This is a genomic window from Aromatoleum petrolei (genome assembly GCF_017894385.1).
GTDB lineage: Bacteria > Pseudomonadota > Gammaproteobacteria > Burkholderiales > Rhodocyclaceae > Aromatoleum > Aromatoleum petrolei.
Genome location: NZ_CP059560.1, coordinates 3,910,172 through 3,965,609, shown reverse-complemented (window position 1 = coordinate 3,965,609; position 55,438 = coordinate 3,910,172). Strand labels below are relative to the sequence as shown.

The following is a 55,438-nucleotide window of genomic DNA, read 5'->3' as shown; positions in this document are numbered from 1 at the left end:
CGATCTCTTCCGCTACGCGGTGCGCGGCGCCAAACCCGTGGACACGCGCAATCGCGCCGACGTCGATATCCCTCGGCCCCTCCCCCACCCGCTGAAACACGTCGAGGACGAGCGCGAAGCGCTGCGCGAATCGATGGAAGCTCCAATGACGCTGGAAGACCGACTGGAAACCGGCGAGGAAGCGGCATTCCTGCGGCCGGGCCTGCCGCGCCGCGTGCTCACGGACTTACGTCGAGGCCGCTGGGTGCTGCAGGGCCAGCTCGACCTGCATGGCTGCAATCGCGACGAGGCACGTGAGGAACTCGCACATTTTCTTGCCGCAAGCCTGCAGCAGGGCCGGCGTTGCGTGCGCGTGATCCACGGAAAGGGGCACGGCTCGCCGGGCAAGCAGTCGATCTTGAAACACCTGTCCCGCGGCTGGCTCGCGCAACGCGAGGAGATCCTGGCGTTCTGCCAGGCCGGCCCCCACGACGGCGGCTCGGGGGCACTGCTGGTGCTGCTCAGGGCAGGCAATTCAGCCCGCCCTTGACAGGGGTGCCGCTCAGATCGCGGCTTCGTTGGTCTCGCCGGTGCGGATGCGCACGACCTGCTCGACGGGCATCACGAAAATCTTGCCATCGCCGATCTTCCCCGTGTGGGCGGCCTTGATGATCGCCTCCACCGCCTGATCCACCAGGTCGTCGCCGATGACGATCTCGACCTTGATCTTCGGCAGGAAGTCCACGACATACTCCGCGCCGCGGTACAGCTCGGTATGCCCCTTCTGGCGGCCGAAACCCTTCACCTCCGACACTGTCAGGCCGGCGATACCGACCTCCGAGAGTGCCTCGCGGACTTCGTCGAGCTTGAACGGCTTGATGATGGCTTCAATCTTCTTCATTGGAATCTCCTCGGCGGGATGATGCCACGCGGCCCACCGCCCGCGGCTCGGTCAATATTCGTCCTGATAGCGCGATGTTATCGGATAACGCCAGTCTCTGCCGAATCCTCTCTTCGTCACGCGAATGCCGACCGGCGACTGCCGGCGCTTGTATTCATTGCGCTTGAGCATCGCGACCGTACGGCGCACCTCGGCGTCCGGGTAGCCGGCGGCAATGATGTCCCGCGGCGACTCGTCGCGTTCCATGTACGCCTCGATGATCGCGTCGAGAACCTCGTAAGGCGGCAGCGAATCCTGGTCCTTCTGGTCGGGCTTGAGTTCCGCCGACGGCGGCCGCGTGATGATGTTTTCGGGAATCACCGGACTGACGGTATTGCGCCAGCGCGCGAGCCTGAATACGAAGGTCTTGTAGAGATCCTTGAGCACCGCGAAACCGCCTGCCATGTCACCGTACAGCGTCGCGTAGCCGGTCGCCATCTCGCTCTTGTTGCCGGTTGTGAGCACAATCGCGCCGGTCTTGTTCGACAGCGCCATGAGGATCATGCCGCGGATGCGGCTCTGCAGGTTCTCCTCGGTCGTATCCGCCGCCAAGCCATGGAACTGGTCCGCGAGCATGCCCGCGAAGGTCTCCATTGCCGGCCCGATGGGGATTTCGTCATAACGGACACCGAGGTTCGCCACCAGTTCGCGCGAGTCGTCGAGGCTCATCTGTGCGGTGTAGGGCGATTGCATCATCACCGCCCGCACCTTGTCGGCGCCGAGAGCATCGACCGCGATGCACAGCGTCAGGGCCGAATCGATGCCACCGGAAAGCCCGATCAGGGCGCCCGGAAAACCGTTCTTGCCCAGATAGTCACGCACGCCCACCTTGAGCGCCTCATACACCTCGGCTTCGACGGGACGCGCATCGATCTGCTCGCCATCCGCCCAGCGACCGCCCTGCAGGCGGACGACGTCGAGACGCTCGTCGAACGCGGACGTCTGCCAGGCGAGCGATCCGTCCGAGTTGAGCGCAAACGAGGCACCGTCGAACACCAGTTCGTCCTGCCCGCCCACCATGTTGCAGTAGACCACCGGCAAGCCGGTGCCGCCCACCCGCTCGCGCAGCACCTCATAACGTCGCTGCAGCTTGTTCATGTGGTAGGGAGAGGCATTGAGACCGAGCAGCACCTGGGCCCCCTCGGCACGGGCAAGTTCTGCGGGACCCGGCTCCCACAGGTCCGCGCAGATATTCACGCCGAGCTTCACGCCCTTCACTTCGAACACGCACGCGGCGCGCCCGTGGTCGAAATAGCGCTCCTCGTCGAACACCTCGTAGTTCGGCAGATGATGCTTGTGGTACGTCGTCAGGATTCGGCCGTCTCGAATCACCGACGCCGCGTTGTAGCGCTTGGCCTGGCGCGCCTCCGGATGGCCGAGCACGAGCGTCATGCCCTGAGTATGCCCGGCGATGCGCGCCACTTCACGCTCGCAGGCGCGATAGAAATCGGGGCGAAGCAACAAGTCCTCGGGCGGGTAGCCAGACAGCGCGAGCTCCGGGGTCAGGACGAGGTCGGCGCCGAGCGTGCGGGCCTGTTCGACGGCGCGAATGATCCGGTCGGCGTTCGCCTTCAGGTCGCCCACCGTACAATTCAGCTGGGCAACGGCGATGGAGAGCGATTGAGCATGCAGTTTCATGGGCGCAACTATACCGCGTCGGCCCGCATCCCGGCAGCCGGGCGCCTGCGCGAACGGCCCGCCTGATACGGGAAACCTTCTGTTACGCTTGACCGCGGGCAGCCCGCACGACGCCCGACAGCGGGGAACTAGAATGCAATCATCAAGTTTCCCAACGGATCATTCGATGCCCGTCCGCTTCGCGCTCCTCGCTCCGCTTCTCGCCCTCGCCGCATGTTCGAGCACGCCGCCTGCGCCCTCCGCAGGCACGGGAACGGAACCCGGCGTCCTCGACATCCCGGCGAGCACGGAGAATCGGCAACTCGAATTCCAGCTTGCGAGCGGCACCTATCGCTGCGACATGGGGCGGCGCGTCGACGTCCAGCGCCCCGCCGGCAATGCCAGCGCGGTTCACATCGGCTGGAGCGGCAAACGCTACCAACTCGCGCGCAATCCGTCGCACTCGGGACTGCCGCGCTTCGAAGACGAACGCAGCGGCCTGGTATGGATCGATCTGCCGTGGAAGAGCATCCTCCTCGACCGGGACACGAACAAGCCGCTGGCCAGTGACTGCAAGCTCGGGTAGAGCTTTCATCCGCCCCAGAAAAGCAGATGGCCCGCGCTCTGGCGGGCCATCGTCATCCTGCGAACGGTGCCGTGATTACTTCCCGGCAGCGTTGTTCAGGCCGTCGAGGATTTCCTTCTTGGCATCTTCGACCGAACCCCAGCCCAGCACCTTGACCCACTTGCCCGGCTCGAGATCCTTGTAGTGCTCGAAGAAATGCACAGTTTGCTTCATCAGCAGCTCGGGCAGGTCATCGGTGGTCTGCACCTTGTCGTACAGCGGGGTCAGCTTGGAGACGGGAACCGCGACGACCTTCGCGTCCTGGCCCGACTCGTCTTCCATCTTCAGCACGCCGACGGGACGGCAGCGGATCACCACCCCCGGGAGCAGCGGGAAGGGCGTCACGACCAGCACGTCGACCGGGTCGCCGTCACCAGCGATGGTGTGCGGAACATAGCCGTAGTTGATCGGGTAGCGCATCGAGGTACCCATGAAGCGGTCGACGAACACCGCACCGCTGTCCTTGTCCACCTCGAACTTGATCGGATCGGCCTGAGCCGGAATCTCGATGATGACGTTGATGTCGTTCGGCACGTCCTTGCCGGCCTTCACCTGATCGAAACCCATACTTCCCTCCCGTGAAAATTTTGTGGGCGAATTATATGTGGAAATGCACCCCGTCGTCGGCAGCTTGAAACATTCGGCGACCAGCCGGGGGAACCAGGCGCCCCGGGCATTCTGCCCGGCACGCTATAATCGCGCGCCCTGACTGCACGAACACCCCAGCTCCGGATGCAAGCTCCGCCTCCCACGGCATCGCCACCATCACGCCACCCGAAACAAGGGCTGCGAGCAGTCCATTGGGGATGGCTGGCCGCGGTCGCCGGCGCACACGCGGCCGGGCTGGCCGCGCTCTCCGGGCTGGGAGGCGATCCGCAGCAGGAGCCGCAGCCGGCCGAAGCCGCGGCCATCAGCGTCCGCCTGCTTGCCGCGGACGCCCAGCCTCGGTCCGGGGCACACCTCGCCTCACCCGATCCACACGCTGCTCCCGTCGCGCATCTGGCCGTTCCGGCCCGGAAGATGGCCGCCCCGCCCCCTGCCCAGCCCCGGGGACGTCGGGCGGATGTTCCTGCGGCCCCCCCTCCTTCCGCGGAATTGGCCGCTGCTTCCGCCGGACGTGCGGCGCCTGACACGCACTCGCCGCAGCCGCAGGCAGAGCCGGAGCCCGGTGGGGACCCGCACGCCCCCACAACCCGAGATACCTCGGCGCATGCCGGGGTCAAGGAAGCAGCGCCGGTAACGAGCGCGACCGCTGCCGGGGCGTCGTTTCAAGCGCCGCGGTACGACGCCGCTTATCTCGAGAACCCTGCACCGCAGTATCCGAAGCTGTCGCGGCGGCGCGGCGAACAGGGGAAGGTCACGCTGCGCGTGCGCGTGCGCGCCGACGGGCGCGCCGAAGGCGTGGAAATCGCTCACAGCAGCGGGCATCCGCGGCTAGACGACGCCGCCCGGGAAACCGTGCAGTCATGGCGATTCGTGCCGGCTCGCCAAGGCGAGACACCCATCGAAAGCTCACTGCTGGTGCCCATCGTCTTCAGGCTGGACGACTGAGCGTCGCGAGCCTTGTCAGGCAGGACTGCCGAAGCCGGCATCCTCCACCGCCGCGCGCATCGCCTCGACCGACACTTTTTCCGGATCGTACCGGACCACAGCCTGTGCAGCTTCGAGCGACACCTGGACATCGCTCACCCCCGGCAGTGCTTTGAGCACCGCCGTCACGTTGCGCACACAGCCGCCGCAACTCATATCCTCGACCTTGATTGTCACTTCCGCCATTTCAGTTTCTCCCGGGAAATCGGCTCATCGGTCCGGCGCCCAACGCCGCAGCAACAGCGAATTGGTGACCACCGAAACCGAACTCATCGCCATCGCCGCCGCGGCAATTACCGGATTGAGGAGACCCAGCGCCGCCAGGGGGATGCCCAGCACGTTGTAGATGAAGGCAAAGAACAGATTCTGCCGAATCTTGGACAGCGTCGCGCGCGACAACTCAATCGCATCCGCCACCCCATGCAGGCTGTTCCTCACCAGCGTGATGTCCGCCGCTTCAACCGCGACGTCGGCGCCGACACCGATTGCAAACGATACGTCGGCGGCCGCGAGCGCGGGAGCGTCGTTGATGCCGTCGCCCGCCATTCCCACCCGTCCGTGGCCTGCGAGCGCCTGCACCGCCGCGGCCTTGTCTCCCGGCAGCACGCCGGCGCGCCAGTCCTCGATGCCCGTCTGCGCCGCAATCGCGGCGGCCGTGGCCGGGTGATCGCCGGTCAGCATCACCACCCGCAGACCGCGCGCCTTGAGCCGGGCCACCGCCGCAGCCGAATCGGCGCGGACGCGGTCGGCCACGCCGATGACACCGGCAAACACGCCATCCACGGCCACGGCCACGAGGGTATTGCCCCCCGCCGCCATCCGCTCGCAAACCGCAGCGTCCACCGAGGCCTGCCGCTCATCGAGGAAACCCGGCGTGCCGATGAGCACCTCACGCCCATCGACGCGCCCCGCAAGCCCCTTGCCCCCGACAGCCACTAGCTCTTCCGCGGAAGGTCGCTGCCCCCCGGATTCGCGCACGGCACGGACAATCGCCGCGGCGATCGGGTGGGCGCTCGTCGCCTCCAGTGCGCCCGCAATCGCTAGCAAGTCCTCGCGACTCCACCCTGCGGCGGGAATCACGTCGCTCACCTCCGGAGCCCCTTCCGTCAGCGTGCCAGTCTTGTCCACCGCGAGCACCTTGATCCTTTCCGCCAGCTCGAGCGCCTCGGCATTCTTCACCAGCATGCCCGCGCGGGCACCCTGCCCCGTTCCAACCATGATCGCGGTGGGCGTCGCAAGCCCGAGCGCGCAGGGGCATGCAATCACCAACACCGCAACGGCGCTGATCAATGCCTGGGCGAAGTCACCCGCCAGCCACCACCAACCCACGAAAGTAAGCGTCGCTATCGCCACGACGACGGGGACGAAAACGGCCGCGATGCGGTCCGCGAGTCGCTGCACGGGCGCCTTCGATCCCTGCGCCTGCTCGACCATGCGAATTATTCCCGCCAGCAGCGTGTGCGCCCCGACCCCGGTCGCACGGCAGCGCAAGACTCCCTGTCCATTCAGGGTGGCGGCAAAGACCTTGTCGCCCGGGCGCTTGTCGACCGGCATGCTTTCCCCGGTCAGCATCGCCTCGTTGATCGCGGACTCGCCCGACTCGACCTCACCATCCACCGGGATCGCATCGCCGGGGCGCACCACAAAACGGTCGTCAGGCTGCAGTGTCTCCACCGGAACGGAAACGATCTCGCCGTCGCGCTCGACGAACGCGAGCTTAGGCTGCAGCCGCAGCAAGGCATCAAGTGCCGCCGTCGTGCGCGCCTTGGCGCGCGCTTCGAGCAACTTGCCGAGCAGGATCAGCGTGATGATCGTCGCCGACGCCTCGAAATACACGTGCAGGTCGTGACGACCGAGCAGCGTCACCACCGTGCTGTAGATCCACGCCATCGAGGTGCCGAGCACCACCAGCACATCCATGTTGGCCCCGCCCCCGCGCAGGGCGGACCAGGCACCGCGGTAGAAGCGCGCGCCGATCCAGAACTGCACCGGCGTGGCGAGCAGCAGCTGCAACCAGCGGGGAACGAGTTCGTGCGCACCTTCCCATTGCCCGCCGAACATCAGGGGCATCTGTGCCAGCAGCGGCAATGTGAGCAGCGCGGCGATCCAGAAGCGCCGCATGTCCGACTTCCACGTCTGCGCCTGCTGCAGGCGCTGCTGCTCGCGAGCGGCAATGCCCGTTTCCACCCCTTCGAAGCCCGCGCGACGCACGGCCGCGCGAATGGCCTCGGGAACGACGAGCCCCGGCTGGAAGCGCAGCGTCGCGCGTTCGGTCGCAAAATTCACCGTCGCATCGACACCCGGCAGCCGGTTGAGCACCTTCTCCAACCGAGTCGCGCACGCCGCACAGGTCATGCCCGTGATGGCCAGCTCCATCGTCGCCTGCGGCACATCGAAGCCTGCCTTGCGGATCGCCGCGATCACCTGCTCCGGTCCGCTGGCCGGATCGCTGAAACTCACACGCGCCTTTTCCGCTGCGAGATTGACCGAAGCGTCCACACCCGGCAAACGTTTCAGCACCTTTTCGATACGCGCCGCACACGCGGCGCAGGTCATTCCGGACACCGGCAACTCCAGTGTCGGGCTCTTCATTGTCGTTTCGGGAGCACTCATCTGCACCACTCCATTCGCCAGGTCGCGGATCCTCCCCGGATCCGCACAGCCCGTTCGCCGCTTGCGGAACGGAACGTCTGGTGGCAGTCTAAACCCCGTACCGAAGTACGGAGTCAACCCCCATGAGCCCCCCCATCAGTACCCTCACCATCGGTGCACTGGCGAAATCCGCCGAAGTCGGCGTCGAAACCGTGCGCTATTACCAGCGTCGCGGCCTGCTCGCGGCGAACGGCGCCCACCGGGGCGCGTTCCGCGTATACGGAATGGACGAAGTCGCTCGCCTGCGCTTCATCCGTCGCGCCCAAGCGCTCGGCTTCAGCCTCGACGAGGTCGCCGAGCTGCTCGCGCTGGACGAAGAAACAGACCGCGAACGGGCACGCGCGTTCGCCCAGGCGAAGATCGCGGATGTCGAGTCGCGCATCCGCCAGCTGGAGGAGATGCGCAGTGCGCTGCAGGGGCTCGTTTCCTGTTGCGAGCATACGGAGGCGCCCGCCCCCTGCCCGATCCTCCACACCCTCGCGAACGCCGCCGAACCCCCTGCACGCGAGTGAAGGCTCGCGCCCGGCCGAGCACACCGACGGTTCAACCGCGTCCTCACACCTCGCACACGACGCCGCGCCACAGCGCGCCGCCGAGGCTGGGTGCATGGAACAGCCCGAACACACCGAAGCCAAGCACGAGCATTCCGGCGACGAAGCGGACGCGGCGGTTGCGCGTGATGTCGCGGAAGCGCTTGAACACCATCCCCGCAAGCATCAGGTTGGGCAGGGTACCAAGCCCGAAGGCCAGCATCAGCCCCGCCCCGCGCCCTGCCGAACCGGTCACCAGCGCGGTCGTCAGCACGCTATAGACGAGGCCGCAGGGCAGGAATCCCCACAGCAGCCCCAGCGGCAAAGCCTGGCCGGCCGAACGGGCGGGGATGAAGCGTGTAGTGAAAGGTTGCACGCGTTTCCACAGCACGAGGCCGGCGCGTTCGACGGGCGCAAGCAGGCGTGTGAAGCCGGTCAAGTACAAGCCCAGGGCGACCAGCATCAGGTTCGCGAGCACGTACAGGCCCATCTGCACCGGCAGGATGTTCGAGAAAAGCATGCCGACCGTGCCGAGGGCACCGAGCGCACCGCCCAGCACCGTGTAGGTCGCGATCCGGCCGAGGTTGTAGGCGAGGTGCACTTGCCACTGGCGACCGGCCCGGCCAGGCAAGTTCACGGTGAGCGCGCCGACGATGCCACCACACATGCTGACGCAGTGCGTGCCTCCCAGAAGGCCGATCAGGAAGGCTGCGATGTAACCGGTTTCAGGCATGGCAACGATGGGAAAGACAGAAGAAGCCCGGGGCCGCGGCACCAAAAGAAACGGGCGCCTGAGGACGCCCGCACTGTATCACCTTCTCCTGCCCTGCACAGCCCGAGCCCGCGGGCTGCCGGCTCGGCTCAGATGACCTTCGAATAGCGCGCGCGCTCGCGATCGGCGCGCAGGTAGCGGTCGAACACCATTGCGATTCCCCGCACCAGAAGACGCCCCGGGGGCAGCACGCTGATCCACTTGTCGCTGACCTTCAGCAGCCCGGCTTCCTCCATCGCCTTGAGATCCTCGAGCTCGTCGGCGAAATACTCGTCGAACTTGATCAGGTGTGCGATCTCGATCGAGTCGATCGACAGCTCGAAATGGCACATCAGGGCCTGGATGATCGAGCGGCGCAGCAGGTCGTCGGCGGTGAGCTCGATGCCGCGCAGGACGGGCAGTTCGTCGCGATCGAGGGCATCGTAGTACTCGTCGAGCGTCTTCACGTTCTGCGAGTACACCGGACCGATCTTGCCGATCGCCGAGACGCCGAAGGCCAGCAGGTCGCACTCGGCCTGCGTCGAATAGCCCTGGAAATTCCGGTGCAGGCGCCCCTGGCGCTGCGCGATCGTCAGCTCGTCGTCCGGCTTCGCAAAGTGGTCCATGCCGATGTAGACATAGCCCGCCTCGGTCAGGCGGCGAATCGCCAGCTGCAGGATCTGCAGTTTGGTGTCGGACGTCGGCATGTCGTTGATCGCGATGCGCCGCTGCGGCTTGAACAGGCCCGGCAGGTGGGCGTAGCTGTACAGCGAGATGCGATCGGGCGACAGCTCCAGCACCTGTTCGAGCGTGCGGTTGAAGCTGATGATGTTCTGGCGCGGCAGGCCGTAGATCAGGTCCATGCTGATCGACTTGAAGCCGGTGGCACGGGCGGCGTCGATCACGAGCTTCGTTTCGTCGTAGCTCTGGATGCGATTGACCGCCTCCTGCACGTCCTCGTTGAAGTCCTGCACACCGACACTCATGCGGTTGAAGCCAAGGTCGGCCAGCAGCTTGACCGTATCGAAATCGACCTTGCGAGGATCGACCTCGATCGAGTATTCGCCGTTCGGCACCAGCGTGAAGCGCTTGCGCACCGAGTCCATGAGCTGGCGCAGCTCGTCGTGCGACAGGAAGGTCGGCGTGCCGCCGCCCAAGTGCAGCTGCGTGACCTGATGGCTGCCGCCCAGCGCGGCCGCCTGCATCTCGATTTCCTTATCGAGATATTTCAGGTACTTGGCCGAGCGCGCGTGATCCTTGGTGATGATCTTGTTGCACGCGCAGTAATAGCAGATCGTGTTACAGAAGGGGATGTGGAAGTATAATGAAAGCGGTTTACTCACGCCGCCCACACCGCGCTGCGCCAGCCAGTCCCGCAACGCACGGGCATCGAACGCTTCGACGAAGCGATCGGCCGTCGGGTAGGACGTGTAGCGCGGCCCGTTGATGTCGAACCGACGAATCAACTGCTGGTCGAAAACTAGGTCTTTCTGACTGGTCATGGTTGTATCGCTTGAGTGCATTCCGTACGATCTCAAAAAGCCGCAGTTTCGTGGTTGACGTGGATCAACGGTACATTCCGACGGGCGCCTGCCACTTCTCGGTCGTCGTAGAAGGAACAATATTATCGTGCAAATGAAGGCGACGGTGCCGATTACAGTTGCGAGTCTGAAGGTCGCATGCTCCCAGTGCAATCTGGTCGAGTTGTGCCTGCCGTTCGGGATGTCGGAATCGGAAATCGACCGTCTCGACGAACTCGTCGGCGCACGTCGCAAGATCAAGCGCCAGCAGCACCTGTATCGCGCGGGAGATCCTTTCGAGGCAATCTACGCGATCCGCGCCGGCTCGTTCAAGACCGACGTGCTGCTCGAGGACGGACGCGAACAGGTCACCGGGTTCCAGATGACCGGGGAAATGCTCGGACTCGACGGCATCAGCACCGAAGCCCATTCCTGCAACGCGATCGCGCTGGAAGACAGCGAGGTGTGCGTGATCGCCTACAGCAAGCTCGAGGAACTGTCGCGCGTGGTCGAGGGACTGCAGCTGCAGTTCCACAAAGTGATGAGCCGCGAAATCGTGCGCGACCATGGCGTGATGACCCTCCTTGGCTCGATGCGTGCGGAGGAGCGCCTGGCGGCCTTCCTGCTCAACATGTCCCAGCGTTTCACGGCACGCGGCTTTTCTCCGGCGGAGTTCCACCTCCGCATGACCCGCGAGGAGATCGGCTCCTATCTGGGCCTCAAGCTCGAGACGGTGTCACGTGCCTTTTCGAAGTTCCAGGACGAAGGGCTGATCGCGGTTCAGCAGAAGCACATCCGCATTCTGGACATCGTCGGCCTGAAACGGCTGATCCAGCACCCCACGCCGCGCCCCTGAAGGAGTTTTCCACCATCATACGTCCGCCGGCCGCGGGCGTTATTGACGCCGTCGCGCAGTCATCGTGCCGGACAGGGCGGCGATGTCTTCTTCGGACAGCAGCTTGCGCGCAATCGGCAGCAGTTCGCCTTCCTCGCGCTCAATGTGGCTGCGATAGGCGCCCGCAAACGCGTCGACGTCCGCAGCCGTGAGATCGGCCCCTTCTCCGGCGGCAATGCGCTCGAGACGTGCGCGCATCCGCGCCCAGCCGGCAAAGAGCTTCTGGTGATCGGCAAGGATCCAGTCGATGAGCGCGCCGAGTTCTGCACGCCGGGCCTCATCGGCACGCGCGCGCAGGACGGGGAAAAGGTCGTCCTCCTCGTCCTGATGATGCTTCACGGCGGCGACGTCGAAGTAACGCATAACGTTGACGGCCGCCTGCTGCGCCTGCTTGTCGGGACCATGCTCCGGCAGCCATGCGGCGAGCCGTGCCAGGGTCGCAAGCTGCGCCTGCAGGCGCTCATGGCAGGCCTCGAGCATCTCGAGAGGCGTCTCGAAACCGGGTGAAGAAGGGATCAGCGATTCGGTCATTGGAGAACTCCGGCAAACGCGAGGAATCCTGCCGGGTTCTTGCTCAGCGCCACCGACACGATCCATGAAAAGACAAGCAGGGCCGCGAGCAGCGCCATTACCCGGACGCGCATGTTGCGTCCCCAGCGCAGCGCGGTCGCCCCAAGAAGAATATAGCCGACAAGCGCGACAACCTTTGCGGTGACCCAAGGCGCGACCAAGGGGTACTGGCCGCTCATCGTCGCCAACGTGATCGCGCTGCCGAGAAACACAGTGTCGATCACATGCGGCAGAGTGCGCGTGACGCGGTGATCCACCAGGGGGCTACGCAGCATCATCCACACGCCCTGCAGCAGAAAGCCGCTGATGCTCAGAATCGCGCACAGGATGTGCAAGTGCTTGACCGTCAGGTACATGCGCTCAACCCGGGCGCCCGTCGCTGCGCGGCCGCCAGTAGATCGGCAGATAGCGCGTCGCCCAGGCGCCGAACACGCCCAGCCAACCTAGCACAGCCAGCAGCATGACGAGCGCCGACCAGCCTGTGGGGACGAGTTCGGCCGCGATCCGCACGACGACCACGGCTTCGAGACCGAGGAAAAGCCCCCAGGTCAGGCGATCTGCTGCGAGCTTGCGCCCCGAGTGCCCGAGCGTGACCCGCGACACCATCGCCATCAGGACGGACCCGAAGAATCCGACACCCAGCGCATGCAGTGGAGCCATGCCCAGGATGCTGTACCCCAGCAGCGACGCCACGCTCTGGATTGCGAAGAGCGTCAGCGCGATTCCCAGCCACAGAAACCCGATGTGGAGCATGCCCAGAAGGGGTACCTTCATCGCCGGCACCGGCCGCCACTGCCGTGACAGCCACAGGGCGGCAACGGCAGCGGGGACGTCGACGATCCAGCGCAGCGACAACCATCCCGCGACGTCGATCAGGGCATGCGTGACGCTGCCGCCGACGACCAGCACCATGACCCACAGCGGACGCACCATGACGTAGGAAGGGATCACGCTGCTGGAGAAGAAGGGCACCATGCGATGGCACACGCCGAAGAACACCGGCAGCAGCGAGCAGAACACCGCAAGCTCGATCGCGATGCGCGCCCAGACCGGATCGCCGCTCAGCGCAAAACTCAGCCAGGCAAGAACGGCCAACATGCCCGCGATCATTGCGTAGCACACGAGGCGGGCATGCAGCGCCTCGAGGTCGCCATGATGCGCGACCTGCCACAGGATGCGCTGCATCCCGCCCCATCCAGCGAGCACGAACACCAAGCCGCCCACGGCAACGCCCGGCACAACCATCCCCACGGTAACGAGCGCCCAACCGGCTGCGAGCAGGCGCCACGACCACAGCCAGCGGCCCTCCGCAATCTCGTCATATCCCTGCCAGCGTGGCATCGCGGTGAGGAGAAATCCGAACATGAAGAAGGGAAAAATGCCGCCCGTCACGAGCAGTGCGTGCATCCACCCCGGTGGAAAAACCCATCCGATCGCGGGCAGCAGCCCGGCGCGGGCGCCGAGTTCGGCAGCCCACAGCGCAAAGCTCACGAGAAGCATCACTCCGCCGGACAGGAACATTGCCCGGTGCGGCGCGACAAACAGCATGAAGGTGCTCGAGGTCGGCTTTGCCCCTCCCTGCGCCTTGTCCGTTGTCGCGCCCAGCGGAGACAGTCTCCGGGCCGCAGGGTCGCGGCCCGTGTTGGGTTGCGGGTTAGAATGCACAAGTTTCCCCACGGAGTCTGAAATGCCCAACCGTCCAGTCGATATCCCCACCGCGCTGCGCCAAGTTTCTTTCTTCGGCGAACTGACCGCAGAGGAGATCGACCGTGTTGCCCGCTTCACCCGCGAACGCCATCTCGAGAAGGGCGAAATCCTGTTCCAGCGCGGCGCCCCCGTGCACGGCTTCTACTACGTCGTTTCGGGTCAGATGAAGCTCGCCGTGTCGTCCGCTCAAGGCAACGAAAAGGTCGTCGAGATCATCAGCCCGATGCACACCTTCGGCGAGGCCGTGATGTTCCTCAACCGCCCGTACCCGGTGTTCGCCGAAGCCCTCAGCGCGACGCAATTGCTGCACATTGGCCAGGCGGTCGTGTCGGAACTCATCGACCAGGATCCGGGATTCGCACGCAAACTCCTCGCCGGCATGGCGATCCGACTGCATGGCATGATCCAGGACGTCGAGACCTACTCCCTGCGCTCGAGCATGCAGCGGGTGATCGGCTATCTGCTGCAGCAGGTCGATGGCGAGAGCGACGGCGCCTGCGACATCGCCCTGCCGACGAGCAAGCAGGTCATCGCCTCGCGGCTCAATCTGACCCCCGAAACGCTGTCGCGGATTTTTCACGACCTGTCCGAAGCCGGACTCATCACGGTACACGGTAAGCACATCTCCCTGCTGGACCCCGCCCGCCTGGCCCGCCATCAGGGCTGACCGGCACCCGCGGCGGGGCTTTCAGGGGATTCTCGGTGCGCAGGCTTCGGGTCACCTTGACAGGCGTCAATCGGGGGTAGCGCCTCGACCGGCAAGCGGGAATCGGATCAGCGCTCGAGTACGTATTGCCCTGGGGCCCGGGCAATCTCGGGAAACACCGCGGACGCGGCAGGGCGGGCATCGACAAGCTCGCCGCAACGCGGCTTGAGCCAGGCGACCCAGTCGTTCCACCAGCTGCCGTCATGCTCTTCGGCGTGCTTGCGCCAGTCGTCCGCCTTGTCCGTACGTCGGGCTGCCCCGACCCAGTACTTGCGCCTGGGCGGATTGACCGGCGGATTGACGATGCCGAGGATGTGGCCCGAACTCGACAACACGAAACGCCGCGGCCCGGTGACGAGATTGTTGACGCGATACGCCTGCGCCCACGGAGCGATATGATCGTCCTCGGCCGCGACGGCATACAGCGGCTGAACGATGCGGGACAGATCGATCGGCTGCCCCGAAATCGTCAGGCCATCCACCTCGATGAGGCGATTCTCGAGATAGAGCTCGCGCAGGTACCACGAATGCATCGCATATGGCATGCGCGTGGCGTCCATGTTCCAGTACAGCACGTCGAAGGGCGCGGGCGCCTCGCCGTACAACCAGCCGTGTACGACGTAGTGCCAGATCAGGCTGTTGGAACGGAGCAGGCGGAAGGCGGCGGCCATTTCCTTGCCTTCGAGGAAGCCCTTGCGAGCCATGTTCTCGGAGAGGTAGCGGACACTCGACTCATCAATGAATACCTCGATGTCCCCGGGACGATGGAAGTCGACGAGTGTCGTGAACAGCGTCCAGTCCGCCACCGGAACCTCGTCCTGCGGGAAGCGTCGATTCGCCCACGCCATGTACATTGCCAGGGCCGTGCCGCCTATGCAGTAGCCGACCGCGTGCACCTTGGCCGCGCCGGTGAAACTGCGCGCCGCTTCGACGATGGCATGGACGCCCTCCTCCAGATAGCTGTCGAAGGTGACATCGCGCATCGACTGATCGGGGTTCTTCCAGCTCGTGATGAACACGTCTAGGCCCTGATCCAGCAGATGGCGGACCATGCTCTTCTTCGGTGTGAGATCGAGAATGTAGAACTTGTTGATCCACGGCGTGACGATCACGACCGGTTCGGCATGCACCTTCGGCTGCGTCGGCGCGTAATGGATCACCTCCAGCAACCGATTGCGGAACACGACCGATCCCCCGGTCGTGCCCAGGGTGACCCCCACCTTGAAATCGCCCGGACTGCTCAGGCGAATCTCGCCCGCATCGAGGTCCGCGAGCATGTTACGTACGCCTTCGGCGAGGCTCTCGCCCTTCGTCTCGATGGCCTTGCGAATCGCGACCGGATTGGTCCAGAAGAAGTTGGTCGGCGCAACCGCGTTCAACCACTTCCGCCACCAGAATGCGGCACGACGACGCTCCTTGCTCGAGAGCCCTGGCGTGTCGAAAAGCGAGTCCTGCATATGGTGCGTGAACGCGAGGTACCACTCCTTCGTCAGATCCCAGGTCGCCGAATCCGTCCACACAGGATCGCCAAACCGCTCATCGTCAGCATTGGGAACGACCGGATCCTTGCTCGCAATTCCCATTGCACGGCAGGCGGAATGCCATTGCAGGCGCCACAGGTCGCTCGAGAGTTCCACCATCCGTTCGGCAAGTTCCTGCGGGTGGGCTAACCAGGCAAGCTGTGCATGCATGATCGGGGCAGCCATCCCCAGCGGATCGACAGTCCCTTCGACGCGGTCGTGGATTTCGCGAAGCGCGCGCCGCACGGATCGCTGAGGATCTCCCGCACCACGCTTCCGTCCCGCAGTTCCGTTCTTCATGTCCCGACGCTCCCGCCCATCGCAATGACGCTCAAATCAAACTATAACAGTGCCCCGCCGCGGGAACCGTGACGTGCGGCCAGCCGAAGCGCTCATCCACGGCATCCGCCAGCGCCGTTGCCGCCTGCAGCTCGCCATGCACGACAAACGTACGGCGTGGCGGCTGCTCGAAGTGCGCCAGCCATTCCAGCAGCGCGGGCTGGTCGGCATGGGCGGACAGCCCGCCTATGGTGTGGACGGCGGCCCGCACCGGGATCCGCTCGCCGAACAGCGTGATCGCGCGCGCACCGTCAACCAGGCGCCTGCCGAGCGTGCCGGCCGCCTGGAAACCGCAGATCACGATGCTGCATTCGCTGCGGTCGATGTTGTAGCGCAGGTGATGCTTGATCCGCCCCGCCTCGCACATGCCGCTTGCGGAAATGATCACGCGCCCGGACCGTTCGTTATTCAATGCCTTCGACTCTTCGACATCTTGAACGAACCTCAGGCGAATACGCTCGCTGTGGGCACGGATCCAACCTAGCAGCTCGCGCGTTTCGTCGTCCCACAGTTCGTCGTAACGCAGCGTGAGCTCGGTCACTGCCGCCGCCATCGGCGAATCGACGACCACATCCAGCCCGTCCAATTTGCCCTGACGCACCAGCCCAGCCAGCACGAACAGCATTTCCTGCGTACGCCCAACCGCGAACGCGGGGATGATGACGTTGCCCTTCCGGCGCTCCAGCGTGTCCTTGAGTATGGACACCAGCTCCCGTTCGGTTTCCGCCATCGCTCGGTGAGCGCGATTGCCGTAAGTAGACTCCACTATGAGGAAATCCGCCTCGGGAATCGGCGTAGGATCGCGCAGCACCGGCCTCGTCGGCTGCCCGAGATCACCGCTGAAAACCACCTTGCGCACGGCGCCGCCGGATTCGACGTCGAGCTCGATCACCGCCGACCCCAGGATGTGGCCCGCGTCATGAAAGCGGCAACGGACCCCCGGGTGCGGCGTGAACTCTTCGCCGTATGCGACCTTGCGCAGGCTCGCCAGGCTCGCTCGTGCCTGATTGACGGTATACAGTGGTGCTACCTCGTAGCCGCGGCGCAGGTTCCGCTCGCGCTTGCCGCGGTTGATCCACTCCGCCTCCTTTTCCATGATGTGCGCAGAATCGAGCAACATCACGCCGAGGAGATCGACGGTTGCCGCCGTCGCATAAATTTTCCCCCGGTAGCCGAGCGACACCAGCCGCGGAATGAGACCCGAGTGGTCAAGGTGGGCGTGCGTCAGCAGCACGAAGTCGAGTCCGCGCAGATCGAAATCGAGAGCCCGCAGGTTCTTGCGGTCCGCATCCCGCCCGCCCTGGAACAGGCCGCAATCGACCAGGAAAGTGCCACCGTCGTAGCACAGACGTGCACATGAGCCGGTAACTTCCCCGGCTGCGCCGAAAAATGTCAGTTCCATGCTGCCTCCCGTGTGACATTTGACTGGAGGGCGCGACTGCGACGAAGATTGACGGGAATCAACGGCCCGCCAGCGTGATCGTCACTTTCGCACAAGCGGGCTCGCTATAATCGATTTGTCCTCGCAATACTTTGGGAGATACACGATGTTCAAGCACATCCTGGTTCCGACCGATGGCTCCCCGCTGTCCGAGAGCACCATCGCCCGCTCCGTGTCCTTCGCCAAGGACGCCGGAGCTCGCATTACGTTCTTCTATGCGCAACCCGACTTCCCAATGCCAATTTATGGCGAGGGTGCGCTGATCGATCCCACAACCCCGGAACAGTTCGGCAAGGCTGCAGCCGACGAGGCCAAACGCATCCTCGACGCGGCAAAAAGTGCAGCGGACGAAGCCGGCGTGACAGCAGACACCGACACCATCGTCAACGAAGTGCCCTATGAGGCGGTCATTGATGCAGCCGAGCGTCACGGCTGCGACCTGATCTTCATGGCATCGCACGGGCGCCGCGGGATTGCCGGCCTCCTTCTGGGCAGCGAGACTCAAAAGGTTCTCACCCACAGCAAGATTCCCGTACTCGTATACCGCTGATCGGCGGTCGATTTCATTCTTCACGCATCGGGCGGCACTGCAGCGCCGCCCGATGTCGATACTACGCTCTTCGGTTGAGCTCCGCGGCGCTGCGCTGAAAGAACAGCGTCAGTAAGCTTGAACCCGCACCGACCAGCCAGAAACCGAAGAATCCGATCGAGTACGTGGCGATGAGCGAGTAGTGCACGGGCTCTCCGAAGAGGTAGAGCTCCTGCGGATCGATGACCGTAAAAAAGACGGCCTCGGCAAGGCCCGCCACCATAAACGACGGCCACAACACCTGCATCCATTTCAGCATCGCGTTCCCCCTGCGTGTAGGCGATCAGGACCTGGCTGGAGCGATACGGATCACGGATTCGCCGGGAATGTTCGCCGACCCGTTCATGCGCCAGCTGCGCGACTCGTCCTCCACCTGCAGCAACCACCGCCCGGCCGAGAGCGGGGACAGCGGAGCCGCGAACACGCCGTCACGGCGCTTGAGCACAACCACCTGATCCATCCCGCCACGCGTCGGGTGGGAAATGGTAAGCACCACCGTAGGCGGCAACGGGACATTCGCAGACGACGAAAGGTCGAGCGTCACTTCCTCGGCACGCAAACGGACGTCCGCCAACAGTCCCAGCTCGGCGGCCTTGACCGATCGCGCAATCGTCTTTTCGATCGCCTTGCCCTCCTGGTAATAGTCATCGACTACGAGACCATCCCAGGTGCTCACGGCAAGCCACAGGGTAATCATTCCCGCGATCACGGCTACGGCCGGAATGGCGATCAGGAACCAGGGCCAGCCCTGCCGATACCAGGGCTCGAGGGTCTTGGGCATGTTTGCACTGCGCATGCATTTACTCCTGATTAGCGCGGAAGAAGGAAAGTGGTGCGTTCGCGGACGGCAACGGCCGATTCGCCCGGAACACCGAACTCGAATACGATCTCATGGCTGCCCGGAGCCGCAGCCTCGGGAGGAACCTGAACCTGCACGGTCACAGACTCGGTCATCGCAGGCTTGATCTCGAACTGCTGCGGCCCTTCCAGCCGGATGCCCTGGAGCCCCGAGACACGCACGTCGACCGGACGCGTGATTTCCTGCATGTTCATGATGCGCAGCTGATACACGTTCTCGATCAGCCCGCCCGCGACTTCGCGTGCCAGCGTTGCGCGATCGCGGATCACGTCCACGCGCAGATCGGATCGCGTCGCAAGACTCCAAACCGTTGCCAGCAGAATCAGCACAAGAACGCCGCCGTAGATCAGGGTGCGGGGCCGCAGGACGTGCCGCAGGATCTCGCGCCGCCCCCAATGACGGCGCACGGCGTTCTCCGTCGAATAGCGGATTAGGCCGCGCGGATAGCCCATCTTATCCATCACCTGATCGCAGCCGTCGATACAGGCGCCGCATCCGATGCATTCGTACTGAAGCCCCTGGCGGATGTCGATACCCGTAGGGCAGACCTGCACACAGATTCCGCAGTCGATGCAGTCGCCGACTCCTGCACTCCGGGGCTCCACGCCCTTGCGACGGCTTCCGCGCGGCTCCCCCCGCTGCTCGTCATAGGTGACCACGAGCGTATCGGGGTCGAACATGACGCTCTGGAAACGCGCATACGGACACATGTACTTGCATACCTGCTCACGCATCACACCTGCGAACAGATAAGTGAAGCCGCCGTAGAACAGGATCCAGAAAATTTCCCACGGCCCGAAGCTGAAAGTCGCGGCCGACTGAATCAATTCATCGACCGGAGTGAAATACGCGACGAGCGTGAAGCCGGTCCACAGCGAGAACAGTCCCCAGACGGTGAACTTCGCGCCGCGCAGACCCAGCTTGCGCGCGTCCATCGGGGCAGCCTCGAACTTGCGGCGCTTGTTGTGGTCGCCCTCGATCTTGTCCTCGATCCACATGAAGATTTCCGTGTAGACCGTCTGCGGACAGGCGTAGCCGCACCACAGGCGCCCCGCGATCGCGGTGAAGAAGAACAGCGCGTAGGCCGAGATGATCAGCAGGATCGCAAGATAGAACACGTCCTGCGGCCAGAACACCCAGCCGAAGATATAGAACTTGCGTTCTGTGAGATGGAACAGCACCGCCTGCCTGTCGTTCCAGGTCAGCCACGGCAAACCGTAATAGATGATCTGGGTCAGCCACACCAGCGCCCAACGCCAGTTGGCAAACACGCCCTTCACCGACCGGACGTGAAGCTTTTGCCTTGCCGCATACAGATCGTTGGATTGTTCCTCCCGAAGCTCTGATTTCGGGACCACGCGTACCCGTACCGGATCGCTCATTATCGCTATATCCGTATTTTCTGATTTACTGATAAGAATTTTCCCCGGAGCGAACCCCGGGGACTCGAACAGCAGTACAGCAAATTCAGGACTTCGACTTACTTCACGGCCGCTTGGTTCGAAAGACCGTAAACGTACGAGGCCAGCAGATGGACCTTGGCCTCGCCGAGGAACTCGCCGAATCCAGGCATGCGGTTCGTACGACCGTTCTGCACGGTCTCAGTAATGACGGCCTCGGTCGATCCATACAGCCAGTCACCGTCGGTCAGGTTCGGGGCACCCATCGCCTGCGTACCCTTGGCCTCGGGACCGTGGCAAGCAACGCAGTTCTGCTGGAATAGCTCCGATCCTCGCTGGGCACGCAGCGAATCGTGCGCCAGCCCCGACAATGAACGCACGTAGTTCACCACGTCCTTGACCCCCTCGGCGCCCAGCACGGGCCCGAAAGGCGGCATCATGCCCATGCGCCCGCCGGTGATCGTCGTCTTGATCGTCTCGGCCTCGCCACCCCAGTTCCACGCCTTGTCCGTCAGGTTCGGGAATCCCTTTGCGCCACGGGCGTCAGCACCATGGCACTGGGCACAATAGGTCACGAAAAGGCGCTTGCCCGCGCCGCGCGCTTCCTCGTCGGCGGCAACCGCTGCCACGTCCATGCCCTGGTACTTGGCGAAGATCGGCGCGTAGCGATCTTCGGCCTGGCGCATCTCCGTCTCGTACTGCCCGACGGCGCTCCAGCCCAGCACGCCCTTGGTATTTCCGAAGCCCGGATACATCACCAGATACGCAACGGCAAAGATCAGGGTGATCCAGAAGAGGTACAACCACCAACGCGGCAGCGGGTTGTTGTACTCGGCGAGATTTTCGTCCCACACGTGACCGTGCAGTTCGACAGGACCGGTTTCCCGCTTGTTGTTCGACATGAGCACGAACAGGCAGAACAGCAGGCTCAGGCCCACCAGGCCCATCACGTACGCGTTCCAGAAGCCGCTAATAAAGTCAGCCATTTTTATCCTTCCTTGCTGTGCCGGCCCCCCGGGAGGGCCGGCGCATCGTCATCGGTGAAGGGAAGTCGCGCCGCCTCCTCGAAGCCTGCCCGGGCACTCCTGCTGTATGCCCATACGCAGATGGCGACGAAACAGGCCAGGCCGAGCACGGTGACGAGTGACCGGAGATCGTTGATATCCACGGCGCTTCTCCTTTTCCTTACTTGAAGTTCGACAGCGCGGTGCCCAGCCCCTGAAGGTAGGCGACGACGGCGTCCATTTCCGACTTGCCCTCGAGCGCCGCCCTTGCACCGGCGATTTCCTCGGAGGTGTAGGGGTGTCCCAGCTTCTGCAGCGTGTGCATCTTGTCCTCGATGTCGTCGGCTTTGACCGGACGCTGCAGCCAGGGGAATGCGGGCATGTTCGACTCCGGCACGACATCGCGCGGATTGTTCAGGTGCACCCGGTGCCATTCATCCGAATAACGGCCGCCGACGCGCGCGAGGTCCGGCCCGGTGCGCTTGGAGCCCCACTGGAACGGACGGTCGTAGATGTACTCCCCGGCGACCGAGTAATGGCCATAACGCTCGGTTTCCGCACGGAAGGGGCGGATCATCTGCGAATGGCAGTTGTAGCAGCCTTCGCGCACGTAGATGTCGCGGCCCACCAGCCGCAGCGGTTCGTACGGCTTCACATTGAGCGGCTTACCGGTGCGATCGATAGCCGTCGTTGTGGTTTTCTGAAAGAACAGCGGAACGATTTCGACCAAGCCGCCGACGCTGACCGTCATGAGGGTCAGCACGATCAGCCAGCCAACGCTGCGCTCGATGAATTCGTGTTTCGATTGAGCCATGTCCTGTCTCTCCGATTAAGCGTGGGCGGCAGCGGGGGCGACCACGGGCGCCTCGTACGCCTTCTCGCCTGCCATCGTCTTGACCATGTTGTAGAACATGATGAGCATGCCGGTCAGGAACATCACGCCGCCCGCCAGGCGAATCGCCCAGAAGGGATAGCTCGCCTTCACGCTCTCGACAAAGGAATAAGTCAGCGTGCCGTCCGGGTTCGTGGCGCGCCACATCAGACCCTGCATCACACCGGCGATCCACATCGAGGCGATGTAGAGAACGATGCCGATCGTCGCGATCCAGAAGTGCGTGTTGATCAGCCCGACGGAATACATCTGGGTCTTGCCGTACATGCGCGGGATCAGGTAGTACATCGAACCGATCGAGATCATCGCGACCCAGCCGAGCGCGCCCGAATGCACGTGACCGACGGTCCAGTCGGTGTAGTGCGACAGGGCGTTGACCGTCTTGATCGACATCATCGGACCCTCGAAGGTCGACATGCCGTAAAAGGACAGCGCGGTGATCAGGAACTTCAGGATCGGGTCCGTACGCAGCTTGTGCCAGGCACCCGACAGCGTCATCACGCCGTTGATCATGCCGCCCCACGACGGAGCCAGCAGGATCAGCGAGAAGATCATCCCGACCGACTGGGTCCAGTCAGGCAGCGCCGTGTAGTGAAGGTGGTGCGGACCGGCCCACATGTAGGTGAAGATCAGAGCCCAGAAGTGCACCACCGACAGGCGATAGGAGTACACCGGACGCTCGGCCTGCTTCGGCACGAAGTAGTACATCATCCCGAGGAAGCCCGCCGTCAGGAAGAATCCCACCGCGTTGTGGCCATACCACCACTGGACCATCGCGTCCTGCACTCCGGCATAGGCGGAGTAGGACTTCGTCAGGCTGACCGGCAGCGCGGCGCTATTGACGATGTGGAGCAGCGCAACCGTAAGGATGAAGCCGCCGAAGAACCAGTTGGCAACGTAGATGTGGCTGGTTTTGCGCTTTGCGATCGTGCCGAAGAACACGATTGCATACGACACCCACACCACTGCAATCAATATGTCGATCGGCCACTCGAGCTCGGCATACTCCTTGCCGGACGTGAAGCCCAGCGGGAGGGAGATCGCCGCCAGCACGATCACCAGTTGCCACCCCCAGAACGTCAAGCTCGCGAGCCAGGGCGCGAACAGCGGCGTATGACAGGTGCGCTGGACCACGAAATAAGAGGTTGCGAACAGCGCACAACCGCCGAAGGCGAAGATCACGGCGTTCGTGTGAAGCGGGCGCAGCCTGCCGAAATGCAGCCACTCGCCCAAATTGAGCTCGGGCCAGACAAGCTGGGCTGCGATGATCACCCCCACCAGCATGCCCACCACTCCCCACACCACTGTCATGATGGAGAACTGGCGGACGACGTTGTAGTTATAAGTCGCCTGCGATTGCATGGAACTCCCCTTGAGATGAAGAAAACTTCAGCACCAGTCCGGGAGAGCATGTGCAACGGCTCGCCACGGGCTCGTGACAACGGCCGACATTCTATTGCACTGCAGTAGTGGGTGAAAATACCCAATTATAAAAAAAACCTGTTGCCAGCATGGTTTTAATTACTGCATCATACTCCAATCGTTAGGACAAAAAAAAAGGGTGCGCATCAAGCGCACCCCCAACCCCAACAGAGAGACAAAAATTCCTAACCTGATTGGCGCGATCGAATCGCGACGCACCAACCTCGAAAACCGTAGGAAAAGTATGCCAATCCTCCCTCTTCGGGGCGTTGACGTAGGTCAACAAACCCCTCCTGACGAGGGCAGGACATGATTCCCTAACAAGGGGATCACTGTTTTCCAGCCTGCGTGGGAGGGTCATCGGACTGTTTCGGTTTGCGACCTTCGGGTTGATCGCGATCGTCCATCAGCATGCGATAGGCGGGGCCTTCCAAGTCATCGTACTGGCCCGAGCGCAACGACCACCAGAAGATTGCGCCGATCACGAACACCAGCACCACTGAAAGCGGCACGAGGATGTAAAGACTTTCCATGTACGTTCAATCTACCCGTCGATGGCCCTGCAGGCGTAGGGCATTTAGCACGACGAGGAGCGAACTTCCCGCCATGCCAATTCCGGCCATCCAGGGCGTAACCAGGCCCGCCATCGCAAGCGGGACCGAGGTGAAATTGTAGGCAAAGGACCACCACAGGTTCTGCCGTATGACCTTGAGGGTACGTCGGGCGAGATCCACGCCACGCCCCAGCCCTGCCAGATTCTCGCTAAGCAGGACGATGTCGCCCTGGTTGCGGGCAAGTTCGGTTCCTCCGCCCATCGCCACCGAAACATGGGCCTGGGCGAGGACCGGTGCATCATTTACGCCGTCGCCGACCATGGCGACAATGGCTGACGGATCGACCTGCAGCCCTGCGATGAAGTCCCGTTTGGCCTGAGGCGTCATTCCCCCATGCGCTTCATCCAGCCCCAGACGTGCGGCGACCGCGGCCGCAACGGTTTGTGTGTCACCGCTCAGCACGGTAGTGCGGACACCTTCAGCGGCCAGCTTCGCGCTCAGCTCGCCGGCCTCCGGGCGCGGAGCGTCTGCGAGGCGGAAAAGCCCCAGCCAGCGCCCCCGCCCGCCGAGCGCGACGACGGAACCGCCGCGACCCGACATCCCGTCGAGGCTCGGAGACAGATCGCCGCCGAGATGCGCCGCCACGAAGTCAGGACGCCCCAGCCAATAGCGTTCGCCTTCCACCGTGCCGGTGACCCCCTGCCCCGTTTCGGAAACGAGATCCCGGGCAACGGGCAGATCCGCGTCTTCCACGGGACCGCGCAACGCCCGCGCAACCGGATGCTCGGAAGATTGCTCCAGCGCCCCTGCGATGGAGAGCAACTGCCGGGAATCGAGATCGGCGAGCGGCAGTGTTTCTTCGAGCGTCAGCAGACCCAGCGTCAGGGTGCCCGTCTTGTCGAAGACGAAATGATTGGCGTTGGCAAGCGTCTCGATCGCATGGCCGCGGGTCACGAGCACCCCCATCCGCGCCAGCGCGTCGGTCGCAACGGTGAGCGCAACGGGCGTTGCGAGCGACAGTGCGCACGGACATGCCACCACCAGCACCGACACAAACACCCACAGGGCACGTGACGGATCGATGTAATACCAGACCACGCCGGTAATGCACGCGAGCACCAGCAAGGCAACGATGAACACGACGGCAACCCTGTCGGACTGCTGCGCGATCGCCGGCTTCTCGCTCGCAGCACGCTCCATCAGTCGCTGGATGGCCGCGAGACGGGTCGAATCGCCGGTCTGCTCCACCCGGATGGACAGCGGGCTGGAGATGTTGATGCTCCCCCCCGTCACCTCGCTGCCGACCGACTTGGGCACCGGCAGGCTCTCCCCCGTGAGGAGAGCCTCATTCGCATCGCTCCGGCCGTCGATCACGACGCCGTCGGCTGGCACAACCTCGCCGGGACGAACGCGCAAGACGTCGCCCATCGCAAGTTGCGACACGGGAACGCGCTCGCCGGTCAGAGACGGCCAGCCGGGAAGGCGCTCGGCGAAGGCAGGCAGCACCTTCCCCAGTTCTTCCACGCCGCGCACGGCCCGCTGCCGCGCAAACATTTCGAGATAGCGCCCGCACAGGAGGAAGAACACGAACATCGTCACCGAGTCGAAATAAACTTCGCCCCCGTTGGTCAGCGTTGCCCAGACACTCGCGACGAACGCGCTGCCCACCCCGAGCGCAACTGGCACATCCATACCCAGCCGGCGCAACCTGATGTCACGCAGGGCGCGTCGGAAGAACGGCGCCGCCGAATACAGGACCACCGGCACGGTCAATACCAGGCTCGCCCAGCGCATCAGCAACTCGATATCGGGCGTCAGATCCCCCTCCCCCGCGAGATACGCCGGAAAGGCGTACATCATCACCTGCATCATGCCGAAGCCGGCAACGAACAGGCGCCACAGCATTGAGCGGCGTTCGCGATGCGCGATCTGCTCGGAACGCTCTGCGTCGTACGGATAGGCGCGGTAACCGATAGCCTGGATGGCGGCGAGAATGTCCGACAGCCGCGTGTGTCGCTCATCCCAGCGCACCCGCGCGCGCCGGGTGGCGTAATTGATGTCGACCAGCGAGACACCCGGCTGACGCGACACATGCTGCTCGTTCAGCCAGACGCAGGCAGCGCAGGTGATCCCCTCGAGGATCAGCGATGCCTCGCGCTCGTGCTCGCCGACGGGCTCGACGAAGCTCTTCTGGAAGTCCGGATGGTCGAACAGCCCAAGCTCCTGCAACTCCGCCGGCAGGGCCTCCTTCTGAGGCTCCGGCATCGCGTCGCGGTGGCGGTAGTAATCCGTGAGCCCGTTAGCGACGATGGAGCGCGCGACCGCCTCGCAGCCCACGCAGCACATCCGTCGCTCGACGCCATCGATCTCTACGTAGTGGCTGGTCTGCGCCGGGACGGGCAGACCACAGTGGTAACACTCGTCGCCACTGGATGAAGCGGGAACTGCGGTTTCGGACGAAGTCATCGGCACGGGAGGAAGTGAGCAGCCGCTGCAGCGCAGCATGAAACGGGGAGGACCGCACTTTTAGCACACTTCCCGGATCCCGACCAATGCCCCTTCCTGGCGTCCCCATAACCGACGGGGGGGGACGCAACCGGCGCGCGCCCCGCTCCGCCCACGCATTCCGGACAGCAGACTTACTTCGCGGTCATCCGGATCGCGCCGTCCAGGCGGATCGTCTCGCCGTTCAGGTAGGCGTTTTCCACAATGTGGCGCACGAGCGCGGCGTATTCGGACGGACGCCCCATGCGCGACGGGAACGGCACGGTCTTGCCGAGCGAATCCTGCACTTCCTGCGGCATGCCCATCAGCATCGGCGTCTCCATGATGCCCGGCGCGATCGTCATGACACGTATACCGAAGCGGGCAAGCTCGCGCGCGACCGGCAAAGTCAGCCCGACGACACCCGCCTTCGACGCTGCATAGGCTGCCTGCCCGATTTGGCCGTCGTAGGCCGCGACCGAGGCGGTGCTGACGATCACGCCGCGTTCGCCCTCTTCATTCGGAGCCGCCTTGCTCATCACGTCCGCGGCCAGCCGCATCATGTTGAAGCTGCCGATCAGGTTGACGTTGATCGTGCGAGCGAAGGTTTCCAAGCGGTGCGGCGATTCGCGGCCGATCACCTTCTCTGCAGGGGCGATGCCGGCGCAGTTCACGAGTCCGTGCAGCCCGCCGAACTCACCCACCGCGCGCTCGATCGCCGCCTTGGCGCTCTCCTCGCTGGTCACGTCGGTCTGCGCAAACACCACGTTTGTGCCGAGTTCCTTCGCGAGCGCTTCCCCTCCCTCGCGGTTGACGTCGGCAAGAACCACCTTGCCGCCTGCCGCCACGAGCATGCGCGCCGTTGCCGCGCCAAGACCGGAACCGCCGCCGGTCACCACGAATACGCTGTTTTGGATCTTCATGCCGAACTCCTCTCCATCGCCGTCCACATGCGGCGACACGGAGGCGCAAAATAATTGCAGTTGACGTCAACGTCAACTATCGCCGCCGGTCGCCCTACTCCCTCTCGCCCAGAAACCTGTACAGGGATATGAGGATTCCTGCCGTCGCGCCCCAAATGAAGTACCCGCCGTATGGCATCGCGTAGTACTCGCGCATCTTTCCCTGATACTCCGCCCTGTGCTTCTGATGCCTGGCCGGATCGAGAAAATGCGCGAGGGGCACCTCGAACGCCTCGGCAACCTCGAAACTGTCGAGCCTGAGGTCGAAGGGCGGATGCACCAAGCCGACCACCGGGGTGATGCGGAACCCCGTGCCGGTCCGGTATTCCGGCAGTTCCCCGAGCAACTCGACACAATCGGGATCCAGACCGATCTCCTCCTCAGTCTCGCGCAGCGCCGTCATCACCGCCGAAACATCGGTCTCCTCCACCCTTCCGCCTGGGAAACTGATCTGCCCGGGATGATGGTGCAGATGATCCGTGCGGCGCGTCAGCAGCACCGTCAGGGCCTCCTCGCGCGCGACGACCGGCACCAGCACCGCCGCCGGCCTCAGGTGCGTCACCGGCGGGCTGCCATCCTCATGCACCGGTTCGATCGGTCTCGCCTCCGTGAATTGCAGGCGCAGCCACTCCGCATCCCGGAATCCACCCGAACGCACGCCTTCCCTCTCTGTCACGCCCACCTCTCAGAACCGTTTGCGCAGCGTCAGGCGATCGCCTTCGCGCTGCATGTCCATGCGACTGAGGAAGCTCATCCCTAGCAGCACGAACGGGAGGTCGTTTTCGTGAATCAGCCCGTCGACGCCGTGCAAGATGACGTCGCCGACGCGCACGGCATCCAGCTTCACCTTCCACACGCGCGCCGGCCCGCTGGCCGTCTGGCTCACCCCTCCCGTACCCTTGCGATAGTCGATTCCGGCACGACGCGCGTCCGAAACGCCCATGGAAACCATGCTTGCGCCCGTATCCACGAGGAACCGAACCGATGCTCCGTTGATGCTGCCACTGGAAAAATGGTGTCCGCGCGCATCCGCGACCAAACTAACCGCCGCCGCGCCGCTCTGGTGGCCCGCACCACTGCGGACCGGGCCGGCGCCCAACGCCACTCTCTGCGTCTTTCCTCCGATCTCGACGACCGCCACCCCCTCGGCCACCTCGATCAACCGCAGTCCGTCGCGGGTCTGCTCGCCCACCGCCAGCGTACGCGGCGCACCGCCGTCCACCACCAGCACCGCCTTCTTGCCGAAAAGCCCGACCAGTTCGACATCCGCCGCGAGCACCGCGTGCGACGCCAGGACGGCAACGACCATGAACGACATCCGAAACAACCTGACCAGTCCGACCATCTAGCACCTACCGGATTTGACCCTACCCGTGCGCCCCTGTACGCGCACACCTGGACCGATCAGCGTACCTTTTTGAATGCCGACTGCCAAATTGCGAAACGTCAGGCCACCTGAGCGGCTGTGCACGCACCCCGAAAAGGCACGCACACCTTGACGACGAACAGATTGTCGCGTGTCGAGATATGCAGGGTTCCCTCCGCATCGAAATGAAGGCCCAGCCGCTCCTCGATGTTAGCTAGGGCAATCCTGTTACCCGAAGGCACTGGCATATCGCCGCCGCAGATCGAGTTGGTGACCTCGATGACAAGTTCGCCCCCCCCCACCCGAATCGCTACATGCACATCGCCACCGGCGGCAAACGGCTCGACACCGTAACGCACAGCGTTCTCTAGCAGTGGCTGAAGGACCAGAATCGGTACATTTACCGCGGCCTGCGCGCCTTCGCGGTTCCAATGCACCCGCAGACGCTCACCCAGACGCAACTGTTCGATTTGCAGATAGGCCTCTGCGAGGCGGATTTCGTCGGCGAGCGGCACCAGGGAGCGGCTATCCTTCAGTAGCGCACGGAAGAGGTCCGACATGTCGAGCAGGACCTGCTCCGCCAGACACGGATCCTGCCTCACCAGCGAAACCGCCGTATTCAGACTATTGAACAGGAAATGCGGTCGAATGCGCGACTGCAACGCCATCAGGCGTGCCTTCGCGAGGGCTGGCGACAGGACCCGCTGGCGCCAGTTGAAGTACCCGAGGATCATCGCCGCCAGCAGACCCGCCATCGCAATCGATTTCAGCACCGCTCCCCAGGGAACCGCCCCTACCCACGAATGGAACGCGAGATCCAACGCGCCAGCGACCGTGGCGGCGAGAGCCACCGAGGCACATACGCCACGCCGGTATGGCATTCGTGCGAGCAAGGGCGAGAGCAGGAACAACGACAGGGCGACCGCCAGCAGCGAGAACTCGAACGGAAGCGCCGCCCCCCCGACCGACTTCAGGGCCTCGATCGCATCAGGGGCGTGGGCCGCGAGCGTTACCAGGTTGGCAGCCTCGGCAATGACAAGTATGCGCAGCAACACGCCCAGGTTGCGGAAGTCGGGAAGAGTCACGACGTCGTGCGATGGTGCGTTGTCCAACGAAGTTCAGCTCCTGTAGCGAATACTTGCTCCGACCGTCGCATCCCGCCGCGACCATTCTTCAGTCCGCAAGGTCCTGCGGACTGAAGTCCGCGCACGCACGGATGCTGCGTTCGCCACTCATGCGCAGAAAACATACGCTCATCGGACGCGCCTTCTGCTTCGGCACGACTTTGACTAGGCTCTACCCAGGATGCAGTTCCGACCATACCATCCACGTACCACCTCATGCCATGGACCTGATCGTGAACGCGAAACAAACCACACAGCAGCCGATGCGCAACGGCTTCACCCTGATCGAAGTGATGATCGTCGTCGCGATCATCGGCATTCTCGCGGCCGTTGCCTACCCCTCGTATCAATCCTACGTGGCCCGCACGCACCGGAGCGCAGCTGTCGCGCACCTCATGGACATCGCCACGCGGCAACAAGCCTTCCGACTGGACGCGCGGACCTTTGGTACGCTTGCAGAAATCGGAATGGCTAGCGCACCGTCCGAGGTCAGCGCCCATTACGACATAACGCTGCCTGCAGCGCCCACGGCAACGACCTTCTCCGTTCAAGCCGCGCCCAAGGGCGGACAGGCCACCAATGACTCAGCATGTGGCACGCTGACCATCAACCAGGCCGGCGCAAAGACGGTGTCCGGATCGGGAAAGACCGCCGCCGACTGTTGGGGAGGACGCTAAGCATGACACACCCGCCAAGCGAGGCCCGGCCGCGGTTGTATCCCAGACAAAGCGGGTTCAATTTGCTTGAGTTGATGGTGACGATTGCCATCGTAGGCATCGTTGCCGCAATCGCATATCCGTCGATGCAGGAAGTGCTCGCAGCGCAACGAGTTCGCGCTGCATCGTCAGCCCTCCATGAGGCGCTGATCATGGCACGCGCCGAAGCACTCAAACGCAATACTGCAATCAACTTTGCGACGACCGGGCTTGGGGATGGCTGGTCGGTTCAGGTCAAGGCCGACAAGACCGAGATCCTCTCACACACCACCTTCGCTGGCGTCACTTTCGAACCCGCGAACCCAACCATCGAATTCAACTCCCGCGGCCGCGTTACGGCAGACATCGCCGTCAAGATTAGCGCCACCGACACCAGTCGCATCATGTGCGTCCAGGCGCTTACTACCAGCCGGATTTCCGAGCAGGAACCGAAAGATGGAGCCTGTCCATGAATAACCACAAGACGCGTTCGACCAAACATAACGGAGGCTTCAGCCTGATTGAGGTTCTCGTATCGATTCTCATCCTGGCAATCGGATTATTGGGCCTTGCCGGCCTGCAGGCCAAGTCCAATGAAATCGAAATGGAGGCCTACCAACGCTCGGTTGCACTGGCGCTGGTACAGGACATGGCAAGCAGAATCGCAGCAGGGCGCCAATACGCAAACGGTTTCGCCACAAACAAGGTCTATGGCACCAACGACGCCGAGCCGGCCGACTGCGCCGCCTTGACAGGCGCAGCTCGGCACCTCTGCGAATGGAGCAACTCAATGAAGGGCGCCGCTGAAAGCCGGAAGGAAAGCGATGGCAACACCCGGAGTATCGGTGCGCCGATAGGTATGCGTGGCTGCGTCCTTACCGTTGCCGACCCAACCCCGAATGCGCTCGCCGAATACTTTGTTGTCGGCGTCTGGCAAGGGCTCACCCCGACCGCGTCCCCGGCCGCGAACACGCCTGGAGCACGGTGTGCTCCTGATGTGGATTTTGGCGCAGGCCAAAGGCGCGCGGTGGTGATCCGCGTTCTTATCCCGAAACTCGCTGCCAGCTGAAACGCGACGGAGATTACATCCCATGTTCCGTTTCGTACCTTCCCATCCCTTCGGCCGCACGCAAGCTGGCGTTTCCCTCGTAGAGGTCATGATTTCGATGACCTTGGGCCTGCTTGTTTTGGCTGCGATGACCACCGTATTCGTTAACAACAGCCAGTCCCGGCGGGAACTCAACAATGCCGCAACGCAACTCGAGAACGGCCGTTACGCCCTCCAGATACTCAAGGACGAACTTTCGATGGCCGGCTATTACGACGCCCTGGCGAATCTGAACACTGGCGCAAAGACCGCGAGCCCCTGTTCCTCGACGGTCGCCGACTGGAGCGACACCATGGTCGTGGCGGTCGAAGGCGTGAATAGCGACCGGTTTGACTGCATCAACTCCGCGTCAGTCAAGGCTAACACCGGGATGATCTTTGTCCAACGTGCCTCGACCTCCGAACAGTCGCCCGAGGCACTAGACAATACCGATCAGGGCCGGGCGTTCCTGCAGGTTCAAATGTGCGGTGCGCAATACGATGCCGGAAACAGGATGGTTCTAAAGAGCCACACGGAGCAGGACCCCGACACCGTGTTCACGATGCAAACGAAGAAATGCGACGGAACGAAGGCGCCGATCCGCGAATACATCCGCCGAATTTTCTTCATTGGCGAAGCGAAGGGTATCCCAGTGCTCAGGCGGGTTGACGTACGCAGTGACGGTCTGCAAGCAGCCCAAGACCTTGTCGAAGGGATCGAAGACCTGCAGTTCGAGTATGCAATTGACACAAATTCGAACGGCTCTCCCGACGAATTCAGCGAAACTCCGACCGCCGACAAGATGGCCGACATCGTCGGAGTCCGCGTATGGTTGATCGCCCGGTCGCTGCTTCCGACTCCCGGTTACTCAGAATCCAAGACATTCAAGCTGGGAACGAAAGACGCAGGTGCGATCGCCGGGCTATTGCCCGCCGGCTACAAGCGCCACGTGTTCACAACCTATATCGAACTCGTCCACCCCGTCGCGCGGAGAGAGAAATGACCTACCCACGCAAGGCCGGACAAGCGGGTGCCGTGCTGTTCGTCGGCCTCATCATGCTGATCCTCATCACACTACTGGCAGTATCGGCCATTCGGCTCGCCAAGACTAACATGTTGATCGCGGGCAACGAACAGTTCCAGGTGGAAGCGGAGAACGCCGCGAATTATCACCTTGACCAGGCTTTGAATACGGACAATTTCACCGCGACCAACTTGAATGCCGACCCGAACACGCTTCCGGCATTCGACGGCAGCAGCGCAAGCAGCAGCCAAAAGTACAACGTGACCATCCCAAACTCAAAATGCAAGAGATACCGCTACCTGAAGAAGTCCGAGCTCGTCGGAGCCGGTAACAGCGTCCCACTTGAAAACATCGCCTGCTTTGGGAGCACAGCCGGTTCGGGTATCACGATAGTCGTCGACGCTGCGTCGCTGAACGACAACTCCCTGTGCGCCACCTCCCTTTGGGAAATGAGTGCAGACGTCGAGGTACCCAGCACTGGAACAAAAGTACAGGTCGCGCAGGGTGTTGAAATGCGGATCGATTACGCTGAAGCAAAAAACGATTGTGAAAAGTGATTGCGCAGATACGCCGGACAACGGAGTGACGAAATGAAAATCAAGCTATCGCGCGCAATTGCGCTGGCCTTCGCGGGGCTTACGTGGTGCTCAGCCTACGCAGAGGATATCGACATCTACACCCAAGGCACCGCCTCCTCCGCGTCCAACGTTCTGATCTTCATAGACAACTCGTCCAACTGGTCGAATTCACGACAGCAGTGGGATAAGAGCGACGCGTTAGCCAAGTGCGGATCCGCGGACTCGACGGATCCAGCGGTGGTAGCTTGTCGGAAGTATACGAATCTTATATTCGGTGCTGATTCAAAGCTCGTGCAAGGACAGGTCGAATTGCGCGCCCTCAAGCAGGTACTGCAGGAGATCTCCTGCACCGAGGAACTCGGCGTCAATGTCGGTTTGATGCTGTACAACACCGAGGGTACGGTAGATAGCGCCAGCGGCGTCTCGGGCTACATCCGTCGGCGCATCCTCGAACTGCCCACCGCGAAAAGCATGGGTTTCACGCTGCCCAGTGACCTGACGCCCGACCAACTTGCAGCGGCGATTAAAGAGAAATACGACTCGTGCGTCGCAGCCTTGCCGAAGAATTTTGCATTGATCCAAGATTTGGACAATATCGATGCGAACATCACCGGCAACGATTTCAAAGGCCCCTCTTCCGGCGATTACGGCTCGTCAATGTACGAAGTCTTCAAGTATTTCGGCGGATATGCCAATACATCCGGGCGCGAAGCAACGGCAATGGGCTCGCCGGCCGGAGCCAAGGGATTCGGGCCGACCCGCTACTCCCTCAAAAACAGTCTGGAAGACGCCGACGCCTTCGTTCCAGACACAGACCGCAAGGTCTACAAGAGCCCAATCCAGGAGGGCTTCTGCGGCAAAAATTACCTTCTCCTAATCGGCAACGCATTTCCGAACGCGGAGTTCGATCCGAACAGTCCACCGAAGAGCGGCATCAACGGCGTCATGGAACGGATCGGACTGACGCCGAAGCAGATCTACGATGAAAGGGTGGCCAGCAATACGCGTTACGCCGACGAATGGGCCCAGTTCCTCGCCGGCACCGATGTCAGCAGCCTCACGGGGCAGCAACCGGTCAAGACGTTCACGATCAACGTGTTCAATAAGACCTTCGCCAGCCCGACAGACGATCTGCAGGCGCGCCTGCTCGACTCGATGGCCATCAACGGCGGCCCGAGCGTAGGCGGCGCGTTCAAAGTCGACGGGAACATCGGCGCGCTCATAAAGGCGATCAAGGACGTCCTCTTGCAGATTTCGGCGCGAAACTCCGCCTTTGCCTCCGCATCACTACCGATCAGCGTGAATACCCAGGGCACCTACCTGAACCAGGTGTTCATCGGCATGTTCCGTCCCGGGGCGGACGGCCGTCCGCGCTGGGCCGGCAACCTCAAGCAGTATCAATTCGCGATCAAGGAAACTTCGGACGGAAGCACGACCAAGCGCACCCTGTACCTTGCCGATGCGAAGAAGGAAGCTGCCATCGACAATACCAATACCGGGTTCCTCCAAGGATGCGCCACGAGCTTCTGGACAAAGTCGTCCGATCCAGCAAACTACTGGCAGTCGGTTACGGACCCGAAGGCAAACAAGGATGTCTGGCAGATTCCGGAAGGAAGTTGCACATCGGACACGAAATACAACGACGCACCTGACGGAAGTGTCGTGGAGCGCGGTGGTGTCGCCCAGAATCTGCGAAACATGACACCGTCCAAACGAGTCATCCAAACCTGCAACACGAGCAGTTGCACCAGCGCGAAGGAGTTCGGCGATGCCGACGCCTCAGTCGCCGCATGGGTTAGGGGGACAAACGTAGGCGACGGCTATAATTCGACGAGCGCAGCCAACCCCGACGACATTCAATACGGTAAGGACGCAGCGACGATGCGTCCCACGGTACATGGCGGCGTCATTCACTCGCGGCCACTGGCCATCAACTACGGCTCAGGCACCAAGGACAACGTCGTTGTCTACTACGGTGCGGACGACGGACTACTCAGAGCAATCAACGGCAACAAGACCTCGGATGCGGGGAATGAACTGTGGTCGTTTATCGCACCCGAGTTCGTGAGCCGTCTCCAGCGCAATCGAGACAACTATCCGCTCATCACGTTCTTCGACGATCCCACTTCCCCGAAGGATTACTTCTTCGACGGATCGCTGGGCGCGTACGCCGGCCCGGCCAACACCGATGGCACCGGGGCTGCCGTCAAGTACCTATACGCGTCAATGCGACGTGGCGGTCGGATGATCTATGCCTTCAACATCACGAAGCATCCTGCGGAGACGGACGGCACCCCCGTCCCAATGTGGCGATTCGGCTGTCCGACGACAACCAACACCGACAACACTGGCTGCGTTGGTGGCTCCGGCGTCGAAAAAATCGGGCAGACTTGGTCCACGCCCAAGCTGATGCGCGTCAAGGGTGCGTCGACGCTGTTTGCAATTTTTGGGGCCGGCTACGACAAGTGCGAGGACAGCGAGCCGCGCACGTGTTCCACCGCTCCGACCGGACGAGGCATCTTCGTCCTTGACGCCGTGACTGGCGAGCTCAAGCAATTCATTGACTTCAGCAAAATCAGTTCCAGCGCTGGCCGTGTCGTTGCCGACGTTGTGCCCGTCGACACGGACAACGACGGATACACGGACATAATTTACGCCGCCGATACGAGTGGCAATCTGTGGCGCGTCAACCTTTCGTCCAACGACCCGGCAAATTGGGTCATCACCCACGTGGCAATGGTTGCGGACTGGTCCGTGACATCGAAGAGCCGCAAGTTCCTATATGCACCGGACGTGGTTACCATCGGAGAATTCAATATCGTCCTGATCGGAACTGGCAACCGTGAGAAACCGCTCGAGAAGTCGGCTGCGGCGCTCGTCAAGAACCGATTCTACGGCTTCTGGGACAGCTACAAGCAAACAACAAAGTCGAGCCCTGCGTTTGTGACAATCGACGACCGCACCGATTGCGACAAGGCCGGTGACGCCGTAACGGATACCGGCTGCGATCTCATGAACACCAGCACGGCAAGCGTAACTGGGTATCTAACAGCCTTTTCCGATCCTCTGCTGCGGCCCCGCGGCTGGGTCATCGACCTTGAGAACACGGCGAACGAACAGGTTGTCACCACCGGTGCAACTGTCGGGGGTCTGGTGAACTTCAGTACCTTCCGGGCAGGGCAAGAGGTCAAGGACGGCGAACCCGTCGGATGTTCCGCGCTCGGGACAGCCCGAGGTTATGCAGCGTGCTTCCTGCATGGCGGCGCCTCCTGCGATGATGTACCCCCGGCCGGTGCGAGCAGATCGAACGAGTTTGCCGGCGGGGGACTTCCACCATCCCCGGTGACCGGGGTGGTTGAAGTTGACGGCAAGATCGTTCCGTTCATCATCGGGGGAAAACCGGAGGCAGGGAGCGGATCGCCGCTGGAAGCGAAACTTCCGCCCATCCCGATCAAGAAGAACCGCACCAAGGTCTATCGTTACAAGAAGATAGACTGATCTGATTCAAGTAAACCTGATTGCGGGCCGCGACGACGCGGCCCGCGCTTTAGCCGGTCTGCACGTACGCTGGTTCACGAACGTGCGACGCCTTCTTCAGCAGATTGCGTGTGCCAAGCGCGGCCGGCCGACGCGATTGATGATGATCTTGCGCGCAATCCCCTCGCTGCACACCGTCAGGGTGCCCGCTTGCCAGGCGCTGGTTGCGAGTTGCTGCGTGCGTCCGGTGGCAACATAGGACACATAACGGCCGACACTGGCGTCGCCCCAGATGCGGATCCGGCTATCGCGCGCCTCACCAGTTCGAAGCAGAGGCTCCTCGGTCTCGCGCCGACCGTTGTCGTTGGCGTCCTCGAACATGATCCAGCCGGGGTTCCAGTCCGCCGTGCCGGAACAGTCCTGCGTATCATCGCTGGGGCACAGAATGATCCTGTGGCGCCTTTTGAGCGCCTCCGAGCGAGTCTGAATCACCGCAGAGAACAAATCGCTCGACGCCTCGCCCACACGCGCGTCCGTCAGTAGTCGCGCAAACGACGGCACCGCGATCGCGGACACCACACCGGCAATGGCCACGACCGCCGCCAGTTCTACGAGCGAATATCCCCTTGATGACGCCCGACGGCGTCGAAGGCTGGTGTTTTGCTCCACCCGCTGCCGCTTGCCCCGGCCAACGTTGATCCCTGCATCCAAACCCACTGCGCCCTCCCGACATGGAACCGGCGAAGATTCTATTGTAATTTGTATAAATGACAATAACATTTTCATCGGAGCTTGATATGTTGCAGGACAATCGTGACAGCTCGAACAGCGAGGGGGAATATTGCGCCGCGCCAACTCAAGCGCGGGGAACCGTACGACGGCTGCGCGGCGGGCTGCACTTCGCAGCGCCCCGCTTGCACCCGCCAATCATGCCCTTCGACAAACTCGGGGCGAGCGGACGCGTTTGATGCTCAGTTCAATTATTCGAAAGGGGCTGCGCGGCGAGACGGCCTCGCAAGTTCGACGGCGGGCCGCCGCGTGATGAGCACGGAGCCCATCATCCGGGTCAGAACACGCTCAGACGAAAACGTCTATGGCGCCGCCGATGGTCGCACCCGGCGTCGGGCCGGAGGGAGCGGGAGGAAGGGCCTGCAGGAGCTGCGCCGCATTCAGCGTTTGCAGCTCCATGGCCTTCTTGAGGACAAGCACAGAGGCCTCGGCCTTGAGGGTGGTCGATGCGTTGGCGGAGGCGATCGAAGCGACGGTCGAGATGTCCATGATGCCTCCGACCGGTATCAGTCGCGGAAGTTGCCGAACTGAAGAGGAAAGTCAGTAATGTCCTTCTTCACCAGCGCAATGGCGTCCTGCAGCACGTCGCGCTTGGCGCCGGAAACGCGAACCACGTCCCCCTGGATCGCCGCCTGGACCTTCATCTTGCTGTCCTTGAGGAGCTTGACGATCTTCTTGGCCAGGTCCTGTTCGACGCCAACCCGGACCTTCACTTCCTGCTTAACCTTGTTGCCCGAGATCTTCTGCACGTCACCGTAATCCAGACAGCGCACGTCGACCTTCTTCTTGGTCATTTCGGGCAGGAGGATGGTCTTCATCTGGTCAAGCTGGAAGTCGGTGTCGCCGAACATCGTGATCAGCTTCTCACCGAGCTCAAGCTTCGCGCTGGTGCCCTTGAAGTCATGGCGCCCGGCGATCTTGCTGTTGGCGACGTCGACCGCGTTCTTCAGCGAGGGTTGGTCGACTTCGGACATGATGTCGAAAGACGGCATGTTCGGCTCCCTGCGGGACAATCAGCCGAAGTGGCAGATGTAGTGATAGGGCTCGCCGGTCACTTCGATGTCGAAACTCGAATTGCCCGGAACGTTGAAGGACTGCCCCACTCCCCAGGTCGTCCATTCTGTCTCGCCCTTCAGGCGCACGCGGCAGCTGCCCCCCACACCTTCCATGATTTCCGGAGCACCGGTGTTGAAGGTCAGTGCCGCAGGCATGATCACACCTACCGACTTGCGAGTGCCGTCGGCGAAGGTGATGGTGTGCGACACGCACTTGCCGTCAAAATAGACGTTGGCCTTGGTCGTGACGGCCACGCCGTCGATCTTCTCGGTAATGCTCATGAAACGAGGCTTCCTTATTCGATACCCATGAATTTCTGGATGAAGCTCTTGGCGATGAACCCGACAAAACCGAGGCCGAGCGCAACGAACAACCAGATCGTTCCGTAGCGCCCTGCCTTGGACTGTTTCGCGAGGTTGCCGATGATGAACAGCATGTACACGATCAGCGCGGAAACGAGGATCTTGAGCGACCAGTCCTCGAATTCCGCCACCGTCAGCCCGAATATGATCGGGTCACCCTCCATCCAGACTGCTCCTTAACCGCGCTTGTTGCGCGCGTTGGCGGCGATGCGCATGCGCAGCGCGTTGAGGCGGATGAAGCCGTGCGCATCCTTCTGGTTGTACGCACCCTGGTCGTCCTCAAACGTGGCGATCGTCGGATCGAACAGCGAATCGGTCTTCGAGTCGCGACCGGTGACGATGACGTTGCCCTTGTAGAGCTTGAGGCGGACCCAGCCGTTGACGGTCTGCTGGGTATGGTCGATGAGCGCCTGCATGGCCTGGCGCTCGGGGCTCCACCAGTAGCCGTTGTAGATCAGGCTGGCGTATCGGGCGAGGAGATCGTCCTTGAGGTGGGCGACTTCGCGGTCGAGCGTGACGGATTCGATCGCACGATGTGCACGCAGCAGGATCGTACCCCCCGGGGTTTCATAGCAGCCGCGCGACTTCATGCCGACGTAGCGGTTCTCGACCAGATCGAGGCGGCCGATGCCATGCTTGCCGCCGAGCGTGTTCAGTTCGCCGAGCAGTTCATGCGCCTTCATGCGCTTGCCGTTGATCGCGACGAGGTCACCCTTCTCGAACTCGAGGTCGACGTATTCGGCAGCGTCGGGGGCAGCCTCGGGCGACACCGTCCAGCGCCACATCGACTCTTCCGCTTCGGCTGCCGGGTTCTCGAGATGGCGACCTTCGAAGGAGATGTGCAGGAGGTTGGCGTCCATCGAGTAGGGCGAGCCGCCCTGCTTGTGCTTCATCTCGATGGGAATGCCGTGCTTCTCGGCATAGGCGAGCAGCTTCTCGCGCGACAGCAGGTCCCATTCGCGCCACGGGGCGATGACCTTCACGCCGGGCATCAGCGCGTAGTAACCGAGCTCGAAGCGGACCTGGTCGTTGCCCTTGCCGGTGGCGCCATGCGAAACGGCGTCCGCGCCGGTGGCGCGCGCGATCTCGATCTGACGCTTGGCGATCAGCGGGCGGGCGATCGAGGTACCAAGCAGGTACTCGCCTTCGTAGATGGTGTTGCAGCGGAACATCGGGAAGACGAAGTCGCGCACAAACTCTTCGCGCAGATCATCGATGAAGATGTTTTCCGGCTTGATGCCGAATTTCAGTGCCTTCTGGCGCGCGGGTTCGAGTTCCTCGCCCTGGCCGAGATCGGCCGTGAAGGTGACCACTTCGCACTTGTAGGTGTCCTGCAGCCACTTGAGGATGACTGAGGTATCGAGTCCGCCCGAATAGGCGAGGACAACTTTCTTGACGTCGCTCATGTGGATTTCCGCTCTTTTCTTGCCGCTTGACTGATGGCCGTGTCGCCACGACCGCTTTTCGTTCCGAGGTCGCCTAAACCATCACGCGCCCCGACCAAATCCTGTTCCTTCGGTTCTGCCCTGCACGCCCGGTTGGTCCCGCGTGCGCCGGGTTAACTCGCTAGCTCTCGACCTTGCCGAGCACCAGATACTCCATCAGCGCCTTCTGCACGTGCAGCCGGTTCTCCGCCTCGTCCCACACGACGGACTGGGGGCCGTCGATCACTTCGGCCGTGACCTCCTCGCCGCGGTGCGCCGGCAGGCAGTGCATGAACAACGCGCCCGGATTGGCCGCCGCCATCATGTCGGCATCGACGCACCAGTCGGCGAAGGCCTTCATGCGCGCCTCGTTCTCTGCCTCGAAGCCCATCGACGTCCACACGTCCGTGGTCACGAGGTCGGCACCGCGGCACGCCTCCATCGGGTCGTCGAACAGTTCGAAGTGCCCGCCGCCGGCAAGGCCCGCACGTGCGGGGTCGATAGCGTATCCCGGCGGCGTAGACACGCGGACCTTGAAGTCGAGGACTTCGGCCGCCTGAAGCCAGGTGTAGGACATGTTGTTGGCATCACCCACCCAAGCGACGGTCTTGCCCTGGATCGAGCCGCAATGCTCGATGAAGGTGAAGATGTCGGCGAGGATCTGGCAGGGGTGATATTCGTTGGTCAGCCCGTTGATCACCGGCACGCGCGAATTCGCCGCGAAACGATCGATGATGTCCTGCTCGAAGGTGCGAATCATCACGACATCGCTCATCCGCGAGATGACCTGCGCCGCGTCTTCGACGGGTTCGCCGCGGCCGAGCTGGGAGTCGCGCGTGTTGAGGTAGATCGCCGAACCACCGAGCTGCTGCATGCCGGCCTCGAAGGACAGGCGCGTACGGGTGCTGGCCTTTTCGAAGATCATGACCAGCGTGCGGTCGAACAGCGGATGGTACGGTTCGTAACGCTTGAATTTGTCCTTGATCCAGCGCACACGACCGAACAGGTAATCGTATTCCTCGCGCGTGAAGTCCTTGAACTGCAGATAGTGCCGCGGCTGGTTCATCGCGAGCCTCCTTATTGCCCGAGGAACTTGCGCACCAGCGGCGCGAGGGCCGAAACGAGGGTGCTGGCATCCTGCTCCGTGAACACGAGCGCAGGCAGTAGCCGGATGACCCGATCGGCGGTGACGTTGATCAGCAGGCCCGCCTCGAGCGCCTGGCGCACGAGGTCGCCGCAGGGGCGGTCGAGTTCGATGCCGATCATCAACCCGCGACCGCGGATGTCGATCACGCCGCTCACTCCGACCAACGCTTCCCGCATGCCGTTGCGGATCGCGTCACCGACGCGCACGGCGTTGTCACGCAGCGACTTGTCCTCGATCTCGGCGATCGTCGCAAGGCCCGCGGCGCAAGCAAGGGGGTTGCCGCCGAAGGTCGAACCGTGGTTGCCGGGCCCGAACAGGCCGGTCGCGTGGCCGGCGGTGACACACGCACCGATTGGCACGCCCGAACCGAGACCCTTTGCCAAGGTCATGATGTCCGGCATGACGCCCGACTGCTGGAAACCGAACCAGTGGCCAGTGCGGCCGATACCGCATTGTACTTCGTCGCAGATCAGCAGCCAGCCGCGCTCGTCGCAGATCGCGCGCAGATCGCGCTGGAACGTATCGTCGGCGATGTTGATGCCGCCTTCCCCCTGAACCATCTCGAGCATGACGGCCACAACGTTGTGGTTGTGTTCGCCCACTGCGCGGATCGCAGCGATGTCCTTGTACGGGACGCGCACGAAACCCGTCACCAGCGGCTCGAAACCGGCCTGCGTCTTGCGATTGCCCGTTGCCGAGAGCGTGGCGAGCGTGCGGCCATGGAAAGCGTTTTCCATGACGATGATCTCGGGATGGTCGATGTTCTTCTTGTGACCGTAGAAGCGCGCGAGCTTGATGGCGGCCTCATTGGCTTCGCAACCGGAATTGCAGAAGAACACTTCGTCCATGCCCGACAGGGCGGCGAGACGGTCGGCGAGCTCCTCCTGGCGCGGGATGCGATACAGGTTGGAGGTGTGGAGCACGCTCGCGGCCTGCTCCGCGATGGCACGCACCAGTCGCGGGTGGTTGTGGCCCAAGGTGGACACGGCAATGCCCGAGAGCGCGTCCAGATAGCGCTTGCCGGTCTCATCGAAGAGCCAGACGCCCTCCCCATGCGTGAAAGCAACGGGCAATCTGGCGTAGGTGTTCATGAGATGCGACATGGGGGACCCCGTTCAGGATGTAGCAAAAACGCGCACGGCGGCACATGCCGCCGTGAAAGGATTGAAGGATGATGTTAAGCGAAAACCGCGGGCGTTGTATAGGTTCGGGATCGGGCAAGGCAGGCGACGGGAGGCCGCGACCGCCACGCGCAGCCCCTGCGGCACGACACGCGGGAACCCCCTTCGTGCCATGCGCACCGCCCCGCCCGACGGCGTCCGCATCCCGGAATGATCTGTCGCATTGCGGGATAACGCAGGGGTTTTCTGCTAGAATCCGCCCCGTCTTTCGCGGTGCCAGCAGTCCCGGCTCCCAGCCGGCGCACCGTCCTCCGGAAATTCCCGCAGCCGCCGAGCCTCACCCTATGATCCAATCGATCGAAAGCTTCGTCATTATCGGTGTCACGCGCGAAGGGAAAACCTTCCGCCCGAGTGACTGGGCAGATCGGTTGTGCGGAATCATGTCGGCCTTCGGCGCCGACAACCGGATGATGTATTCCCCCTACGTTCGACCGGGATGCACGCTCAAGGGCCACAAGGCCGTACTGGTGGATGCCCGACTTTATGACATCGAGCCGCTGGCATACAAATTCCTGATCAATTTTGCGAAAGACAATGATCTGGTGGTCGACAGCATCGACGACGAACACATGAAAATTTGAGCGACGCACCGAAGCGCAGCTCCGCAACGGCAGCAGCAGAAAGGAAAACGGCGACCGAGGTCGCCGTTTTCGTTATCCCGCGATCGCGAGGATCAGGCGGCCATCGCCTTGATCGCTGCGGACAGGCGGCTCTTGTGGCGGGCAGCCTTGTTCTTGTGAATGATCCTCTTGTCGGCGATGCTGTCGATGGTGCTCATCGAGGTGCGGAACACCGCTTGGGCAGCAGCCTTGTCGCCACCGACGACGGCCTTTTGCACAGCCTTGATCGCGGTACGCAGACGAGAACGGAGGCTGCCATTGTGAGCGCGGGCCACGACCGCCTGACGGGCGCGCTTGCGGGCTTGTGCCGAGTTGGCCATATCTATGTTCTTCCGTTGAGTGGTTCTTGAAAACGCGCGAGTTTAACCATTCGGCTGGCAAGGCGCAAGTGCACCGCCGGGCAACAGCCGCTATCATCGCGTCTTTTGCCACGCCATCCACCGATGAACCTGTTGCGCGCCCTTGCCACCGTCAGCAGCATGACCCTGTTGTCGCGGATCCTCGGCTTCGTCCGGGACTTCGTGATCGCGCGCACCTTCGGCGCGGGCATGGCGACCGACGCCTTCTTCGTTGCGTTCCGCCTGCCCAACCTGCTGCGACGCATGTTCGCGGAAGGTGCGTTCTCGCAGGCCTTCGTTCCCATTCTCGCTGAATACAAGAACCGTCAGGGGCCAGAGGAGACGCACAAGCTGGTGAGCCGCGTCGCCACGGCCCTCGCACTGGCCGTGACCGCGGTGACCGCCATCGGCATCGTCGCCGCACCGCTGATCATCTGGGCGTCCGCGCCGGGCTTCGCGGACGAACCGAGCAAGTTCGCGCTCACGGTCGAACTGACTCGCATCACCTTCCCCTACATTCTCTTCATGGCTCTGGTGGCGCTTGCCGGCGGCGTGCTGAACAGCTGGAGCCGCTTCGCCATTCCGGCGTTCACGCCGGTACTGCTGAACCTCGCCTTCATCGGCATGGCGCTGTTCGCCGCCCCCTGGTTCGACCCGCCGGTCCTCGCATTGGCGTGGGCGGTCTTCATCGGCGGCATCCTGCAACTGGCGCTGCAACTACGCCCGCTCGCGCGCATCGGCCTGCTGCCACGCTTCGACCTGAATCTGTCCGATCCGGGTGTGCGACGCATCGCAAAACTGATGCTGCCCGCGATGCTGGGGGTGTCGGTGAGCCAGGTGTCGCTCATCATCAACACCATCTTCGCATCCTTCCTCGAGAGCGGCAGCGTGTCGTGGCTCTACTACGCCGATCGGCTGATGGAGTTCCCGGCAGGCCTGCTCGGCGCCGCACTGGGGACGATCCTGCTGCCCAGCCTGTCGAAGCTGCACGCGGACGAGCAGCCGGAAGCATTCTCGTCGCTGCTCGATTGGGGGCTGCGCCTGACGCTGATGCTCACGCTACCGGCTGCGCTCGCGCTGGCGCTGCTGGCCGTGCCGCTGCTGTCGACGCTGTTCCAGCACGGAGCCTTCACGGCGACGGATGTGCAGCAGACACGCCTCGCACTGGTCGCCTACAGCGTCGGGCTGAGCGGCCTGATCCTGGTGAAGATCCTCGCGCCCGGGTTCTACGCGCGACAGGACATCCGCACACCCGTGAAGATCGCGCTGATCACGCTGGTCGCGACGCAATTGATGAACCTCGCGTTCATCGTGCCGCTCAAGCATGCCGGCCTCGCGCTGTCGATCGGGCTCGCCTCGCTGCTGAATGCGGCGCTGCTGTTTCGCGGCCTGCGCCGGCGCGAGGTCTATCGGCCGCAACCACGCTGGGGCGTTTTCGCGCTGCGCCTGTTGGCCGCACTCGGAGTGCTGGGGGTCGCGCTTTGGTTCGGCATGGGCGACGAGCAGTGGTGGTATGTGCAGGATGCGATCACACGCGTGCTGCGCCTGTCAGCGGTCGTGCTGGGCGGAATCGGGGCGTATTTCCTCACCCTGTTCGCTCTGGGAGTCCGCCTGCGAGACTTCCGGCGCCGCGCGGCCTGACCGGCCGGCGCGGACGCGCCGCGCCGCAGTGCAGCGTTACGGAAGGATTCGGCGGCACTAGAATGCGACGAATGATTCTCCCGATCGACATGTATGGAGTTCCCTGGCATGAAACTCAGCAGCCAAAGCTTCGCCGACGGCGCGCGCATCCCCGGCGAATTCTCGTTCTGCATTCCGGCCGCCGAAGGCCACGTCTGCCTCGGCAGCAATCGCAACCCGCACCTGACTTGGAGCGGGGTGCCGGCAGGAACGCGTTCCTTCGTGCTGATCTGTCATGACCCGGATGTACCGAGCAGCGGCGACGACGTCAACCAGGAAGGTCGTGTGGTGCCGACGAGCCTGCCGCGCGTGGATTTCTTCCACTGGGTCGTCATCGACCTGCCGGCGGACCTACGGGAAATAGCGGCCGGCAGCTTTTCGGACGGCGTGACGCCGGGCGGAAAGAACGGGCCGGCAGGACCGCTCGGCTCGCGCCAGGGCATCAACGATTACACGGCCTGGTTTGCCGGGGATGAGACGATGCGCGGGGACTACCACGGCTACGACGGCCCCTGCCCGCCGTGGAACGACGAGCTAGTGCACCGCTACATGTTCACGCTGTATGCGCTGGACAAGGAATGCTGCAACCTCGACGGAACGTTCGGCGGGGCCCAGGTGCGCAACGCGATCGCGGGCCACGTGCTGGCCGAGGCGAAGCTCACCGGCACCTACACCCTGAATCCGTCGCTCTCGGGCTGAGCTTTCCGCAGAACAGGGTTCGCGCGAACCCCGTTCGGACGACTCAGAATCCGGCGGCAGTGCCTTCGCGGCGCGGGTCGGCAGCGCCGACCCATTCCCTGCCCCGCCTGACGACCACACCCAACCCGCTGGTCAGGTCGCGCAGGACGGTTTCGTGACCGAAGGCGGCCAGGCCGTCGGCCAGCGGACGCACGTCGGCACGATCCTCGATCTCGGTGGGGCCATTGCGGCTGCCGACATGAGGACGGGCGAGCACGGCGTCGGGCGGCATGTTCCAGTCGAGCAGGCCGACGAGGTTTTCCGCGACATAGTTGATGATCTGGCTGCCGCCCGGGGAGCCCGTCACCGCATGGAGTTTTCCACCCGCATCGAACACCAGGGTCGGCGACATCGAACTGCGCGGGCGCTTGCCGGGGCCGACACGATTCGGGTGCGGTCCGCGTTCGTCGGCCGGGGTGAAGGAGAAGTCGGTCAGCTGGTTGTTGAGCAGAAAACCGCGCACCACGCGCCGGCTGCCGAAGGCATCCTCGATCGAGGCGGTCATGGACACGGCATTGCCGGCCGGATCGACAATCGATACGTGGGAGGTCGCGGGCTGCTCGGCGTTCACTGCGCGCGGCGCTGGCGCGGCAGCGGGCGTGCCGGGACGAGCCCGATCGAGGCTGTCGTCGAGCCGGATCAGCTCGGCGCGCGCGGCGAGATAATCCCTCGCGAGCAGCCTTGAGGGGGCAAGCGGCATCGCCACGGGATCGCCATACCACGCGTCGCGATCGGCGAACGCGAGCCGCCCCGCCTCGCTGAACAGGTGAGCCGCGAACGCCGAGTCGGGCGGGATGTCGGCGAGCCGGAAGCGTTCGAGCATGCCGAGCATCGCCAGCACGGTGGCCGCGCCCGAGCTGGGCGGAGGCATGCCGCAGACACGGTAGGCGCGATACGGCCCGCACAAGGGGGCGCGCTCGACCGCACGGTAGCCGGAGAGATCCTCGAGCGAGAGCGCCCCCGGGTTGGGATCGGCCGCGACCGCAACAACGATGTCACGCGCGATCGACCCGGCGTAGAACGCGTCGGCGCCCTGTTCCGCCACCGCAGCCAGGACCTCGGCCAGTTGGGGATTGCGTAGTATCGCCCCCTCCGCCAGCGGTCGCCCGTCGGCATCGAAGAAGAGTTGGCGCGCAGATGGATCGCGATTCAGGAAGCGGTCCTGCGCGATCAATTTGTGCAGGCGTGGCGACACCGGAAATCCATCGGTGGCGAGGCGGATCGCAGGCTGGAACAGGCTCGACCAAGGCAGCCGGCCGTGCCGCGCATGGACTGCGGCAAACATGCGCAGCAGCCCCGGAACGCCAACCGAGCGCCCGCCCACGACGGCGTCGTAGAAGGCCATCTTGTCGCCTTGCGGGGTGAGAAAGAGATGTTCATCCACGCCACCCGGGGCAGTCTCGCGCCCGTCCCAGGCGCTCGTCCTGCCCTTCTGCGCGTCGTGATGGACGAGGAATCCGCCGCCTCCGATGCCGGAGGACTGCGGCTCGACGACGTTGAGCACCAGCGCGGCGGCAATCGCGGCATCGACCGCGCTACCGCCTGCGCGCAATACCCCCACGGCGGCATCGGTCGCGTGCGGGTTCGCGGTGACGACCATCGCCCGCGACGCAACGACGGCCGGTTTCCTGCTGAACCCCGTCGCCGCTTCAGGTTGTCCAGGCACTTGCCCGAAGGCCGGCCGGGCTGCGGGCAGCGCCGCCAGCCCGAGAATCACGATTGCGGCGAGCAGGGTCCGCGATGCATTCATATCCCCTCCCGAATTTCACGTGACTGCAGATTGGTGTGCGGAAACGATACGCGCGTCCCAGGGATGCCGGATCGCGCGCGGTGTATCGGGACGTTTCAGGGGACGTAGACAGCGAGTCGGCGTGCAACCGGAGCGAAACGTGGGCGACGGTAGTCCGGCACGCCCGCGACGTATGCGGGATAGACCTCGCCCTCGATGAGCGGGCGAAGGTAGCACCTTGCTGCATCGGTGACGTGGAGGCCGTCACCACGGATGAACCGGGCCGGCACCCGGCGCTCGAGGTTGGCGACCGCAGCCACGTCCTGGAACGCGATATCCCACTGGTAAGGGGTGTCGGAGAGTCGTCGGATCGCCGGCATGGCGCAGTCGCGCCCGGCGATGGCGGCTTCGACAGCCGCGCGACCGACAGCGCTGGACTGGGCGTGATCGACGGCAGACACGAGGTGCCCCGCGGCACGCTGCAGGTAATCGGGAATGGCCCAGTGGTGCTTGTAGCCGAGACGCGCGTGGATCAGCCGCGCGAGGCACTGACCCGCTCCACCGAGCTGCACGTGCCCCTTGCGATCGTGATCCTGCTCCATGACGAGCGTGCCGTCGGCACGACGGATCCCCTCCGACACCGTCACGGCGCAATAACCGAGTCGCTTCACCGTGGCGTCGACAGCGGCCAGGAAGGCGTCTTCGTCGAAAGGCACTTCAGGCATCAGGATGATGTGCGGCGGATCGTCCTCCGTGCGCGCGGCGAGCGCGCTCGCCGCGGCGATCCAGCCGGCGTTGCGCCCCATCACCTCGAGCACGAAAACGCGCCCGGCGCTGCTGGCCATCGACGCGATGTCGAGGCCGGCTTCCAGCATGGCCACCGCTGCATACTTCGCGGCGGAACCGAAGCCGGGCGAACAGTCGGTGCCTTCGAGATCGTTGTCGACCGTCTTCGGCACGCCCACGCACACCAGCGGGTAGCCACGCACACGGGCGGCAGCCGAGATCTTGGCGACGGTATCCATCGAGCCGTTGCCGCCGTTGTAGAGGAAATAACCGATGCCATGCGCCGCGAAGACCGCGAACAGGCGGTCGTACTGGGCGGGGTTCCGGTCGGGCGGATCAAGATCGAAGCGGCAGGAGCCAAAGGCGCCGCCCGGCATGTGCGAAAGCGCGTCGAGATCGCCGGCACCCAGCGTCGTCGTGTCGATCAGATCCTCGCCGAGGGCGCCGAGAATGCCGTGGCGGGCGGCAAGCACGGTGCCGATGGCGTCGCCGCGTTCGCGCGCAGCGGCAATCACCGCCGCCGCGGTGGCGTTGATGACCGCGGTTACGCCCCCCGACTGCGCATAGAGTAGATTTGTCCTGGCCATCGCGCTCTCGTGTGATGCCAAAGAAAACGCGGCGAGAAACGGGATGGCTCCCGCCGCTCGCCGCGCCTGTATCCGAGACGTCCGCTTATTTCAGCGCTTCGAACGCGCTCGCGGTGATCGCTTCGACCGCACCGAGACCGGAGATCTTGCGGACCTTCGGGGCGGTAGCCGCACCCGAGGCTGCCCACTTCGAATAGTACTCGACCAGCGGCTTGGTCTGGGCGTGATAGACCTCGAGGCGCTTCTTCACGGTTTCCTCGCGGTCGTCGTCGCGCTGGATGAGATCCTCGCCGGTCACGTCGTCCTTGCCCGCAACCTTGGGCGGGTTGAACTTGACGTGGTAGGTGCGGCCCGAGGCGACGTGCACACGGCGCCCACTCATGCGCTCGACAATCTCGCTGTCGGGAACGTCGATCTCGAGGACGAAGTCGATCGGCACGCCGGCCTCCTTCATCGCATCAGCCTGCGGAATCGTGCGCGGGAAGCCGTCGAACATGTAACCGGACTTGCAGTCGTCCTGCTGCAGGCGATCCTTCACCAGGCCGATGATGATGTCGTCGGAAACCAGTCCGCCCGCATCCATCACCTTCTTGGCTTCGATACCCAGCGGGGTGCCGGCCTTGACCGCGGCGCGCAGCATGTCACCGGTGGAAATCTGCGGAATGCCGAACTTTTCCTTGATGAAGTTCGCCTGAGTACCCTTGCCTGCGCCCGGGGGCCCCAACAGAATCAAACGCATGAATCCTCTCCTCCCTGTCATGCCGCGCCAGTCCGGCCGCATGGTTCCCAAAAAATGAAGCTCGAAACTTACTCGACTCGCCCCGCGCGGTCAAACACCGCCCGGACGCGCTCAAGGTCTTCGGGCGTATCGACGCCCGCCGCCGGCGCGCGTTCGACGGAAAGTACCCGAATGCGGTAACCGTGCCACAGCGCCCGCAACTGCTCGAGCGCCTCCCAGTTTTCCAGCGGCGATGGCGCCAGCCCTGCATAGCGGCGCAGGAAGTCGACGCGATAAGCGTAGATGCCGATGTGGCGCTGTACCGGAAGGCCCGCAGGGATCGCCTCACGAGATCTGGCGAAATCGTCACGCGCCCAAGGGATCGGGGCGCGCGAGAAATACAGCGCACGATCGTGCGCGTCGCACACGACCTTGACGACGTTCGGATTGAAGAATTCGGCAGCGTCGTGCAGCGGATGCGCGGCCGTCGCGATCGCTGCGTCGGGCGAATCGGCGAGGGCCCGTGCGACATCGACGATCAGGACGGGGTCGATCAGGGGTTCGTCACCCTGCACATTGACGACGATCTGGTCATCGCTCCAGCCGCGGGCGGCAACGACCTCGGCGAGACGGTCGGTGCCGCTGGGATGATCGGCGCACGTCATCAGCACGTCACCGCCGGCCGACCGCACGGCGTCGACGACACGTTCATCGTCGGTCGCGACCCACGCGGACAGCGGCCCGGCCTTGCGTGCCTGGTCGAGCACGCGCACCACCATCGGCTTGCCCCCGATGTCCGCGAGCGGCTTGCCCGGCAGGCGCGTCGAGGCGTAGCGTGCCGGAATGACGACGTGGAAGCCGGCCATGCTCAGCGGCGCAGGGCGTCGACTTCTTCGGCCGGCAGCTGGCGCGCCTCTTCCTCGAGCATCACCGGAATGCCGTCGCGGATCGGGAACGCGAGGCGGTCAGCCTTGCAGACGAGTTCCTGCTTGTCCTTGACGAAGTCGAGGGGACCCTTGCAGACGGGGCACACGAGGATTTCAAGCAGTCTGGCGTCCATGCGACAGTTTCTCCAGGATATGTTCGGCGGCGCCCGCCGGGATCTGTGCCCTGACCGGGAATTCCCAAGTGTCGGCAGGCGCGAAAGCCGAGCATTTTACCGCATCCTTGCTGGTCAGGACTTTCGCCTCGCCCGGTGCGAACGCCAGGTCGGCTGGGGTGAATGGGTGGTGATCCGGGAAGGGATGGGGCACGACATCGAGTCCCATCGCGCGCAACTGATCGAAAAATCGCTCCGGGCGACCTATGCCGGCGACCGCATGCACGCGGCGCCCCGTGAATGCGTCGGGCTGGCACCAAGACGTCGCATCCCGCAGGGAGATGAAGGCATCGCCTTCGAGCCTCATCGGGAACACCGGCGTACCGCCGATTGCCTGCCTGACTTCTGCCGAAAGGGCGCCATGGGCAATCACCACATCGACTTCGCGCAGCCGGCTCACCGGTTCGCGCAGCGGGCCGGCGGGCAGCAGCCAGCGGTTGCCGAGCGTGCGCTCGTCCACGACCGCGAGCTCGACGTCGCGAGCAAGGCGGTAATGCTGCAAGCCGTCGTCGGACACAATGACGTCGCACTCGGGATGCCGGGCCAGAAGCGCTCTTGCCGCGGCCGGGCGGTCCGCACCGACGGCAACCGGGCAAGCGGTCAGGCGCGCGAGGAGTACGGGTTCGTCGCCGTACAGGGAAGTATCGCCGTCGGCGGGAACCAGGGCGACGCCGTCGAATTGGCCGCCATAGCCGCGACTGACGACTCCGGGCACCCACCCCGCCGCGCGCAGCTCGCGCACGAGCCAATCCACGACCGGCGTCTTGCCACTGCCGCCGACAGCAATGTTGCCGACGATGATGACCGGAACCGGGAGGCGCTCGACACGCCGCAGGTCACTGCGATAGCGGCGACGACGCGTCGCGGCAAGGGCGCCGAACAGCGCCGACAAGGGGCGCAGCAGGTGCGCGACGAGCGAGCGGCGTTGCCACCACTCCGGGCTGCTGCGCGCCATGGATCAGGTGTACGGCCTCGGCGGCCGGGTCGCCGACACCGCCCCGGCGGCAAGAGGGCTCACGGGGCGGACTGGGTGGCGAAGGTGATGTGCGGCAGGCCCGCACGCTGCGCCGCCTGCATTACGTCAATGACGCTCTGGTGCGCGGCCTTGGCGTCAGCCGTGATGACCACGACTGGATCCTTGCCTCCGGCGGGAACGGCGCGACCGAGCGCCGCGGCGATCGCATTGATGCTCTTGTCGCCGACCGGCTGGCGATTGACGAGAACGTCTCCGGCGGCATTCACCGCGACCACGATCTCGCTGGGCGTAACTTCGGCGGCCTTGGTGTCGGCCGTGGGGAGGTTGATCTCGAGTCCCGACACCTTGGAGTAGGTCGTCGTGAGGACGAGAAAGATGATCAGGACCAGCAGGACATCGATTAGCGGGATCAGGTTGATGTCCGGTGCTTCGTGTTTGCGTCCGCGCTGGAAGTTCATGCGCTGCATTCCCGCTCAGGGACGACGGTCGCCGTGTACGACCTCGACCAGCTTGATCGCCTGCTGCTCCATGTCGACGACGAAGCCGTCGACGACCGCGCGGTAATGGCGCCAGAAGATGATCGAGGGAATCGCGATCATCAGGCCCAGGCCCGTGGCGTAGAGAGCGGTGGAGATGCCCTGCGCGAGCTGCTGCGGGTTGGTCGTGGCCGCTCCCTGGGCGGCGAAGATGTCGATCATGCCGACGATGGTGCCGAACAGGCCCATCAACGGCGCGATCGACGCGATGGTGCCGAGCGTGTTGAGAAAGCGCTCGAGTTCGTGCGCGACGGCGCGGCCGGTTTCCTCGATCGCCTCCTTCATGACTTCGCGCGTGCTGCCGACATTGCGCAGGCCCGCGGCGAGGACGCGACCGAGCGGCGAATGGGCCGCCACGCGGTTGGCCATCTCGGACGTGGCGCCCTTCTGGCGTAGGTCGGCGAGCACCTTTTCGAGCAGCCCTTCGGGCACGATGCGCGAACGACGCAGGGTGACGCCGCGTTCGATGATGAGGGCGACGGCAACGATGGATACCAGCAGGAGGGGCCAGACGGGCCAGCCCGCGGACTGGATGAGCGCGAACACGCAGGAACTCCGGGAACTCGAAAAAAGAAGAACTCTAACCCCGGGCCGCGAACACGGCAAGGGCGCACCCTTTTGTCATGAACGGGACAAGAATCCACAAAACCTGTGGATAAGTTTGTGGATTCTTCGCGAATTAGTCGCCAAATGGCTGTCGCGACAAGTGTTTTCTTACTGCGATGAAAAATTAAGCAACAATTTTGTTGTTTATAAACAGTGACTTGCAAATACCCCTAAATACCGCGCGGATTCGTACATACACCATTGACAGAACGGCCACCTTGTGGATTCCGCTACAATCCGCCTCATGCAGAACACCGATTCCCTTCACTTCGGCGGCCCGGAAGACGCGAACGGCCCCGGCCGGGCGATCAGCGTCTCGACGCTCAACCGGATTGCCCGCGAAACGCTCGAAGCCCGCTTCCCCTTGCTGTGGGTGAGCGGCGAAATATCCAACCTCACACGGGCGCCGTCGGGCCATCTGTATTTCACCCTGAAGGACGCCCAGGCGCAGGTTCGCTGCACGATGTGGCGCAATCGTGCCCAGCTGCTGCCGTTTCGCCTCGAGAACGGGATGCGTGTGGATGCCCGTTCTCTTGTGACGCTGTACGAGGCGCGCGGCGATTTCCAGCTCAGTGTCGAAGCCTTGCGCCAGACCGGGCAGGGCAACCTGTTCGAGGCCTTCCTGCGCCTCAAGGAAAAACTTGCGGCGGAAGGCCTGTTTGATCCGGCTGCGAAGCGGGAACTGCCGCCTTACCCGCGCCGCATAGGCGTCGTGACTTCGCCTGCGGCCGCGGCATGGAAGGACGTGTTGGCGGCGTTGCAGCGGCGTGCGCCGCACTTGGCGGTGGTCCTCTACCCGTCGCCGGTGCAGGGCGCGGACGCCGGCGCGAAGCTCGCGGAAGCCGTGCGGACGGCGGATGCGCGCGCCGCGGACGACGGCATCGACCTGCTGCTGGTGGTACGCGGCGGCGGCAGCATTGAGGACTTGTGGGCCTTCAACGACGAGGCGCTGGCGCGCGCAATCCGCGCCTGCACGGTGCCGGTCGTGAGCGGCGTCGGCCACGAGACGGACTTCACCATCGCCGATTTCGCGGCCGACGTGCGCGCAGCAACGCCCACGGGGGCAGCCGAGCTGGCGAGCGCGGGCTACCACGCCGCGCGGGCACGCGTGGGCGACTTGGCGCGCTCCCTGTCCACCGGCATGGAACGGCGCCTGCACGGACTGGCACAGCGGCTCGACCGGGCTGCGCTGCGGCTGGTGCATCCACGCGAGCGGCTGGGGCTCGCACGCGAGCGCAGCGAACTGCTCGCCACACGCCTGGGCGCGTCGATGGCGCGCCGCCTGGAACGCATGGAAGGAACACGCCGCGTCCTGGAACTGCGCCTCGTCGCCCGCGAGCCCGACCTGCGCCGGGAGATGGAGCGCTGTGCCCGTGCGGCGCAAAGGCTCAGCGTAGCAGGTGAACGCCTCGTGCAGCGCCGTGCGGAGCGACTCGCCACGCTGGCGACCCACCTGCAGCACCTGGCGCCGCAGGCGGTGCTGGCGCGCGGCTACAGCATCACGCGCGATGCCGAGGGGCGAATCCTGAGGCACGCCGACGAGACGACGGCAGGCGAGGAGATCTCGGTGGAACTCGCAATCGGGCATCTGCGTGCTATCGTGAATAGCACGAAAGCATGAAGCACGCGCTGCAGCGCGTTGCAGGATACTCCCGCGGACAGGCTGCACGGCCCGCCGGATTGCCAGCGGGGCTCAATCCCGACTAGAATAGTCAGGCTTTAACCCCGACAACCCTGAAACGAAACAGGAAGGAGAACAAATGGAACATACCCTGCCCCCCCTGCCCTATGCGAAGGACGCCCTGGCTCCGCACATCTCGGCCGAGACCATGGAGTTCCACTACGGCAAGCACCACCAGGCCTATGTGACCAACCTCAACAACCTGATCAAGGGCACCGAGTACGAGAACCTCGACCTCGAGGCGATCATCAAGAAGGCCCCCGCCGGCGGCGTGTATAACAACTCCGCGCAGGTTTGGAACCACACCTTCTTCTGGAACGGCATGAAGCCGAACGGCGGCGGCGAGCCGACGGGCGCGCTGGCCGAAGCGATCAAGGTTAAGTGGGGCAGCTTCGAGGACTTCAAGAAGGCCTTCACGACCTCGGCCGTGGGCAACTTCGGTTCGGGCTGGACCTGGCTGGTGAAGAAGGCCGACGGCAGCGTCGA

61 protein-coding genes (2 of these 61 cut by a window edge) are annotated in these 55,438 nt (G+C 63.6%); 19 read left to right on the top strand and 42 right to left on the bottom strand.

Annotated features, from left to right (window positions below; all coding sequences use genetic code 11):
• Positions 1-529: the 3' portion of a Smr/MutS family protein gene (locus ToN1_RS18065; protein WP_210147857.1), read on the top strand. 455 nt of this gene lie to the left of the window's left edge; 529 of the gene's 984 nt are visible here — the last part of the coding sequence; the start codon falls outside the window, past its left edge; the stop codon is at positions 527-529.
• A gap of 12 nt (positions 530-541) precedes the next feature.
• Here the strand turns inward: ToN1_RS18065 and ToN1_RS18060 are convergent, their stop codons facing one another.
• Both ToN1_RS18060 and ToN1_RS18055 read right to left on the bottom strand, forming a co-directional pair.
• Complete coding sequence (locus ToN1_RS18060) at positions 542-880, bottom strand: P-II family nitrogen regulator (protein WP_169125084.1); 339 nt, start codon at positions 878-880, stop codon at positions 542-544.
• A 51-nt stretch (positions 881-931) separates the two neighbouring features.
• Positions 932-2,557, bottom strand: a complete 1,626-nt coding sequence (locus tag ToN1_RS18055) for an NAD+ synthase (protein WP_169208866.1) — start codon at positions 2,555-2,557, stop codon at positions 932-934.
• A 166-nt stretch (positions 2,558-2,723) separates the two neighbouring features.
• Between ToN1_RS18055 and ToN1_RS18050 the strand changes: the two genes are divergently transcribed.
• Positions 2,724-3,122: an MliC family protein gene (locus tag ToN1_RS18050; RefSeq protein ID WP_169208865.1), complete on the top strand. Its 399-nt coding sequence runs from the start codon at positions 2,724-2,726 to the stop codon at positions 3,120-3,122.
• A gap of 75 nt (positions 3,123-3,197) precedes the next feature.
• Here ToN1_RS18050 and ppa read toward each other — a convergent pair whose 3' ends face one another.
• A complete protein-coding gene (gene ppa, locus ToN1_RS18045; RefSeq protein ID WP_169125081.1) occupies positions 3,198-3,728 on the bottom strand; it encodes an inorganic diphosphatase in 531 nt (176 codons plus the stop codon).
• 528 nt (positions 3,729-4,256) lie between these two features.
• Between ppa and ToN1_RS18040 the strand changes: the two genes are divergently transcribed.
• On the top strand, positions 4,257-4,712 hold the full coding sequence (locus tag ToN1_RS18040) for an energy transducer TonB (RefSeq protein ID WP_244860822.1): 456 nt from the start codon (positions 4,257-4,259) through the stop codon (positions 4,710-4,712).
• A gap of 15 nt (positions 4,713-4,727) precedes the next feature.
• On the opposite strand, the gene ToN1_RS18035 is transcribed toward ToN1_RS18040, so the two are convergent.
• Both ToN1_RS18035 and ToN1_RS18030 read right to left on the bottom strand, forming a co-directional pair.
• Complete coding sequence (locus tag ToN1_RS18035; protein ID WP_169206327.1) at positions 4,728-4,937, bottom strand: heavy-metal-associated domain-containing protein; 210 nt, start codon at positions 4,935-4,937, stop codon at positions 4,728-4,730.
• 24 nt (positions 4,938-4,961) lie between these two features.
• Positions 4,962-7,307, bottom strand: a complete 2,346-nt coding sequence (locus ToN1_RS18030) for a heavy metal translocating P-type ATPase (RefSeq protein ID WP_425305838.1) — start codon at positions 7,305-7,307, stop codon at positions 4,962-4,964.
• 179 nt (positions 7,308-7,486) lie between these two features.
• Here ToN1_RS18030 and ToN1_RS18025 point away from each other — a divergent pair, with 179 nt between their 5' ends.
• Positions 7,487-7,915: a MerR family DNA-binding protein gene (locus tag ToN1_RS18025; RefSeq protein ID WP_211162120.1), complete on the top strand. Its 429-nt coding sequence runs from the start codon at positions 7,487-7,489 to the stop codon at positions 7,913-7,915.
• A 43-nt stretch (positions 7,916-7,958) separates the two neighbouring features.
• Here the strand turns inward: ToN1_RS18025 and ToN1_RS18020 are convergent, their stop codons facing one another.
• Together ToN1_RS18020 and hemN are read right to left on the bottom strand one after the other, a co-directional pair.
• Entirely contained in the window at positions 7,959-8,666 is a 708-nt protein-coding gene (locus ToN1_RS18020; protein WP_169206325.1) for a sulfite exporter TauE/SafE family protein, read from the bottom strand.
• Positions 8,667-8,794: 128 nt separating this feature from the next.
• Entirely contained in the window at positions 8,795-10,186 is a 1,392-nt protein-coding gene (gene hemN / locus ToN1_RS18015; protein WP_169125076.1) for an oxygen-independent coproporphyrinogen III oxidase, read from the bottom strand.
• Between the two features lie 133 nt (positions 10,187-10,319).
• Here hemN and fnr point away from each other — a divergent pair, with 133 nt between their 5' ends.
• Complete coding sequence (fnr, locus tag ToN1_RS18010; protein WP_169125191.1) at positions 10,320-11,060, top strand: fumarate/nitrate reduction transcriptional regulator Fnr; 741 nt, start codon at positions 10,320-10,322, stop codon at positions 11,058-11,060.
• 39 nt (positions 11,061-11,099) lie between these two features.
• Here fnr and ToN1_RS18005 read toward each other — a convergent pair whose 3' ends face one another.
• The 3 genes from ToN1_RS18005 to ToN1_RS17995 are packed head-to-tail and all read right to left on the bottom strand — an operon-like array spanning position 11,100 to position 13,217.
• Positions 11,100-11,630: a hemerythrin domain-containing protein gene (locus tag ToN1_RS18005; protein ID WP_169206324.1), complete on the bottom strand. Its 531-nt coding sequence runs from the start codon at positions 11,628-11,630 to the stop codon at positions 11,100-11,102.
• Complete coding sequence (locus ToN1_RS18000; RefSeq protein ID WP_169206323.1) at positions 11,627-12,025, bottom strand: SirB2 family protein; 399 nt, start codon at positions 12,023-12,025, stop codon at positions 11,627-11,629. The genes ToN1_RS18005 and ToN1_RS18000 overlap by 4 nt, the downstream gene beginning before the upstream one ends.
• A gap of 4 nt (positions 12,026-12,029) precedes the next feature.
• On the bottom strand, positions 12,030-13,217 hold the full coding sequence (locus ToN1_RS17995) for an NnrS family protein (protein ID WP_169206322.1): 1,188 nt from the start codon (positions 13,215-13,217) through the stop codon (positions 12,030-12,032).
• A 139-nt stretch (positions 13,218-13,356) separates the two neighbouring features.
• On the opposite strand from ToN1_RS17995, the gene ToN1_RS17990 reads away from it, so the two are divergent.
• A complete protein-coding gene (locus tag ToN1_RS17990) occupies positions 13,357-14,043 on the top strand; it encodes a Crp/Fnr family transcriptional regulator (protein WP_169206321.1) in 687 nt (228 codons plus the stop codon).
• A 107-nt stretch (positions 14,044-14,150) separates the two neighbouring features.
• Here ToN1_RS17990 and ToN1_RS17985 read toward each other — a convergent pair whose 3' ends face one another.
• The gene (locus ToN1_RS17985) at positions 14,151-15,788 is read right to left on the bottom strand and encodes a PHA/PHB synthase family protein (RefSeq protein WP_169206335.1); all 1,638 of its coding nucleotides are present in this window, start codon (positions 15,786-15,788) and stop codon (positions 14,151-14,153) included.
• Between the two features lie 145 nt (positions 15,789-15,933).
• Positions 15,934-17,343, bottom strand: a complete 1,410-nt coding sequence (locus tag ToN1_RS17980) for an MBL fold metallo-hydrolase RNA specificity domain-containing protein (RefSeq protein ID WP_169206320.1) — start codon at positions 17,341-17,343, stop codon at positions 15,934-15,936.
• A gap of 145 nt (positions 17,344-17,488) precedes the next feature.
• Here ToN1_RS17980 and ToN1_RS17975 point away from each other — a divergent pair, with 145 nt between their 5' ends.
• On the top strand, positions 17,489-17,932 hold the full coding sequence (locus ToN1_RS17975; RefSeq protein WP_169206319.1) for a universal stress protein: 444 nt from the start codon (positions 17,489-17,491) through the stop codon (positions 17,930-17,932).
• 61 nt (positions 17,933-17,993) lie between these two features.
• On the opposite strand, the gene ToN1_RS17970 is transcribed toward ToN1_RS17975, so the two are convergent.
• From ToN1_RS17970 to ToN1_RS17910, 13 genes are all read right to left on the bottom strand, one after another.
• Positions 17,994-18,230 (bottom strand): hypothetical protein, encoded by a 237-nt coding sequence (locus tag ToN1_RS17970; protein ID WP_169206318.1) that lies wholly within the window; start codon positions 18,228-18,230, stop codon positions 17,994-17,996.
• Between the two features lie 24 nt (positions 18,231-18,254).
• A complete protein-coding gene (locus ToN1_RS17965; protein WP_169206317.1) occupies positions 18,255-18,767 on the bottom strand; it encodes a FixH family protein in 513 nt (170 codons plus the stop codon).
• A gap of 14 nt (positions 18,768-18,781) precedes the next feature.
• On the bottom strand, positions 18,782-20,212 hold the full coding sequence (gene ccoG / locus ToN1_RS17960; protein ID WP_169206316.1) for a cytochrome c oxidase accessory protein CcoG: 1,431 nt from the start codon (positions 20,210-20,212) through the stop codon (positions 18,782-18,784).
• 98 nt (positions 20,213-20,310) lie between these two features.
• A complete protein-coding gene (ccoP, locus tag ToN1_RS17955; protein ID WP_169206315.1) occupies positions 20,311-21,216 on the bottom strand; it encodes a cytochrome-c oxidase, cbb3-type subunit III in 906 nt (301 codons plus the stop codon).
• 2 nt (positions 21,217-21,218) lie between these two features.
• The gene (locus ToN1_RS17950; protein ID WP_169125065.1) at positions 21,219-21,398 is read right to left on the bottom strand and encodes a cbb3-type cytochrome oxidase subunit 3; all 180 of its coding nucleotides are present in this window, start codon (positions 21,396-21,398) and stop codon (positions 21,219-21,221) included.
• 17 nt (positions 21,399-21,415) lie between these two features.
• Complete coding sequence (ccoO, locus tag ToN1_RS17945; RefSeq protein WP_169206314.1) at positions 21,416-22,048, bottom strand: cytochrome-c oxidase, cbb3-type subunit II; 633 nt, start codon at positions 22,046-22,048, stop codon at positions 21,416-21,418.
• Between the two features lie 15 nt (positions 22,049-22,063).
• A complete protein-coding gene (ccoN, locus tag ToN1_RS17940; protein WP_169206313.1) occupies positions 22,064-23,488 on the bottom strand; it encodes a cytochrome-c oxidase, cbb3-type subunit I in 1,425 nt (474 codons plus the stop codon).
• Between the two features lie 389 nt (positions 23,489-23,877).
• Positions 23,878-24,081, bottom strand: a complete 204-nt coding sequence (gene ccoS, locus ToN1_RS17935; RefSeq protein ID WP_169206312.1) for a cbb3-type cytochrome oxidase assembly protein CcoS — start codon at positions 24,079-24,081, stop codon at positions 23,878-23,880.
• Between the two features lie 6 nt (positions 24,082-24,087).
• Positions 24,088-26,568: a heavy metal translocating P-type ATPase gene (locus ToN1_RS17930; RefSeq protein WP_169206311.1), complete on the bottom strand. Its 2,481-nt coding sequence runs from the start codon at positions 26,566-26,568 to the stop codon at positions 24,088-24,090.
• Positions 26,569-26,741: 173 nt separating this feature from the next.
• Positions 26,742-27,509: a 3-hydroxyacyl-CoA dehydrogenase gene (locus ToN1_RS17925; protein WP_169206310.1), complete on the bottom strand. Its 768-nt coding sequence runs from the start codon at positions 27,507-27,509 to the stop codon at positions 26,742-26,744.
• A 94-nt stretch (positions 27,510-27,603) separates the two neighbouring features.
• A complete protein-coding gene (locus ToN1_RS17920; RefSeq protein WP_244861069.1) occupies positions 27,604-28,143 on the bottom strand; it encodes a CoA pyrophosphatase in 540 nt (179 codons plus the stop codon).
• A gap of 90 nt (positions 28,144-28,233) precedes the next feature.
• On the bottom strand, positions 28,234-28,857 hold the full coding sequence (locus ToN1_RS17915) for a retropepsin-like aspartic protease family protein (protein ID WP_244860820.1): 624 nt from the start codon (positions 28,855-28,857) through the stop codon (positions 28,234-28,236).
• A gap of 137 nt (positions 28,858-28,994) precedes the next feature.
• Positions 28,995-30,026 carry a sensor histidine kinase gene (locus ToN1_RS17910; protein WP_169206308.1) on the bottom strand — a complete coding sequence of 344 codons (1,032 nt, stop codon included), beginning with the start codon at positions 30,024-30,026 and terminating at the stop codon, positions 28,995-28,997.
• 233 nt (positions 30,027-30,259) lie between these two features.
• On the opposite strand from ToN1_RS17910, the gene ToN1_RS24935 reads away from it, so the two are divergent.
• Genes ToN1_RS24935 through ToN1_RS17880 form a run of 6 tightly spaced genes read left to right on the top strand, consistent with a single transcriptional unit; the run spans position 30,260 to position 36,920 of the window.
• On the top strand, positions 30,260-30,715 hold the full coding sequence (locus ToN1_RS24935; protein WP_169206307.1) for a type IV pilin protein: 456 nt from the start codon (positions 30,260-30,262) through the stop codon (positions 30,713-30,715).
• 2 nt (positions 30,716-30,717) lie between these two features.
• Positions 30,718-31,206 carry a GspH/FimT family pseudopilin gene (locus ToN1_RS17900; protein ID WP_169206306.1) on the top strand — a complete coding sequence of 163 codons (489 nt, stop codon included), beginning with the start codon at positions 30,718-30,720 and terminating at the stop codon, positions 31,204-31,206.
• Entirely contained in the window at positions 31,203-31,802 is a 600-nt protein-coding gene (pilV, locus tag ToN1_RS17895) for a type IV pilus modification protein PilV (protein WP_169206305.1), read from the top strand. The genes ToN1_RS17900 and pilV overlap by 4 nt, the downstream gene beginning before the upstream one ends.
• A gap of 22 nt (positions 31,803-31,824) precedes the next feature.
• Positions 31,825-32,823, top strand: a complete 999-nt coding sequence (locus ToN1_RS17890; RefSeq protein ID WP_169206333.1) for a PilW family protein — start codon at positions 31,825-31,827, stop codon at positions 32,821-32,823.
• On the top strand, positions 32,820-33,401 hold the full coding sequence (locus tag ToN1_RS17885; protein ID WP_169206304.1) for a PilX N-terminal domain-containing pilus assembly protein: 582 nt from the start codon (positions 32,820-32,822) through the stop codon (positions 33,399-33,401). The genes ToN1_RS17890 and ToN1_RS17885 overlap by 4 nt, the downstream gene beginning before the upstream one ends.
• A 33-nt stretch (positions 33,402-33,434) precedes the next feature.
• A complete protein-coding gene (locus ToN1_RS17880) occupies positions 33,435-36,920 on the top strand; it encodes a pilus assembly protein (RefSeq protein WP_169206303.1) in 3,486 nt (1,161 codons plus the stop codon).
• Positions 36,921-37,016: 96 nt separating this feature from the next.
• Here the strand turns inward: ToN1_RS17880 and ToN1_RS17875 are convergent, their stop codons facing one another.
• The 8 genes from ToN1_RS17875 to ToN1_RS17840 all read right to left on the bottom strand — a co-directional run bounded on the left by ToN1_RS17875 (position 37,017) and on the right by ToN1_RS17840 (position 42,780).
• The gene (locus ToN1_RS17875) at positions 37,017-37,610 is read right to left on the bottom strand and encodes a GspH/FimT family protein (protein ID WP_210147855.1); all 594 of its coding nucleotides are present in this window, start codon (positions 37,608-37,610) and stop codon (positions 37,017-37,019) included.
• A gap of 366 nt (positions 37,611-37,976) precedes the next feature.
• Positions 37,977-38,177 (bottom strand): YjfB family protein, encoded by a 201-nt coding sequence (locus tag ToN1_RS17870; RefSeq protein WP_169206301.1) that lies wholly within the window; start codon positions 38,175-38,177, stop codon positions 37,977-37,979.
• A 17-nt stretch (positions 38,178-38,194) separates the two neighbouring features.
• Positions 38,195-38,680: a YajQ family cyclic di-GMP-binding protein gene (locus tag ToN1_RS17865; RefSeq protein WP_169206300.1), complete on the bottom strand. Its 486-nt coding sequence runs from the start codon at positions 38,678-38,680 to the stop codon at positions 38,195-38,197.
• Between the two features lie 21 nt (positions 38,681-38,701).
• On the bottom strand, positions 38,702-39,025 hold the full coding sequence (gene ppnP / locus ToN1_RS17860) for a pyrimidine/purine nucleoside phosphorylase (protein WP_169206299.1): 324 nt from the start codon (positions 39,023-39,025) through the stop codon (positions 38,702-38,704).
• A 14-nt stretch (positions 39,026-39,039) separates the two neighbouring features.
• Positions 39,040-39,270: a DUF2788 domain-containing protein gene (locus ToN1_RS17855; protein WP_169206298.1), complete on the bottom strand. Its 231-nt coding sequence runs from the start codon at positions 39,268-39,270 to the stop codon at positions 39,040-39,042.
• A 12-nt stretch (positions 39,271-39,282) separates the two neighbouring features.
• Complete coding sequence (locus ToN1_RS17850) at positions 39,283-40,512, bottom strand: argininosuccinate synthase (RefSeq protein ID WP_169206297.1); 1,230 nt, start codon at positions 40,510-40,512, stop codon at positions 39,283-39,285.
• A 160-nt stretch (positions 40,513-40,672) separates the two neighbouring features.
• Entirely contained in the window at positions 40,673-41,596 is a 924-nt protein-coding gene (argF, locus tag ToN1_RS17845) for an ornithine carbamoyltransferase (protein WP_169206296.1), read from the bottom strand.
• 11 nt (positions 41,597-41,607) lie between these two features.
• Positions 41,608-42,780, bottom strand: coding sequence for an aspartate aminotransferase family protein (locus tag ToN1_RS17840; RefSeq protein WP_169206295.1), 1,173 nt, complete (start codon positions 42,778-42,780; stop codon positions 41,608-41,610).
• 362 nt (positions 42,781-43,142) lie between these two features.
• Between ToN1_RS17840 and ToN1_RS17835 the strand changes: the two genes are divergently transcribed.
• Complete coding sequence (locus ToN1_RS17835) at positions 43,143-43,439, top strand: DUF3579 domain-containing protein (RefSeq protein ID WP_169206294.1); 297 nt, start codon at positions 43,143-43,145, stop codon at positions 43,437-43,439.
• Between the two features lie 92 nt (positions 43,440-43,531).
• On the opposite strand, the gene rpsT is transcribed toward ToN1_RS17835, so the two are convergent.
• Positions 43,532-43,798: a 30S ribosomal protein S20 gene (gene rpsT, locus ToN1_RS17830; protein ID WP_169206293.1), complete on the bottom strand. Its 267-nt coding sequence runs from the start codon at positions 43,796-43,798 to the stop codon at positions 43,532-43,534.
• Positions 43,799-43,921: 123 nt separating this feature from the next.
• Between rpsT and murJ the strand changes: the two genes are divergently transcribed.
• Together murJ and ToN1_RS17820 are read left to right on the top strand one after the other, a co-directional pair.
• Positions 43,922-45,457: a murein biosynthesis integral membrane protein MurJ gene (gene murJ, locus ToN1_RS17825; protein WP_169206292.1), complete on the top strand. Its 1,536-nt coding sequence runs from the start codon at positions 43,922-43,924 to the stop codon at positions 45,455-45,457.
• A 108-nt stretch (positions 45,458-45,565) separates the two neighbouring features.
• The gene (locus ToN1_RS17820; RefSeq protein WP_169206291.1) at positions 45,566-46,195 is read left to right on the top strand and encodes a YbhB/YbcL family Raf kinase inhibitor-like protein; all 630 of its coding nucleotides are present in this window, start codon (positions 45,566-45,568) and stop codon (positions 46,193-46,195) included.
• Between the two features lie 43 nt (positions 46,196-46,238).
• Here the strand turns inward: ToN1_RS17820 and ggt are convergent, their stop codons facing one another.
• The 8 genes from ggt to ToN1_RS17780 form a co-directional block, all read right to left on the bottom strand.
• Positions 46,239-47,984, bottom strand: coding sequence for a gamma-glutamyltransferase (gene ggt / locus ToN1_RS17815; protein WP_169206290.1), 1,746 nt, complete (start codon positions 47,982-47,984; stop codon positions 46,239-46,241).
• Between the two features lie 95 nt (positions 47,985-48,079).
• Positions 48,080-49,336: a 6-phosphofructokinase gene (locus tag ToN1_RS17810; protein ID WP_169206289.1), complete on the bottom strand. Its 1,257-nt coding sequence runs from the start codon at positions 49,334-49,336 to the stop codon at positions 48,080-48,082.
• Between the two features lie 85 nt (positions 49,337-49,421).
• Positions 49,422-50,075, bottom strand: coding sequence for an adenylate kinase (gene adk, locus ToN1_RS17805; RefSeq protein WP_169206288.1), 654 nt, complete (start codon positions 50,073-50,075; stop codon positions 49,422-49,424).
• 68 nt (positions 50,076-50,143) lie between these two features.
• Positions 50,144-50,920, bottom strand: coding sequence for a 3-deoxy-manno-octulosonate cytidylyltransferase (kdsB, locus tag ToN1_RS17800; protein ID WP_169206287.1), 777 nt, complete (start codon positions 50,918-50,920; stop codon positions 50,144-50,146).
• A gap of 2 nt (positions 50,921-50,922) precedes the next feature.
• Entirely contained in the window at positions 50,923-51,114 is a 192-nt protein-coding gene (locus ToN1_RS17795; RefSeq protein ID WP_018991185.1) for a Trm112 family protein, read from the bottom strand.
• Positions 51,095-52,108, bottom strand: coding sequence for a tetraacyldisaccharide 4'-kinase (gene lpxK / locus ToN1_RS17790; protein WP_169206286.1), 1,014 nt, complete (start codon positions 52,106-52,108; stop codon positions 51,095-51,097). Before lpxK ends, ToN1_RS17795 begins: the two co-directional genes overlap by 20 nt.
• 59 nt (positions 52,109-52,167) lie before the next feature.
• A complete protein-coding gene (locus ToN1_RS17785; protein WP_169206285.1) occupies positions 52,168-52,587 on the bottom strand; it encodes an ExbD/TolR family protein in 420 nt (139 codons plus the stop codon).
• 15 nt (positions 52,588-52,602) lie between these two features.
• Positions 52,603-53,211 carry a MotA/TolQ/ExbB proton channel family protein gene (locus ToN1_RS17780; RefSeq protein WP_169206284.1) on the bottom strand — a complete coding sequence of 203 codons (609 nt, stop codon included), beginning with the start codon at positions 53,209-53,211 and terminating at the stop codon, positions 52,603-52,605.
• On the opposite strand from ToN1_RS17780, the gene ToN1_RS17775 reads away from it, so the two are divergent.
• The 3 genes from ToN1_RS17775 to ToN1_RS17765 all read left to right on the top strand — a co-directional run.
• Positions 53,198-53,428 carry a hypothetical protein gene (locus ToN1_RS17775; RefSeq protein WP_169206283.1) on the top strand — a complete coding sequence of 77 codons (231 nt, stop codon included), beginning with the start codon at positions 53,198-53,200 and terminating at the stop codon, positions 53,426-53,428. The two genes, ToN1_RS17780 and ToN1_RS17775, sit on opposite strands and share 14 nt — an antisense overlap.
• Positions 53,429-53,515: 87 nt before the next feature.
• Entirely contained in the window at positions 53,516-54,892 is a 1,377-nt protein-coding gene (xseA, locus tag ToN1_RS17770) for an exodeoxyribonuclease VII large subunit (protein ID WP_210147854.1), read from the top strand.
• A 139-nt stretch (positions 54,893-55,031) separates the two neighbouring features.
• Positions 55,032-55,438 carry the 5' portion of a superoxide dismutase gene (locus ToN1_RS17765; protein ID WP_169206282.1) on the top strand. Its footprint extends 181 nt past the window's final position, so the window shows 407 of its 588 coding nt (coding positions 1-407); the start codon lies at positions 55,032-55,034; its stop codon lies off the right edge, out of view.

Bases quoted from the DNA above. Each gene is read 5' to 3' on its own strand.
- ToN1_RS18060 (WP_169125084.1), bottom strand. From the start codon at position 880: ATGAAGAAGATTGAAGCCATCATCAAGCCGTTCAAGCTCGACGAAGTC.
- ToN1_RS18055 (WP_169208866.1), bottom strand. From the start codon at position 2,557: ATGAAACTGCATGCTCAATCGCTCTCCATCGCCGTTGCCCAGCTGAAT.
- ToN1_RS18050 (WP_169208865.1), top strand. From the start codon at position 2,724: ATGCCCGTCCGCTTCGCGCTCCTCGCTCCGCTTCTCGCCCTCGCCGCA.
- ppa (WP_169125081.1), bottom strand. From the start codon at position 3,728: ATGGGTTTCGATCAGGTGAAGGCCGGCAAGGACGTGCCGAACGACATC.
- ToN1_RS18035 (WP_169206327.1), bottom strand. From the start codon at position 4,937: ATGGCGGAAGTGACAATCAAGGTCGAGGATATGAGTTGCGGCGGCTGT.
- ToN1_RS18030 (WP_425305838.1), bottom strand. From the start codon at position 7,307: ATGACCTGCGCCGCGTGTGCGGCGCGTATCGAAAAGGTGCTGAAACGT.
- ToN1_RS18025 (WP_211162120.1), top strand. From the start codon at position 7,487: ATGAGCCCCCCCATCAGTACCCTCACCATCGGTGCACTGGCGAAATCC.
- ToN1_RS18020 (WP_169206325.1), bottom strand. From the start codon at position 8,666: ATGCCTGAAACCGGTTACATCGCAGCCTTCCTGATCGGCCTTCTGGGA.
- hemN (WP_169125076.1), bottom strand. From the start codon at position 10,186: ATGACCAGTCAGAAAGACCTAGTTTTCGACCAGCAGTTGATTCGTCGG.
- fnr (WP_169125191.1), top strand. From the start codon at position 10,320: ATGAAGGCGACGGTGCCGATTACAGTTGCGAGTCTGAAGGTCGCATGC.
- ToN1_RS18005 (WP_169206324.1), bottom strand. From the start codon at position 11,630: ATGACCGAATCGCTGATCCCTTCTTCACCCGGTTTCGAGACGCCTCTC.
- ToN1_RS18000 (WP_169206323.1), bottom strand. From the start codon at position 12,025: ATGTACCTGACGGTCAAGCACTTGCACATCCTGTGCGCGATTCTGAGC.
- ToN1_RS17995 (WP_169206322.1), bottom strand. From the start codon at position 13,217: ATGCTGTTTGTCGCGCCGCACCGGGCAATGTTCCTGTCCGGCGGAGTG.
- ToN1_RS17990 (WP_169206321.1), top strand. From the start codon at position 13,357: ATGCCCAACCGTCCAGTCGATATCCCCACCGCGCTGCGCCAAGTTTCT.
- ToN1_RS17985 (WP_169206335.1), bottom strand. From the start codon at position 15,788: ATGGCTGCCCCGATCATGCATGCACAGCTTGCCTGGTTAGCCCACCCG.
- ToN1_RS17980 (WP_169206320.1), bottom strand. From the start codon at position 17,343: ATGGAACTGACATTTTTCGGCGCAGCCGGGGAAGTTACCGGCTCATGT.
- ToN1_RS17975 (WP_169206319.1), top strand. From the start codon at position 17,489: ATGTTCAAGCACATCCTGGTTCCGACCGATGGCTCCCCGCTGTCCGAG.
- ToN1_RS17970 (WP_169206318.1), bottom strand. From the start codon at position 18,230: ATGCTGAAATGGATGCAGGTGTTGTGGCCGTCGTTTATGGTGGCGGGC.
- ToN1_RS17965 (WP_169206317.1), bottom strand. From the start codon at position 18,767: ATGCGCAGTGCAAACATGCCCAAGACCCTCGAGCCCTGGTATCGGCAG.
- ccoG (WP_169206316.1), bottom strand. From the start codon at position 20,212: ATGAGCGATCCGGTACGGGTACGCGTGGTCCCGAAATCAGAGCTTCGG.
- ccoP (WP_169206315.1), bottom strand. From the start codon at position 21,216: ATGGCTGACTTTATTAGCGGCTTCTGGAACGCGTACGTGATGGGCCTG.
- ccoO (WP_169206314.1), bottom strand. From the start codon at position 22,048: ATGGCTCAATCGAAACACGAATTCATCGAGCGCAGCGTTGGCTGGCTG.
- ccoN (WP_169206313.1), bottom strand. From the start codon at position 23,488: ATGCAATCGCAGGCGACTTATAACTACAACGTCGTCCGCCAGTTCTCC.
- ccoS (WP_169206312.1), bottom strand. From the start codon at position 24,081: ATGGAAAGTCTTTACATCCTCGTGCCGCTTTCAGTGGTGCTGGTGTTC.
- ToN1_RS17930 (WP_169206311.1), bottom strand. From the start codon at position 26,568: ATGACTTCGTCCGAAACCGCAGTTCCCGCTTCATCCAGTGGCGACGAG.
- ToN1_RS17925 (WP_169206310.1), bottom strand. From the start codon at position 27,509: ATGAAGATCCAAAACAGCGTATTCGTGGTGACCGGCGGCGGTTCCGGT.
- ToN1_RS17915 (WP_244860820.1), bottom strand. From the start codon at position 28,857: ATGGTCGTTGCCGTCCTGGCGTCGCACGCGGTGCTCGCGGCGGATGTC.
- ToN1_RS24935 (WP_169206307.1), top strand. From the start codon at position 30,260: ATGGACCTGATCGTGAACGCGAAACAAACCACACAGCAGCCGATGCGC.
- ToN1_RS17900 (WP_169206306.1), top strand. From the start codon at position 30,718: ATGACACACCCGCCAAGCGAGGCCCGGCCGCGGTTGTATCCCAGACAA.
- pilV (WP_169206305.1), top strand. From the start codon at position 31,203: ATGAATAACCACAAGACGCGTTCGACCAAACATAACGGAGGCTTCAGC.
- ToN1_RS17890 (WP_169206333.1), top strand. From the start codon at position 31,825: ATGTTCCGTTTCGTACCTTCCCATCCCTTCGGCCGCACGCAAGCTGGC.
- ToN1_RS17885 (WP_169206304.1), top strand. From the start codon at position 32,820: ATGACCTACCCACGCAAGGCCGGACAAGCGGGTGCCGTGCTGTTCGTC.
- ToN1_RS17880 (WP_169206303.1), top strand. From the start codon at position 33,435: ATGAAAATCAAGCTATCGCGCGCAATTGCGCTGGCCTTCGCGGGGCTT.
- ToN1_RS17870 (WP_169206301.1), bottom strand. From the start codon at position 38,177: ATGGACATCTCGACCGTCGCTTCGATCGCCTCCGCCAACGCATCGACC.
- ToN1_RS17865 (WP_169206300.1), bottom strand. From the start codon at position 38,680: ATGCCGTCTTTCGACATCATGTCCGAAGTCGACCAACCCTCGCTGAAG.
- ppnP (WP_169206299.1), bottom strand. From the start codon at position 39,025: ATGAGCATTACCGAGAAGATCGACGGCGTGGCCGTCACGACCAAGGCC.
- ToN1_RS17855 (WP_169206298.1), bottom strand. From the start codon at position 39,270: ATGGAGGGTGACCCGATCATATTCGGGCTGACGGTGGCGGAATTCGAG.
- ToN1_RS17850 (WP_169206297.1), bottom strand. From the start codon at position 40,512: ATGAGCGACGTCAAGAAAGTTGTCCTCGCCTATTCGGGCGGACTCGAT.
- argF (WP_169206296.1), bottom strand. From the start codon at position 41,596: ATGAACCAGCCGCGGCACTATCTGCAGTTCAAGGACTTCACGCGCGAG.
- ToN1_RS17840 (WP_169206295.1), bottom strand. From the start codon at position 42,780: ATGTCGCATCTCATGAACACCTACGCCAGATTGCCCGTTGCTTTCACG.
- ToN1_RS17835 (WP_169206294.1), top strand. From the start codon at position 43,143: ATGATCCAATCGATCGAAAGCTTCGTCATTATCGGTGTCACGCGCGAA.
- rpsT (WP_169206293.1), bottom strand. From the start codon at position 43,798: ATGGCCAACTCGGCACAAGCCCGCAAGCGCGCCCGTCAGGCGGTCGTG.
- murJ (WP_169206292.1), top strand. From the start codon at position 43,922: ATGAACCTGTTGCGCGCCCTTGCCACCGTCAGCAGCATGACCCTGTTG.
- ToN1_RS17820 (WP_169206291.1), top strand. From the start codon at position 45,566: ATGAAACTCAGCAGCCAAAGCTTCGCCGACGGCGCGCGCATCCCCGGC.
- ggt (WP_169206290.1), bottom strand. From the start codon at position 47,984: ATGAATGCATCGCGGACCCTGCTCGCCGCAATCGTGATTCTCGGGCTG.
- ToN1_RS17810 (WP_169206289.1), bottom strand. From the start codon at position 49,336: ATGGCCAGGACAAATCTACTCTATGCGCAGTCGGGGGGCGTAACCGCG.
- adk (WP_169206288.1), bottom strand. From the start codon at position 50,075: ATGCGTTTGATTCTGTTGGGGCCCCCGGGCGCAGGCAAGGGTACTCAG.
- kdsB (WP_169206287.1), bottom strand. From the start codon at position 50,920: ATGGCCGGCTTCCACGTCGTCATTCCGGCACGCTACGCCTCGACGCGC.
- ToN1_RS17795 (WP_018991185.1), bottom strand. From the start codon at position 51,114: ATGGACGCCAGACTGCTTGAAATCCTCGTGTGCCCCGTCTGCAAGGGT.
- lpxK (WP_169206286.1), bottom strand. From the start codon at position 52,108: ATGGCGCGCAGCAGCCCGGAGTGGTGGCAACGCCGCTCGCTCGTCGCG.
- ToN1_RS17785 (WP_169206285.1), bottom strand. From the start codon at position 52,587: ATGAACTTCCAGCGCGGACGCAAACACGAAGCACCGGACATCAACCTG.
- ToN1_RS17775 (WP_169206283.1), top strand. From the start codon at position 53,198: ATGAGCGCGAACACGCAGGAACTCCGGGAACTCGAAAAAAGAAGAACT.
- xseA (WP_210147854.1), top strand. From the start codon at position 53,516: ATGCAGAACACCGATTCCCTTCACTTCGGCGGCCCGGAAGACGCGAAC.